This window comes from Microbaculum marinum, from assembly GCF_037855135.1.
Taxonomy (GTDB): Bacteria; Pseudomonadota; Alphaproteobacteria; order Rhizobiales; family Tepidamorphaceae; genus Microbaculum; species Microbaculum marinum.
Genome location: NZ_JAZHOF010000003.1, coordinates 451,990 through 505,795 on the forward strand (window position 1 = coordinate 451,990; position 53,806 = coordinate 505,795).

General features: G+C 68.7%; 59 protein-coding genes (1 of these 59 cut by a window edge). 32 read left to right on the top strand and 27 right to left on the bottom strand.

Annotated features, from left to right (window positions below):
* The 5 genes from V3328_RS09200 to dxs form a co-directional block, all read left to right on the top strand.
* Positions 1–783 carry the 3' portion of a DnaJ C-terminal domain-containing protein gene (locus V3328_RS09200; RefSeq protein ID WP_340329344.1) on the top strand. It extends 222 nt beyond the left edge of the window, so 783 of the gene's 1,005 nt are visible here — the last part of the coding sequence; the start codon falls outside the window, past its left edge; it ends in the stop codon at positions 781–783.
* A gap of 199 nt (positions 784–982) precedes the next feature.
* Positions 983–1,984, top strand: a complete 1,002-nt coding sequence (locus tag V3328_RS09205) for an ABC transporter substrate-binding protein (protein WP_340329345.1) — start codon at positions 983–985, stop codon at positions 1,982–1,984.
* A 40-nt stretch (positions 1,985–2,024) separates the two neighbouring features.
* Positions 2,025–2,726 (top strand): L,D-transpeptidase, encoded by a 702-nt coding sequence (locus tag V3328_RS09210; RefSeq protein WP_340329346.1) that lies wholly within the window; start codon positions 2,025–2,027, stop codon positions 2,724–2,726.
* 40 nt (positions 2,727–2,766) lie between these two features.
* Positions 2,767–3,099, top strand: coding sequence for a pepsin/retropepsin-like aspartic protease family protein (locus V3328_RS09215; protein WP_340329347.1), 333 nt, complete (start codon positions 2,767–2,769; stop codon positions 3,097–3,099).
* Positions 3,100–3,276: 177 nt separating this feature from the next.
* Positions 3,277–5,211 carry a 1-deoxy-D-xylulose-5-phosphate synthase gene (gene dxs / locus V3328_RS09220; protein WP_340329348.1) on the top strand — a complete coding sequence of 645 codons (1,935 nt, stop codon included), beginning with the start codon at positions 3,277–3,279 and terminating at the stop codon, positions 5,209–5,211.
* Between the two features lie 1,181 nt (positions 5,212–6,392).
* Here dxs and V3328_RS09225 read toward each other — a convergent pair.
* Entirely contained in the window at positions 6,393–7,067 is a 675-nt protein-coding gene (locus V3328_RS09225; RefSeq protein ID WP_340329349.1) for an RBBP9/YdeN family alpha/beta hydrolase, read from the bottom strand.
* Positions 7,068–7,320: 253 nt separating this feature from the next.
* Between V3328_RS09225 and V3328_RS09230 the strand changes: the two genes are divergently transcribed.
* The 7 genes from V3328_RS09230 (at position 7,321) to V3328_RS09260 (ending at position 15,935) form a co-directional block, all read left to right on the top strand.
* Complete coding sequence (locus V3328_RS09230; RefSeq protein ID WP_340329350.1) at positions 7,321–8,601, top strand: hypothetical protein; 1,281 nt, start codon at positions 7,321–7,323, stop codon at positions 8,599–8,601.
* Positions 8,598–9,182, top strand: a complete 585-nt coding sequence (locus tag V3328_RS09235; RefSeq protein ID WP_340329351.1) for a protein-S-isoprenylcysteine O-methyltransferase — start codon at positions 8,598–8,600, stop codon at positions 9,180–9,182. Before V3328_RS09230 ends, V3328_RS09235 begins: the two co-directional genes overlap by 4 nt.
* A gap of 218 nt (positions 9,183–9,400) precedes the next feature.
* The gene (locus tag V3328_RS09240; RefSeq protein ID WP_340329352.1) at positions 9,401–11,104 is read left to right on the top strand and encodes a hypothetical protein; all 1,704 of its coding nucleotides are present in this window, start codon (positions 9,401–9,403) and stop codon (positions 11,102–11,104) included.
* Positions 11,105–11,607: 503 nt separating this feature from the next.
* Positions 11,608–12,360, top strand: coding sequence for a TlyA family RNA methyltransferase (locus V3328_RS09245; protein WP_340329353.1), 753 nt, complete (start codon positions 11,608–11,610; stop codon positions 12,358–12,360).
* Positions 12,350–13,618: a class I SAM-dependent RNA methyltransferase gene (locus V3328_RS09250; protein ID WP_340329354.1), complete on the top strand. Its 1,269-nt coding sequence runs from the start codon at positions 12,350–12,352 to the stop codon at positions 13,616–13,618. The genes V3328_RS09245 and V3328_RS09250 overlap by 11 nt, the downstream gene beginning before the upstream one ends.
* 23 nt (positions 13,619–13,641) lie before the next feature.
* A complete protein-coding gene (locus V3328_RS09255; protein WP_340329355.1) occupies positions 13,642–14,736 on the top strand; it encodes a class I SAM-dependent methyltransferase in 1,095 nt (364 codons plus the stop codon).
* 923 nt (positions 14,737–15,659) lie between these two features.
* Entirely contained in the window at positions 15,660–15,935 is a 276-nt protein-coding gene (locus tag V3328_RS09260; protein ID WP_340329356.1) for a hypothetical protein, read from the top strand.
* 17 nt (positions 15,936–15,952) lie between these two features.
* On the opposite strand, the gene V3328_RS09265 is transcribed toward V3328_RS09260, so the two are convergent.
* Positions 15,953–16,363 carry a DUF3574 domain-containing protein gene (locus V3328_RS09265; RefSeq protein ID WP_340329357.1) on the bottom strand — a complete coding sequence of 137 codons (411 nt, stop codon included), beginning with the start codon at positions 16,361–16,363 and terminating at the stop codon, positions 15,953–15,955.
* Positions 16,364–16,449: 86 nt separating this feature from the next.
* Positions 16,450–17,568 (bottom strand): alanine dehydrogenase, encoded by a 1,119-nt coding sequence (gene ald, locus V3328_RS09270; protein ID WP_340329358.1) that lies wholly within the window; start codon positions 17,566–17,568, stop codon positions 16,450–16,452.
* Positions 17,569–17,745: 177 nt separating this feature from the next.
* Between ald and V3328_RS09275 the strand changes: the two genes are divergently transcribed.
* Positions 17,746–18,213 (top strand): Lrp/AsnC family transcriptional regulator, encoded by a 468-nt coding sequence (locus tag V3328_RS09275; protein WP_340329359.1) that lies wholly within the window; start codon positions 17,746–17,748, stop codon positions 18,211–18,213.
* 4 nt (positions 18,214–18,217) lie between these two features.
* Here V3328_RS09275 and V3328_RS09280 read toward each other — a convergent pair whose 3' ends face one another.
* The 4 genes from V3328_RS09280 to aroC all read right to left on the bottom strand — a co-directional run bounded on the left by V3328_RS09280 (position 18,218) and on the right by aroC (position 21,284).
* Positions 18,218–18,655, bottom strand: a complete 438-nt coding sequence (locus V3328_RS09280) for a type II toxin-antitoxin system VapC family toxin (protein WP_340329360.1) — start codon at positions 18,653–18,655, stop codon at positions 18,218–18,220.
* Entirely contained in the window at positions 18,652–18,891 is a 240-nt protein-coding gene (locus V3328_RS09285) for a FitA-like ribbon-helix-helix domain-containing protein (RefSeq protein WP_340329361.1), read from the bottom strand. The genes V3328_RS09280 and V3328_RS09285 overlap by 4 nt, the downstream gene beginning before the upstream one ends.
* A 70-nt stretch (positions 18,892–18,961) precedes the next feature.
* The gene (gene ribB / locus V3328_RS09290; protein ID WP_340329362.1) at positions 18,962–20,080 is read right to left on the bottom strand and encodes a 3,4-dihydroxy-2-butanone-4-phosphate synthase; all 1,119 of its coding nucleotides are present in this window, start codon (positions 20,078–20,080) and stop codon (positions 18,962–18,964) included.
* A 118-nt stretch (positions 20,081–20,198) separates the two neighbouring features.
* Positions 20,199–21,284 carry a chorismate synthase gene (aroC, locus tag V3328_RS09295; protein ID WP_340329506.1) on the bottom strand — a complete coding sequence of 362 codons (1,086 nt, stop codon included), beginning with the start codon at positions 21,282–21,284 and terminating at the stop codon, positions 20,199–20,201.
* A gap of 226 nt (positions 21,285–21,510) precedes the next feature.
* Here aroC and V3328_RS09300 point away from each other — a divergent pair, with 226 nt between their 5' ends.
* From V3328_RS09300 to V3328_RS09310, 3 genes are all read left to right on the top strand, one after another.
* Positions 21,511–22,509: an SDR family NAD(P)-dependent oxidoreductase gene (locus V3328_RS09300; RefSeq protein WP_340329363.1), complete on the top strand. Its 999-nt coding sequence runs from the start codon at positions 21,511–21,513 to the stop codon at positions 22,507–22,509.
* Positions 22,454–23,053 (top strand): TetR/AcrR family transcriptional regulator, encoded by a 600-nt coding sequence (locus V3328_RS09305; RefSeq protein WP_340329364.1) that lies wholly within the window; start codon positions 22,454–22,456, stop codon positions 23,051–23,053. The genes V3328_RS09300 and V3328_RS09305 overlap by 56 nt, the downstream gene beginning before the upstream one ends.
* A 231-nt stretch (positions 23,054–23,284) precedes the next feature.
* A complete protein-coding gene (locus V3328_RS09310) occupies positions 23,285–23,542 on the top strand; it encodes a DUF1344 domain-containing protein (protein WP_340329365.1) in 258 nt (85 codons plus the stop codon).
* A 22-nt stretch (positions 23,543–23,564) separates the two neighbouring features.
* Here V3328_RS09310 and V3328_RS09315 read toward each other — a convergent pair whose 3' ends face one another.
* The 6 genes from V3328_RS09315 to V3328_RS09340 form a co-directional block, all read right to left on the bottom strand.
* A complete protein-coding gene (locus tag V3328_RS09315; RefSeq protein ID WP_340329366.1) occupies positions 23,565–24,167 on the bottom strand; it encodes a histidine phosphatase family protein in 603 nt (200 codons plus the stop codon).
* Positions 24,164–25,165 (bottom strand): NADP-dependent oxidoreductase, encoded by a 1,002-nt coding sequence (locus tag V3328_RS09320; RefSeq protein ID WP_340329367.1) that lies wholly within the window; start codon positions 25,163–25,165, stop codon positions 24,164–24,166. Before V3328_RS09320 ends, V3328_RS09315 begins: the two co-directional genes overlap by 4 nt.
* A gap of 4 nt (positions 25,166–25,169) precedes the next feature.
* Entirely contained in the window at positions 25,170–25,991 is an 822-nt protein-coding gene (gene fabI / locus V3328_RS09325) for an enoyl-ACP reductase FabI (protein ID WP_340329368.1), read from the bottom strand.
* A 160-nt stretch (positions 25,992–26,151) separates the two neighbouring features.
* Positions 26,152–26,409 carry an exodeoxyribonuclease VII small subunit gene (locus V3328_RS09330; RefSeq protein WP_340329369.1) on the bottom strand — a complete coding sequence of 86 codons (258 nt, stop codon included), beginning with the start codon at positions 26,407–26,409 and terminating at the stop codon, positions 26,152–26,154.
* 27 nt (positions 26,410–26,436) lie between these two features.
* On the bottom strand, positions 26,437–27,363 hold the full coding sequence (locus V3328_RS09335) for a histone deacetylase family protein (protein WP_340329370.1): 927 nt from the start codon (positions 27,361–27,363) through the stop codon (positions 26,437–26,439).
* Between the two features lie 95 nt (positions 27,364–27,458).
* Positions 27,459–28,358, bottom strand: a complete 900-nt coding sequence (locus tag V3328_RS09340) for an alpha/beta hydrolase (RefSeq protein ID WP_340329371.1) — start codon at positions 28,356–28,358, stop codon at positions 27,459–27,461.
* Positions 28,359–28,591: 233 nt separating this feature from the next.
* Between V3328_RS09340 and V3328_RS09345 the strand changes: the two genes are divergently transcribed.
* Entirely contained in the window at positions 28,592–29,134 is a 543-nt protein-coding gene (locus V3328_RS09345) for an antibiotic biosynthesis monooxygenase (protein WP_340329372.1), read from the top strand.
* Between the two features lie 51 nt (positions 29,135–29,185).
* Here V3328_RS09345 and V3328_RS09350 read toward each other — a convergent pair whose 3' ends face one another.
* From V3328_RS09350 to V3328_RS09360, 3 genes are all read right to left on the bottom strand, one after another.
* Positions 29,186–30,055, bottom strand: coding sequence for an SDR family oxidoreductase (locus V3328_RS09350; protein WP_340329373.1), 870 nt, complete (start codon positions 30,053–30,055; stop codon positions 29,186–29,188).
* A gap of 181 nt (positions 30,056–30,236) precedes the next feature.
* Positions 30,237–30,560: a hypothetical protein gene (locus tag V3328_RS09355; protein ID WP_340329374.1), complete on the bottom strand. Its 324-nt coding sequence runs from the start codon at positions 30,558–30,560 to the stop codon at positions 30,237–30,239.
* A gap of 20 nt (positions 30,561–30,580) precedes the next feature.
* A complete protein-coding gene (locus V3328_RS09360; protein WP_340329375.1) occupies positions 30,581–32,356 on the bottom strand; it encodes an acyl-CoA dehydrogenase in 1,776 nt (591 codons plus the stop codon).
* A gap of 125 nt (positions 32,357–32,481) precedes the next feature.
* Here V3328_RS09360 and V3328_RS09365 point away from each other — a divergent pair, with 125 nt between their 5' ends.
* Complete coding sequence (locus V3328_RS09365) at positions 32,482–33,471, top strand: L-threonylcarbamoyladenylate synthase (protein WP_340329376.1); 990 nt, start codon at positions 32,482–32,484, stop codon at positions 33,469–33,471.
* Between the two features lie 15 nt (positions 33,472–33,486).
* On the opposite strand, the gene V3328_RS09370 is transcribed toward V3328_RS09365, so the two are convergent.
* Positions 33,487–34,506: a nucleotidyltransferase family protein gene (locus V3328_RS09370; protein ID WP_340329377.1), complete on the bottom strand. Its 1,020-nt coding sequence runs from the start codon at positions 34,504–34,506 to the stop codon at positions 33,487–33,489.
* 291 nt (positions 34,507–34,797) lie between these two features.
* Here V3328_RS09370 and V3328_RS09375 point away from each other — a divergent pair, with 291 nt between their 5' ends.
* Genes V3328_RS09375 through V3328_RS09395 form a run of 5 tightly spaced genes read left to right on the top strand, consistent with a single transcriptional unit; the run spans position 34,798 to position 38,385 of the window.
* Positions 34,798–35,862, top strand: coding sequence for a zinc-binding metallopeptidase family protein (locus tag V3328_RS09375; RefSeq protein WP_340329507.1), 1,065 nt, complete (start codon positions 34,798–34,800; stop codon positions 35,860–35,862).
* Between the two features lie 60 nt (positions 35,863–35,922).
* Positions 35,923–36,165, top strand: a complete 243-nt coding sequence (locus V3328_RS09380; RefSeq protein ID WP_340329378.1) for a CopG family ribbon-helix-helix protein — start codon at positions 35,923–35,925, stop codon at positions 36,163–36,165.
* A 3-nt stretch (positions 36,166–36,168) separates the two neighbouring features.
* Positions 36,169–36,453, top strand: a complete 285-nt coding sequence (locus tag V3328_RS09385) for a type II toxin-antitoxin system RelE/ParE family toxin (RefSeq protein ID WP_340329379.1) — start codon at positions 36,169–36,171, stop codon at positions 36,451–36,453.
* Between the two features lie 31 nt (positions 36,454–36,484).
* Positions 36,485–37,897, top strand: coding sequence for an FAD-binding oxidoreductase (locus V3328_RS09390; protein WP_340329380.1), 1,413 nt, complete (start codon positions 36,485–36,487; stop codon positions 37,895–37,897).
* A 50-nt stretch (positions 37,898–37,947) separates the two neighbouring features.
* The gene (locus V3328_RS09395; protein ID WP_340329381.1) at positions 37,948–38,385 is read left to right on the top strand and encodes a GNAT family acetyltransferase; all 438 of its coding nucleotides are present in this window, start codon (positions 37,948–37,950) and stop codon (positions 38,383–38,385) included.
* Between the two features lie 527 nt (positions 38,386–38,912).
* Here V3328_RS09395 and V3328_RS09400 read toward each other — a convergent pair.
* Positions 38,913–39,665 carry an SOS response-associated peptidase gene (locus V3328_RS09400; protein WP_340329382.1) on the bottom strand — a complete coding sequence of 251 codons (753 nt, stop codon included), beginning with the start codon at positions 39,663–39,665 and terminating at the stop codon, positions 38,913–38,915.
* Positions 39,666–39,764: 99 nt separating this feature from the next.
* On the opposite strand from V3328_RS09400, the gene V3328_RS09405 reads away from it, so the two are divergent.
* Entirely contained in the window at positions 39,765–40,235 is a 471-nt protein-coding gene (locus V3328_RS09405) for an NUDIX hydrolase (protein ID WP_340329383.1), read from the top strand.
* 31 nt (positions 40,236–40,266) lie between these two features.
* Positions 40,267–40,680, top strand: coding sequence for a TIGR02301 family protein (locus V3328_RS09410; RefSeq protein WP_340329384.1), 414 nt, complete (start codon positions 40,267–40,269; stop codon positions 40,678–40,680).
* A 13-nt stretch (positions 40,681–40,693) separates the two neighbouring features.
* Here the strand turns inward: V3328_RS09410 and V3328_RS09415 are convergent, their stop codons facing one another.
* From V3328_RS09415 to ygfZ, 3 genes are all read right to left on the bottom strand, one after another.
* Positions 40,694–41,218, bottom strand: coding sequence for a tyrosine phosphatase family protein (locus tag V3328_RS09415; RefSeq protein ID WP_340329385.1), 525 nt, complete (start codon positions 41,216–41,218; stop codon positions 40,694–40,696).
* Positions 41,219–41,308: 90 nt separating this feature from the next.
* Positions 41,309–41,878 (bottom strand): HD domain-containing protein, encoded by a 570-nt coding sequence (locus tag V3328_RS09420; RefSeq protein WP_340329508.1) that lies wholly within the window; start codon positions 41,876–41,878, stop codon positions 41,309–41,311.
* Between the two features lie 32 nt (positions 41,879–41,910).
* The gene (gene ygfZ / locus V3328_RS09425) at positions 41,911–42,807 is read right to left on the bottom strand and encodes a CAF17-like 4Fe-4S cluster assembly/insertion protein YgfZ (protein ID WP_340329386.1); all 897 of its coding nucleotides are present in this window, start codon (positions 42,805–42,807) and stop codon (positions 41,911–41,913) included.
* A 137-nt stretch (positions 42,808–42,944) separates the two neighbouring features.
* On the opposite strand from ygfZ, the gene V3328_RS09430 reads away from it, so the two are divergent.
* Entirely contained in the window at positions 42,945–44,279 is a 1,335-nt protein-coding gene (locus V3328_RS09430; protein ID WP_340329387.1) for a dihydroorotase, read from the top strand.
* Between the two features lie 4 nt (positions 44,280–44,283).
* The gene (locus tag V3328_RS09435) at positions 44,284–44,790 is read left to right on the top strand and encodes a GNAT family N-acetyltransferase (RefSeq protein WP_340329388.1); all 507 of its coding nucleotides are present in this window, start codon (positions 44,284–44,286) and stop codon (positions 44,788–44,790) included.
* Here V3328_RS09435 and V3328_RS09440 read toward each other — a convergent pair.
* Positions 44,769–45,473, bottom strand: coding sequence for a hypothetical protein (locus V3328_RS09440; RefSeq protein ID WP_340329389.1), 705 nt, complete (start codon positions 45,471–45,473; stop codon positions 44,769–44,771). The genes V3328_RS09435 and V3328_RS09440 overlap by 22 nt on opposite strands.
* Before the next feature lie 127 nt (positions 45,474–45,600).
* On the opposite strand from V3328_RS09440, the gene V3328_RS09445 reads away from it, so the two are divergent.
* On the top strand, positions 45,601–46,257 hold the full coding sequence (locus V3328_RS09445) for a LysE family translocator (RefSeq protein WP_340329390.1): 657 nt from the start codon (positions 45,601–45,603) through the stop codon (positions 46,255–46,257).
* Positions 46,258–46,348: 91 nt separating this feature from the next.
* On the opposite strand, the gene V3328_RS09450 is transcribed toward V3328_RS09445, so the two are convergent.
* The gene (locus tag V3328_RS09450; RefSeq protein WP_340329391.1) at positions 46,349–46,888 is read right to left on the bottom strand and encodes a MarR family winged helix-turn-helix transcriptional regulator; all 540 of its coding nucleotides are present in this window, start codon (positions 46,886–46,888) and stop codon (positions 46,349–46,351) included.
* A gap of 61 nt (positions 46,889–46,949) precedes the next feature.
* On the opposite strand from V3328_RS09450, the gene V3328_RS09455 reads away from it, so the two are divergent.
* A complete protein-coding gene (locus V3328_RS09455) occupies positions 46,950–47,450 on the top strand; it encodes a PaaI family thioesterase (protein WP_340329392.1) in 501 nt (166 codons plus the stop codon).
* 1 nt (position 47,451) lies between these two features.
* A complete protein-coding gene (locus V3328_RS09460) occupies positions 47,452–48,192 on the top strand; it encodes an NIPSNAP family protein (protein WP_340329393.1) in 741 nt (246 codons plus the stop codon).
* A 27-nt stretch (positions 48,193–48,219) separates the two neighbouring features.
* On the opposite strand, the gene acuI is transcribed toward V3328_RS09460, so the two are convergent.
* The 4 genes from acuI to V3328_RS09480 form a co-directional block, all read right to left on the bottom strand.
* Entirely contained in the window at positions 48,220–49,215 is a 996-nt protein-coding gene (gene acuI, locus V3328_RS09465; protein ID WP_340329394.1) for an acrylyl-CoA reductase (NADPH), read from the bottom strand.
* 151 nt (positions 49,216–49,366) lie between these two features.
* Positions 49,367–49,693 (bottom strand): helix-turn-helix domain-containing transcriptional regulator, encoded by a 327-nt coding sequence (locus V3328_RS09470; protein ID WP_340329395.1) that lies wholly within the window; start codon positions 49,691–49,693, stop codon positions 49,367–49,369.
* Positions 49,694–50,017, bottom strand: coding sequence for a type II toxin-antitoxin system RelE/ParE family toxin (locus V3328_RS09475; protein WP_340329396.1), 324 nt, complete (start codon positions 50,015–50,017; stop codon positions 49,694–49,696).
* Between the two features lie 64 nt (positions 50,018–50,081).
* Positions 50,082–51,314, bottom strand: coding sequence for an MFS transporter (locus V3328_RS09480; RefSeq protein ID WP_340329397.1), 1,233 nt, complete (start codon positions 51,312–51,314; stop codon positions 50,082–50,084).
* Between the two features lie 225 nt (positions 51,315–51,539).
* On the opposite strand from V3328_RS09480, the gene V3328_RS09485 reads away from it, so the two are divergent.
* Entirely contained in the window at positions 51,540–52,319 is a 780-nt protein-coding gene (locus tag V3328_RS09485; RefSeq protein ID WP_340329398.1) for a 2-keto-4-pentenoate hydratase, read from the top strand.
* A 239-nt stretch (positions 52,320–52,558) separates the two neighbouring features.
* Positions 52,559–53,794: an FAD-binding protein gene (locus V3328_RS09490; protein ID WP_340329399.1), complete on the top strand. Its 1,236-nt coding sequence runs from the start codon at positions 52,559–52,561 to the stop codon at positions 53,792–53,794.
* Positions 53,795–53,806: the final 12 nt, after the last annotated feature.

Sequence of the window (53,806 nt, forward strand, 5' to 3'; positions counted from 1 at the left end):
AACCCGAAGTTCGCGGGCTTCTCCGGCTTCGAGGGGTTCCATCCCGGCGCCGCCGGCACGACGCGCGAAGGCCCCGGCGGGATGCGCTGGACGTTCACCTCGGGCGGTCCCGGGGGAGCGGGCGCAGGCTTCGGCGGCGCCGGCGGCATCGATCCCGACGACCTGCTGAGCGAGATCTTCGGCATGGGCGGCGGCCGCGGCGCGTCCGGGTTCGGGGCCGGCGCGGGGACGCGCAGCCGCCACGGCGCCCAGCCCCAGCGGGGCGGCGACGTGACGTTGACGGTCTCGGTCGACCTGGTCGAGGCGGCCCGCGGCACGACCCGGCGGGTGCGCCTGCCCAGCGGCAAGGAGGTCGACGTCAAGATCCCGGCCGGCATCGAGGACGGCAAGCAGATCCGGCTGCGCGGCCAGGGCGCGCTCGGCCAGATGGGCGGCGCCGAGGGCGACGCGATCGTCACCGTCAGGGTCACTCCGCATCCGCTGTTCAAGGTGGAGGGCCGCAACCTGCGCCACGAACTGCCGGTGTCGCTCTACGAGGCGGTGCTGGGTGCCAGCGTCCGCGTGCCGACGCTCGACGGCCAGGTCGAACTGAAGATCCCGCCGAATTCCTCCAGCGGGCGGACGCTGCGGCTGAAGGGCAAGGGCCTGCCGGAGGGCGGCGACGGCGACAGGGGAGACCTGCTCGTCACGCTGCGCATCGTGCTGCCGGACAATCCCGACCCCGAGCTGGAAAAGCTGATGAACGCCTGGCGCGAGGGCCGGCCCTACGATCCGCGCGGCTGAACGGGGCGCGCCGACGACTGTCCTCACGCGAACGTGACCGGGGCACCGGAGCGGCCGTCGCGACCGGAGATTTGCAAGCCGTGCAACAGAATGCCGTCCGGTGCGGTTGCCGCAGGGTGCGTTCGCAAGCTAAATAAGGCGTGCAGGCCGGGAGCCCGGCCCAAGGGTTGGAAACGGTCAGGATCGCGGGGTGCTTCCAATGACCGGGTACAGGTCCCTCGCCGCGGCGCTGCTCGCGGGGTCGCTGGCAGCCGCATCGCTGGCCGGGGGCACCGCCGGATCCCTGGCTGGGGAGGCCCGCGCCGCCGACGTGGTGATCGGCGTGCCGGACTGGTCCTCGGCGAAGGTCACCGCGCACGTCCTGAAGGCGCTGCTGGAGCAGGAGTTCGACGTAGACGTCGCGCTCGAGGACGGCACCAACGAGTCGATCTTCGCGGCCATGGACGACGGCACCGGGGACATCCATCCGGAGGTCTGGCTGCCCAACCACGGCGCCCTGAATGCCGAATACGTGCTGCGGCGCAAGTCGGTGAACATGAGCCGGAAGGGCGTGCCGGCCCGGCAGGGCATCTGCGCGACCCGCCTCACCCGCGACGAGCACGGCATCACCTCGGTCACGGATCTCGCCGATCCGGCCAAGGTCGGGATCTTCGATACCGACGGCAACGGCAAGGGCGAGATGTGGATCGGCGCCGCCGACTGGTCGTCGACGCGCATCGAGAAGATCCGCGCCAGAAGCTACGGCTACGCGCAGACGATGGACCTGCTGGAGGCGCCGGAGGAGATCGCGGTGACAGCGATCGACGCGGCGATGGCGGCCGGCAAGCCGCTGGTCTTCTACTGCTACGAGCCCCACTACGCCTTCGAGCTGCACGACATCGTGTTCCTCGACGAACCGGCCTACGACCCGCGCAAGTGGACCGTGCTGACGCCGGCCCAGGATCCCGACTGGCTGGAGAAGTCGGACGCCGGCGTCGCCTGGCCGCCGTCGTTCTTCCACATCAACTATTCGACCCGGCTCGCCGAGGCGCACCCCGAGGTCGCCGCCTACCTGGAATCAATCCGGCTCGACGTCGATACGGTCTCTGAAATGACCTACGCGCTGATCGTCGAGCGGCGCGACCCGGACGATTTCGCCGCCGCGTGGATATCGGACAATTCCGACCGCGTGTCGGCCTGGCGGAACGGGGCGAAGCAGTAGCATCGGCAAGGAAGCGAGGACCATCGGAGTGCGCAGTCCAATGTCCCAGTCAACCAGCCGGCGCGGCCGCATCGGGCGGACGGCCTGGTCGCGCGCGGCGCGCTACGCGCTGGCCGGCGTGGTGTTCGCGGCCGGCTCGGCGGCGGCGCTGAACGCCAACACGCAGATCTACAATCCCCAGACCCGTTCGTGGGAGGACTACGATCCGCGCCGGGCGATGGAGTTCTTCCAGCGCCACGGCCAGACGCCGCAGGCCTTCCAGCGCCGCGTCGTGACCTTCCGCACCGCCGAGAAGCCGGGCACCATCGTCATCGACGGCGACAAGCACTTCCTCTACTACATCCTGCCGGATTTCCAGGCGATCCGGTACGGCATCGGCGTCGGCCGCGAGGGCTTCGGCTGGGCCGGCATCGTCAGTGTCGGCCGCAAGGCGGAGTGGCCGGTATGGACGCCGCCGGCGGAAATGGTGGCGCGCGACCCGAAGGCCGCCAAGTACGCGGGCGGCATGCCGGGCGGTCCCGACAACCCGCTCGGACCGCGGGCGCTCTACCTCTACGAGGGCAACCGGGATTCGATCTACCGCATCCACGGCACCACGGAACCCTGGTCGATCGGGCTCAACGTGTCGTCGGGCTGCATCCGGCTGAACAACGACGACATCATCGACCTGTACGAGCGGGTCCAGGTCGGCGCCAAGGTGGTCGTGCTGATGCAGGGCGCCGCGCTCTACAAGGGCGTGTGAGCGGGCGCCGGAGGCAAACGGGAATACGGGGGAAGACGACATGACAACGCCGATTCCGGGAACCGTGGCTGCGTGGGCCGGCCTGATCGGCCTCGGCCTGATGGCGGCCGGCTGCAACTCGACGACCCAGCAGGCGAGCGCGCCGTCGGGCCAGGCGGTCCGCCCGGCGGTGGAGACGGCGCCGGCCGACCTGCAGCTGCTGTGCGCGGCGGAGGCGGCGAACGTCTACGCGGCGCCGGCCGACAAGGTGCTGCCGACCGCCTCGGCGCGCTCCGGGTCGGCGACCTACACCGTCGAGCTCAACGTCAACGGACGCCCGGCGCGCTGCACCATCGACGAAAGCGGCACGGCGATCACGATCGTCGACGTCTGAGGCACCGTTTTCCTCCGCGCAGCCCGGTCTCCCCTTCCCGTGCCCGGGAGGGCGCGCGGCGCGACGTTGCGCCACCGGTGCAAGAGTCGCCCTTGGCACCCTATATCAAGCTGGTGTAACGCTTGAGGGCTGCCGGAACCGGCGGCCGGCAGGAAACAACCGGTAAAAACGCCCGACATGACACCCCCGACCACGACGCTCCTCGACACGGTTCGCCTGCCCGAAGACCTGCGCAGGCTCGACGAGTCTCAGCTTCGGCAGCTGGCCGACGAACTGCGCCGGGAGACGATCGACGCGGTGTCGGTGACCGGCGGCCACCTCGGCGCGGGGCTGGGCGTGGTCGAGCTGACGGTTGCACTGCACTACGTGTTCGACACTCCGGCCGACCGGCTGATCTGGGACGTCGGCCATCAGGCCTATCCGCACAAGATCCTGACCGGCCGGCGCGACCGCATCCGCACGCTGCGCCAGGGCGGCGGCCTGTCCGGCTTCACCAAGCGGGCCGAAAGCGAATACGACCCCTTCGGCGCCGCGCATTCCTCGACGTCGATCTCCGCCGGCCTCGGCATGGCCGTGGGCCGCGATCTCGACGGCCGCGACAACAACGTCATCGCGGTGATCGGCGACGGGGCGATGTCGGCGGGCATGGCCTACGAGGCGATGAACAATGCCGGCGCGATGGACAAGCGGCTGATCGTCATCCTCAACGACAACGACATGTCGATCGCCCCGCCGGTCGGCGCGATGAGCTCCTACCTGGCCCGGTCGATCTCCGGCCCGACCTACATGACCATTCGCCGGCGCGGCAAGCGGCTGACCGCCCATCTGCCGAAGTCGGTCGACCGGCTGATCACCCGCTGGGTCGAGCACATGCGCGGCTTCGTCACCGGCGGCACGCTGTTCGAGGAGATGGGCTTCTACTACGTCGGGCCGATCGACGGGCACAATTTCGACCACCTGCTGCCGGTCCTGAAGAACGTCCGCGACGCCCAGGAAGGCCCGATCCTGGTGCATGTCGTGACCCAGAAGGGCAAGGGCTACGAGCCGGCGGAGAAGTCCGACGACAAGTACCACGGCGTCTCGAAGTTCAACATCATCACCGGCGAGCAGGCCAAGGGCGCGGCCAAGGCGCCGAGCTACACCAAGGTCTTCGCCGAGAGCCTGATCGAGCAGGCCCGCAAGGACGACAGGATCTGCGCGATCACCGCGGCGATGCCGTCGGGCACCGGGCTGGACGCGTTCGGCCGGGAGTTCCCGGACCGCACCTTCGACGTCGGCATCGCCGAACAACACGGGGTGACGTTCGCCGCCGGCCTCGCCACCGAGGGCTACAAGCCGTTCGCGGCGATCTATTCGACCTTCCTGCAGCGCGCCTACGACCAGGTGGTGCACGACGTGGCGATCCAGTCGCTGCCGGTGCGCTTCGCGATCGACCGGGCCGGACTGGTCGGCGCCGACGGGCCGACCCATGCCGGCGCCTTCGACATCGCCTACCTGGGCTGCCTGCCGAACTTCGTGATCATGGCGTCGGCCGACGAGGCGGAGCTGAAGCACATGGTGGCAACCGCCGCCGCCATCGACGACCGGCCGTCGGCCGTGCGCTATCCGCGCGGCGAGGGTCTCGGCGTGGAGATGCCGGCGGAGGGATCGCCGCTGGAGATCGGCAAGGGCCGGATCGTGCGCGACGGCGGCAAGGTGGCGATCCTGTCGTTCGGCGGCCGCCTCGGCGAGGCGCTGAAGGCCGCCGACGAGCTTGCCTCCTACGGGCTGCCGGCAACGGTCGCCGACGCCCGCTTCGCCAAGCCGCTCGACCACGGCCTGATCCGGCAGCTCGCCAACCACCACGAGGTGCTGCTGACGATCGAGGAGGGATCCGTCGGCGGCTTCGGCAGCCAGGTGCTGCAGTTCCTCTCCGACGACGGCCAGCTAGATTTCGGTGGGATCAGTGGGGGCCTGAAGGTGCGCTGCATGACGCTGCCGGACGTCTTCCTCGACCAGGACAAGCCCGAGGCGATGTATGCGCGGGCGGGCCTCGACAAGGCCGGGATCGTGGCGAAGATCCTCGAGTCGCTCGGCCGCAACGCGATCGAAGAGACGACGCGGCTGGCCTGAGGCCAGGAGCGGCGGCTTCGCCGGGCTTTGCGCTGGGTCCCGGATCAGGTCCGGGACGTAGTCGGTGCCGTGGGCAGATGCTGCAACCATGCGACGGGCATACGCCCCGGCCCTGAGCCGGGGTCCAGCGTGACGAGCGGCCGGAGGCGCTATTTTCTGGCGGCGGGCGATCCGGGGCGGCACGCCCTCGTGGTTCGAGACGCGGGCTTCGCCCGCCCTCACCATGAGGGCTTGGGGTGGGGCCGGGGATGTGCAGAAAAGGGGCGGCTTCGCCGGGCTTTGCGCTGGGTCCCGGCGCGGGGGCCGGGACGTAGTCCGTGATGTGGGCAGGCGCTTCGCCATGCGGCGGGCGTACGCCCCGGCCTTGAGCCGGGGGCCAGCGTGACGAGCGGTCGAAGGCGTTATTTTCGGCTGCGGGTGACCGGTGCGGCACGCCCTCGTGGTTCGAGACGCGGGCTTCGCCCGCCCTCACCATGAGGGCTTGGGGTGTGGCGTGGGGATGCGCAGGAAGAGCGGCGGCTTTGCCAGGCTTGCGCTAAGTCCCGGATCACGTCCGGGACGTAGTCGGTGCCGTGGGCAGGCGTTTCACCATGCGACAGGCATACACCCCGGCCTCGAGCCGGGGTCCAGCGTGACGAGCGGCCGAAGGCGCTATTTTTTGGCGGCGGGTTATGGTGCGGCCCGCCCTCGTGGTTCGAGACGCGGGCTTCGCCCGCCCTGACCATGAGGGCTTGTGGTGTGGCGTGGGGATGCGCAGGGACGCGGCGGCTTTGCCAGGCTTGCGCTAAGTCCCGGATCACGTCCGGGACGTAGTCGGTGCCGTGGGCAGGCGTTTCACCATACGACGGGCATACGCCCCGGCCTCGAGCCGGGGCCCAGCGTCACGAGCGGCCGCAGGCGCTATTTTCTGGCGGCGGGCGATCCGGGGCGGTCCGCCCTCGTGGTTCGAGACGCGGGCTTCGCCCGCCCTCACCATGAGGGCTTGGGGTGGGGCGTGGGGATGCGCAGGAAGAGCGGGGGCTTCGCGTGACTTTGCGCTGGATCCCGGCGCGGAGGCCGGGATGTAGTCAGTGCGTTGGGCAGATGCTTTTACCATGCAACGGGCAGCAACGGGCATACGCCCCGGCCCTGAGCCGGGGTCCAGCGTCACGAGCGGCCGTAGGCGCTATTTTCCGTGCGCCTTATCCCGTCGCCTGGCGGCGGATCGGGCGCGACAGCTTCATCATCTCCTCGATGACCTTGGTGTGCAGGAAATCCGCCTTGTCGATTGTGGTGTGGTGGATGTCGGTGCGGTCCTTGAGGTCGGTGTTGACCAGCGTCGCCTTGAAGCCCGGCCCGGGTTTGACAGCCGCGCCCCAGCCGTTGTTCGACTGGTAGAAGTTGACGAAGCGCTTGACGTTGGTCGGCACGACGCGCGGATGGACCGGATCGAAGGTTACCGCGAGAGCCACCGGCACGCCGTTCTGGGCGAGCCGCTCGCACAGGAGGATGACCGCGTCGGCGCCGAGCGAATGGCCGACCAGGAACACCGGCTCGGGATATTTCGAAGCCTTGTAGCGCTCGGTGATCTTCTTCGCCAGGGTCGGCCAGGCGGAGTGATTCGTGACGACGGTGGTGAAGCCCTTCTCGTCGAGCTGCCTGCCCAGGGTGTCCATGCCCTGCGAGAACACGTCCATCAGCCCGCGCAGCAGGTAGACCTCTCCGGTGCGGCCGCTGACGGTTGCGGCAATCCGCGTGTCCGGGCGCGTGGCCGACGTCCCGTCAAGGCTGGTATTGGCGACACTGGCGACTGGTGAAAAAGAAAGAGACCCGAACAATGCAGCGGCAATGACAAGCTTCCAAACACGGAAATCCATACGTGACCCCTCGAAGTTCCGATTCCCGATTGCCGACGACGAAATCGCGCCGCCCGGCACCGGCGCCCCGTCAAACGAGTTTGCCAACCCCGAATCGATCAGCCAACTTATTTCCGCGTTGATTAACGCCAGCTGATTCTCAACAAATTTTTACCTGATTGGTTCCCCGATGGCCACGGCGCTTGCAACGCGGCCCCGGCTCCGATCCAATCCAGCGCCTGTCGATCGCTTGATCGCTTGACCGCGAGCCGGAATGCCAGAAGTGCCGCAGATCATCGGGCGTCGCGCCGTTCTCTATTTCGGAGGCTACGAGAAGGCCGATGCCGAGCGGCAGTACATGCGGCTCGTCCGCGAACTGAAGCGGTTCGAGGGCACCTGGAACGTCAGGTCGACGGCGGGCGCACCTCAGGAGGACATAGCGCACGGCGCGCTGACCTGGGACATCGACACCGAGGCTTCCAACTGGCGGGTCCGCACCCGGTTCCACTACTGCGCCTGGAACGACCTGATCGCCGAGGACTTCGCCCGCCCGGACTGGAAGGCGATCCCGGCGGGCATAGCGGCGCTGTTCGACTTCGTCCTGACCGGCACGGCGTTCCGCTACTTCGCGGTCGCCTGGCGGTATGGCCTGTTCTTCTCCTATGCGATCGTCCTCGTCGCGGCCGTGGCGCTCGCCGCGATGCTGGCCGTCGCGCTGGCCGACGGTGCCCTGTCGGCGCTCGGCGCGGCGATGCCGTGGTATGCGGAGCTGCCGCTGGGCGTGGCGGCCTTCTGGGCCCTGCTGCGCTGGCCCGGCGACCTGTTCCACGCCCGCTACATGCTGAACGACTGGAACTTCGCCAGCGCCATCGCCTGGGGGCGCCGGACGGACTACCGGCGGCGGCTGGACATGTTCTCGCGGCTGATCGGCGAGGTCGCCCGCCGGGGCGATGCGGACGAGGTGCTGATCGTCGGGCACAGCCTCGGCGCGGTGCTGGCCGCCGAATCGCTGGCCGGAGCGATCCGGGACGATCCCGGGCTCGCCGCCGCGAGCCCGCCGGTGACGGTGATGACGGTCGGCTCGTCGCTGCTGAAGGTCGGCCTGCATCCCGGCGCGACAGGCCTGCGCCGGTCGATCGAGACGGTGCTGAACACGCCGCAGGTCGCCTGGATCGACTACACCGCGCTGGTCGACGTGCTGAACTTCTACCATTGCGATCCGGTGCGGGTGCTGCGCCTCGACGCGCCGCGCTCGCCGGTGATCCGGACGGCGAAGATCCGGGCGATGCTGAGCCCGCGGAGCTACCGGCGGTTCAGGTACAACCTGCTGCGCCTGCACCGCCAGTTCGTGATGGGCAACGAGGTGCGCTACCACTACGACTTCTTCATGTCGTGCTGCGGACCGATGCCGATGCGCAGGCGCATCGAGAACCTCACCTTGTCCGTGGACAATTTCGCCGAAGACGGTACCTATCTGCCATCCGCCCAGGCGGCCGATTCCGCTTCCGATGCGGAACGGACGGCGCCGGGCCGAGAGGGAAAGCAGACCGGATGACGCCGATTATCGCCAAGGCCGTGTGGGCGATCTGCGCCGTGGCGTGGTACATCATCCGCTACCCGCACGAGCGGCGGGCGCGCAAGACGGCGGTCAGCCGCAGCAGCCGCGACGGCCGCGAGCTCGTGCTGCTGTCGATCTCGCTGACCGGGCTCGGCATCGTGCCGGTCGCCTATGTCGCGACGGGGTTCGACGGGTTCGCCGACTATCCGTTCTCGCCGATGCGCGCCTGGCTGGGGACGGCGGTGTTCGGGCTGGCGCTCTACCTGTTCCACCGCACCCATCGAGACCTCGGCCGCAACTGGTCGGTGTCGCTGGAGGTGCGCGACCAGCACCGGCTGATCACCGAGGGCGTCTACCGGATGGTGCGCCACCCGATGTACACCGCCTTCTTCCTGTGGGCGGTGGCGCAGGCGCTGCTGCTGCCGAACTGGATCGCCGGGCTGTCGGGGCTGGTCGGCTTCGGCACGCTGTTCCTGTTCCGGGTGTTCCGCGAGGAACGGCTGATGCTGGAGACGTTCGGCGAGGAGTACCGGGCCTATTCGGCACGCACCAAGCGCCTGCTGCCCTGGATCTTCTGAGACGCTCGCGCCGAAAGTTTCGGCCCGCCGCACACCGTGGCGCTTTCCGTGCTATCATCGGTGCGACGATGTGCAGCAGGGGCGGCGTGAAAGCGGTCTTCAAATCAATACAAGCCTGAGCGGACCCGACCTGCAGTCCGCGACGGACGGCGCCCCGCCTGTCTGAGTGCCAGCGCGCATCGATCGCCAGGATGTGCAGGAAACATCTGGAGGAGAACATGACGACAGGGGCATCCAGGGGGGCATCAAGGGGGGCGAGAGAGGCCGGAGGCCTTCTCGGACTGCTGGTGGCGGCGCTCGCCGGGCTGGGGCTGCTGGCAGCGGCGGCAGGACCGGTGCTGGCGCAATCGTCGCCCGGCGCCAGCGAGGTGGCGATGATGACGCCGCGCTCCGGGCCGGCGATCGGCGGCGGCGAGGCCACGGCGATGTCCTGCCCGCTGCGCTACAAGCTTCCCGGCGACGTCAGGGCCGACCTTCCCTCCGACAGCGCCCAGGGCGCCTTCGACAAGTATTCGTGGCGCACCTTCCTGGCGCTCAACGCGCAGGGTGTCGGCAAGCGGATCAGCCGCAGGGGCGACAACCAGACCCAGTGGAGCAGGTGGTCGTCCACCGACGGGCTGATCAACTGCGCCCGCGATCCGGACTCGCCGAACTGCAAGTGCCCGGACGGCGACTGCTTCGCCTCGGGCACCGAGTACTATCCCGACGAATGCATGGCAATCGACGGCTACCAGAAGTACCGCGTCCTCGCCGAGGTCAGCAAGGTGGACGACCTGTTCCTGCAGGCGGGCCACGGCGAGCTTTCCAACGACCCGCTGATCGACGCCAACGGCAACTTCCTGCGGTTCGAGATCATGGTCAGCCCGGCCGCGCAGCGATACGTCGTGGACAACGAGCTCTACGACGGCGACGTGGTGAACGGCCTGACCGAGAACGTCAACTTCCCCTGCGGTCGGGAGGGCTACAGGCGCGGCGATCCGGCCAGCCGCAAGGCCGGCGCCTACGTGGTCAAGAACGCCTGGATGGAGCTGCCCGACGAGGCGCTGGCCTTCGGCTATGCCGACCGGGGGCGCTTCCACATCGAGGAACTGCTCGTTCATTCGCCGGCCTATACCAACAAGAGCGGCGTGGCGACCTGCGAGAAGAAGGTGATGGCGCTGGTCGGCCAGCACATCGCGCACAAGACGGTCAAGCAGCCGCGCTGGACCTGGTCGACCTTCGAGCACAACCGCAATGCGCCGAACTGCACCGAGCTGCCGCCGACCGGCGACCAGCAGGATGCCGGACCGAGCACCGCCTGCCCGGCCAACGTCAAGCGGACGTACAACTTCTTTCCCAAGGAGTGCTCGGCCAACGGCGCCGATCCCGACGCCTGCCAGTCCTGCAACGTGGTGCCGGTGTCGAACCGGCCCGGCTGCAAGAACCCGGACGTCGATGGCGACACGAGCTGGTGTCTCGACCGGTCGCCGAAGCCCGTCGCCGGCATGACCCGGGCCTGCACCCAGGTCAACGTGCGCAAGTACTATCCGACCGCCCATGAGATGAACAAGGCGTGCGAGGCGGCGCTCGGCAGCCTGTCGGTGTGGTCGAACTACAAGCTGATCAGCACCCAGTGGTACAACACCAACAGCACCAGCTGCACGACCGAGACCAACGTCGACCGCGGACTGGAGCAGCCGCAGGTGCCGATCGCCGGGCGCGGCAACGAGGAGACGACGCCCTACCTAGCCAACAGCTCGATGGAGACCTACGTCCGGGCGAACTGCATGGGCTGCCACAGCAACGCCAGGATTCCCGGCCCGCCCGCGCAACCCACGCCCAGCACCGTCTACATGGACTTCATGTACTGGCTGAAGCTGGAGTCGGCCGACACCGGCGACAGCGACGGCCTGGCCGCGATGCTGGAGCGCTCGCCGCACTAGATCAGCCTGCCTTCAGGCCGATCGGGAGGCTCGATCAACCGCTCGTCCCCGTAGGGACGAGCGGGAGAGAGGGTGGCAGGTGCCCGCCCCACCCACAGCCGCTCATTCCGGGCACCGGGGACGAACGGCTGTGAGCGGCGGCAGTGAACGGACGGGGAGCCGGAACTTGAGCGTGACGGTTGGCCGAAGGCGCAATGCTCTCGGGGGGCGGTCTGATGCGGGCCGCCCTCGTGGTTCGAAACGCGCTCATGCGAGCGCTCCTCACCATGAGGGCTCCATTTGCAGGGCAAGGACGCGCTGCAACAGCGGCGGCGGCGTCGGGGTATGGCGCCGGGTCCCCTGATTTCACGGGGACGAGCGGAAGGCGCTCACGTGGCGCGTCAGTGCGAGCGCAGTGCGCTCCGACCTCGAGGTCGAGGACATCGCTGCAGGTGCGCCGCCGATGCGGCCCACCGCCGTTCCTTCACATCGCATTTCCCGCCGGCGCTGCTATAGACATCGCCATGACACGCTCCAGGCTCGACGAGGCGATGGTGCGGCGCGGGCTTGCGCCGAGCCGGTCGCGTGCGCGCGACGCGATCACCCGCGGCCACGTGCGCGTCGCCGGCCGCACCGTCGCCAAGGCCGGCACGCCGGTCGCCGACGACGCCGAGATCGCCGTCGACGATCCGGCGCTCGCCTGGGTGTCGCGGGCGGCGCTGAAGCTGATCGCCGGCCTCGACGCATTCGCAATCGATCCGGCCGGCCTGACCTGCCTCGACCTCGGCGCCTCGACCGGCGGCTTCACGCAGGTGCTGCTGGCCCGCGGCGCGGCGCGCGTCGTCGCCGTCGACGTCGGCCACGGCCAGCTCGATCCGGCGGTCGCGGCCGACCCGCGCGTCGCCGTCTTCGAGGGCCTGAACGCCCGCGACCTGACGGATGCGCAGGTACCGGATCCGGTCGACCTGATCGTCGCCGACGTCAGCTTCGTCTCGCTGAAACTGGCGCTGGATCCCGCGCTCGCTCTCGCAAAGCCGGGGGCGCGGCTGGTGGCGCTGGTCAAGCCGCAGTTCGAGGTCGGCCGCCAGGCGCTCGGCCGCGGCGGCATCGTGCGCGACCGCGAGGCGGCGCAACGTGCGGCCGAGGCGATCGCCGACTGGCTGCGCGACCGCGGCTGGACGATCGTCGGCCTTACCGACTCGCCGATCGCCGGCGGCGACGGCAACCGCGAGTTCCTGCTCGGCGCCAGACGCGACGGAGCCGGTGATGACGGCTGAGGCGAGACCGGAGGTCCTCACCATCGACCGGCTCGGCCATCTCGGCGACGGCATCGCCGCGACCGACCGGGGGCAGGTGTTCGTGCCGATGACGCTGCCCGGCGAACGGGTCGAGGTGCGCTACGAGGGAGCCGACCGCAACCGCGCGCGGGCGATCCGGATCCTCGAGGACAGCCCGGACCGGACAGCGCCGATCTGCCGGCATTTCGGCGATTGCGGCGGCTGCGTGCTCCAGCACATGGCCGGGCCGGCCTATCTCGACTGGAAGCGCGACCAGGTTCGTCATGCGCTCGGCCATCGCGGTCTCGACGCAGAGGTCGATCCGACGGTGCCGATCGGCCCGGGCACGCGCCGCCGCGCGGTGTTCGCCGCCAGGCGGGAGAAGGGGCGGATCCGGTTCGGCTACCACGCCAGGCAGTCGCACCGTATCGTCGAGATTTCCGAGTGCCCGATCCTAGTGCCGGAAATCGCCGGCGCGCTCGACGGCCTGGCGCGGCTGGCCGCGCCGCTGGTGCCGCCCAAGGGCGAGCTCCGCGTCGCGGTGACGGCGACGCTCACGGGCCTCGACGTGGCAATCGACGGTCCGAAGCTGCGGCCGGCCGACCTGCCGGCCTCGGCCGCCGCGGCGGTTCAGGAGCTCGACATCGCCCGTCTGTCGGTTGCCGGCGAGACGGCGCTGCAGATGGCCGAGCCGGCGGTCGGGCTGGAGGGAAGCGCGCTCGAGAGGATCGAGGTCGCGGTGCCTCCGGGCGCCTTCCTGCAGGCGGTGGCGCAGGCGGAAGCGACGATGGCGAGGCTGGTCTGCGAGGGCGTCGGCAAGGCCGACAGGGTCGCCGATCTCTATGCCGGCATCGGCACCTTCGCGCTGCGGCTCGCGCGGACCGCGCGCGTGCTCGCCGTGGAGGGCGACCAGGCCGCACTCGTCACGCTCGCGCTTGCCGCCAGACGCGCCCGAGGCCTGAAGCCGGTGACGACGCTGAAGCGCGATCTGGCCCGGATGCCGGTCACCGCCGGCGAACTGGCGGGCTTCCGGGCGGCCGTGTTCGATCCGCCGCGCGCCGGGGCGGCCGCCCAGGCGGCCGAACTGGCCGGATCCCGCCTGCCTCGGATCGTCGCGGTCTCCTGCAATCCGGCGACGCTTGCCCGGGATCTTCGCATCCTGGTCGACGGCGGCTACCGGATCGACAGGGTGACGCCGGTGGATCAGTTCCTGTTCTCGCCCCATATTGAGGTCGTCGCGCAGCTTTCGCGCGGCTGACGGCAGCAGGAGCGCAGTTCGCCATGGCCGCGGCGCCCGATCGATCCGACGTTGGAAGGCCCGGTCTCGGCCGGCTCGGCCTGCGCGCGAGCTACGGGCTGAGGCAGGGGCCGCGCGTCGCCTGGTACCTGGCGCACGGCTATGCGATGGGGCGTCTGCGGCGCTTTGCCGAGGAGCAGCATCCCGACGCCGCGGTCAAGCGGTCGACGACGCGTCCGACGCCCGAGCGCGACCGGCTGTGGCGCGATCTCGGCCAGCTGTTCGCCCGCGACATCGCCAATGTCGAGGCGGGGATCTATCCGCTGCCGAACGACCATGACGGCCCCCTGCCCGCCCTGCTCGACCGCAGCCGCACCTTCTTCCTCGACCTGCCGGAGATCTTCGAGCGCCGCCGCAAGGGCGAGCACCAGCAGGTCTTTTCCGAGGAGTTCCGTGACAGGTTCCCGCGCTACTACCTGCAGAACTTCCACTACCAGTCCGGCGGCTACCTGTCGGAGGACTCCGCCAAGATCTACGACCTCCAGGTCGAGGTCCTGTTCAACGGCACCGCCAATGCCATGCGGCGGCAGGCGCTGGTGCCGATCCACGCGGCGCTGAAGGGCCGCGACCAGCGCACGGTCTCGCTTGCCGACGTGGCCTGCGGCACCGGCCGGTTCCTGCGGGCGGTCAAAGATGCCTTCCCGGGCCTGCGCGCCACCGGCATCGACCTGTCGGAATCCTATGTCGAGGAGGCCCGACGGCATCTCAGGCGGCGCGGCCGGACCCGGTTCCTGGTCGCCAACGCCGAAGCCCTGCCGCTGGCCGACGGCAGCCAGGACGTGGTGACGACGATCTTCCTCTACCACGAGCTGCCGCCCAGGGTGCGCCGCATCGTCGCCGCCGAATTCGCCCGGGTCTTGAAGCCGGGCGGCTTGCTGGTGTTCATGGATTCTCTGCAGCTCGGCGACGTCGCCGACTATGACGGGCTGCTGGAGATGTTCCCGCACGGCTTCCACGAGCCCTACTACGACAGCTACACGCGCGAGGACCTGCCGGCGCTGTTCCGGGAGGCCGGGCTGGAGCAGGTGTCGAGCGAGCCGGCGTTCGTCTCCAAGGTGATGGCGTTCCGGAAGGCGTGAGGGCGGGTATCGCGTTCAGGTTGGTTCGGGGGCCGGTGTGTCGCCGCGGCAGTGAGCGGGACAGAGGGTGGCAGGAGCCCGCCCCGTCCTTAGCCGCTCGTTGCGGACGATAGGAGCGAACGGCAGCGAGCGGACGGTGGGCCGAAACCCAGCGCGACGGTCCGCCGAAGGCGCAATGTCTTGCGCGGCGAGTGATCGCGCGGGCCGCCCTCGTGGTTCGAGACGCGGGCTTTGCCCGCTCCTCACCATGAGGGCTTGGGGTGTGCCGTGCGGACATGCAGCATGACAGCGGCGGCTTCGCCGGTATGGTGCGCTGGGTCCCCGCTGTCACGGGGACGAGCGGAAGAGGAGTCGCGCAGCGTATCCATGCAAACGCAGCACGCGCCAGTCGCTTGCTGGAACCGGGCGGCGGCGGCGCGACAGTCCGAGCCCGCGGCCCTTTTTCGGGCGCTCTTTTGCGCGTGTCCGGGCGTCGGCCCGAGCCGCGGGTGTTCGCCGTTTAAAACGCCATGCGTTTCGTCCGCTGACGCGGCACCGCCCCGGCCCTCGGCTTCGAGCCTCGGGCGTTCGTCGCTCGAAACGCCATGCGTTTCGTCCGCTTGCGCGGACCGCTCCTCACCCCCTCTCCAACTCTCCCCCGCAAGGGGGGAGAGGGTCCCCTGGGGCATCCGCCCGTCGTTGGTCGATGTGTCGATGCCTGCTGCGCGACAGGAGCATGTGGGACCTGCAACGACCGGCGCCTTGCTCCTCTCTCCCCCCTTGTGGGGGAGAGTTGGAGAGGGGGCCGCCGCGCAGCGGCGGGGCGGGCGGGCGGCTCGATGCCGCCTGGGAACGTAGGCACCCAGCCGCCAACGCCGTCACAAATCCGCTATCGATCGTGTGTCATCTGGTCCGCATCCTGGCCCGAAGCTCCCAACGGTCCGATGCTGACCTGGCTCGTTCTCAAGCCGTTCGCCATTCTCGCCCTGGTGGCGGGCGCGATCACGCTGCCGACGCCGCTGCCGCTGGGGGCGCCGCTGATCGCGCTGGGGCTGGCGATCCTGGTGGCGACCAGCACGAGCGTGCGCGCCTGGCTGAGGAGGCTGCGCGGCCGCTCGGCACGGATCGACGCCCTGGTGACGACGATCGAACCGCGTCTCGGCCGCAGGCTCGGCGTCTTCCTGCGGCGGACGAGACCGCCGGTCAAACGGTCGGGCTGAGCGGTGTCGGCCGGGGCTCAGTTGGCGATGCGTGCGGGAAAGTCGACCCGGAACACACCCTTCCGGCCGAACGTGTCCTTGTAGGCGGCCTCGATCTCGACGAACTTCGCCTGCGCCTCCGGCGTGTTCTCGTGCACGACGATGAGCAGCTTGCTGTTCTCGGCGACGATACCGCCGGGCGGTCCGCTGGAGCCCTGACCGTAGGCCGCGATGATCGTCAGGCCGTCCGGGAACCGCGGCGAGATGACGTCCTGCACGAAGGCGCCCCATTCCTGCTCGCTGACGCCGTTGCCGTCGGGGCCGTGCATGCCGAAGAACATCTGCGTCTGCAGCGTAGGGGTGTCCGGCCACGGCGCGTCCTGGGCAGCGGCCGCCGAGACGGCGAGCAGGGCGGCCAGTGCGGCGGCAACCAGCGTTCTGACGATCATCGACGCCCTCCCCGGCGGACATGTCCCGGGGGGATACTATATCAGGCGCCGCCCATCTCAAGCCCGCCCCGTCGGCGCGCCGGACCTCACAGCTTGAGGGCGGCCTCGGACTTGACGTAGGCGAGGCCCTGCGCGTCGGCGACCGGCTTGCAGGTGACCATGCCCTCGATGACGTTGAGGCCGTCGCGCAGGTGACGATCCTCGGCGAGCGCCGCGCGGTAGCCCTTGTCGGCGATGGCGAGCGCGAACGGCAGGGTGACGTTGTTGAGCGCGAAGGTGGAGGTGCGCGACACCGCGCCGGGCATGTTGGTGACGCAGTAGTGCACGACGTCGTCGACCACGTAGGTCGGATCGGAATGGGTGGTCGGACGGCTGGTCTCGCAGCAGCCGCCCTGGTCGATGGCAACGTCGACGATGACGCTGCCGGTCTTCATGCCGGCGACCATGTCGGCGGTGACGAGCTTCGGCGCAGCGGCGCCGGGAACGAGCACGGTGCCGATCACCAGGTCGGCGCCGCGCACGAGGTTCTCGATCGAGTCGCGCGTCGAGAACACGGTGCGGATCGAGGTGCCGAACTCCGCCACCAGCCGGCGCAGCACGTCGGCGGAACGGTCGACGACGGTGACGGTGGCGCCCATGCCGAGCGCGATCAGCGCCGCGTTGGTGCCGGCGACGCCGCCGCCGAGGATCACCACGTCGCCGGCCGGCACGCCCGGCACGCCGCCGAGCAGCACGCCGCGGCCGCCCGCTTCCTTCTCGAGGCAGCGGGCGCCGACCTGCACCGACATGCGGCCGGCGACCTCCGACATCGGCGTCAGCAGCGGCAGGGTGCGGTTGGGGCTGGTGACCGTCTCGTAGGCGATGCAGATCGCCCCGGATTCGATCAGGTCCTGCGTCTGGGCCGCGTCGGGGGCCAGATGCAGGTAGGTGAACAGGATCTGGCCGGGGCGCAGCTTCTTGCGCTCGACGGCGAGCGGCTCCTTCACCTTGACGATCATCTCGGCGGTGGCGAACACCTCGTCGGCGGTCGCGACGATCCTGGCGCCGGCGGCCACGTAGTCGTCGTCGGTCTGCCCGGCGCCGAGGCCCGCACCGGTCTCGACGATCACCTGATGGCCGTGATGGACGAGTTCGCGGACCGAGGACGGGACCAGCCCGACGCGGTATTCGTGGTTCTTGATTTCCTTCGGGACGCCGACGAGCATTTCCAGATCTCCCAGTGCAGGCGGTTATTCCCGGCGACGGCCGCACCGTTCGTGCGACGCCACGCCGAGCTTGCGCGACTCCTTGCACGAATCGCGCGCAATTGGATTGAAATCTCGGGGCGCGCCGGGACGTTTTGTGATAGGATATTCGATGAAAGCCTGTCCGGATGAAACATCATGCGACAACCGGAGCTCGATGACCGAGATCGCGCCATCCTGCGGGCGCTGCAGGAAGACGGACGGCTGAGCAATACCGACCTTGCCGACCGGGTCGGACTGTCGCCGTCGGCCTGCCTGCGGCGGGTGCGGATCCTGGAAGAGTCCGGCCTGGTGGCGGGCTACGCGATGATCCTCGACCAGAAGGCCTTCGGGTTTCCCGGCACCGCCTTCGTCTCGATCACGCTGGACCAGCAGGGCCGCCAGGCGCTGGACGCCTTCGAAAGTGCGGTGCGCGCGGTTCCCGAGATCCCCGAGTGCCACCTGCTGGCCGGCCAGTCGGACTACCTGGTGCGCGTCGTCTACCGCGACGCCGCCGATCTCGAGCGCATCCACACCGAGATCCTGACGCGGCTGCCCGGCGTGGTGCGGATCACCTCGACCCTGGCGCTGCGCGAGGTGAAGAAGACGACGCGGTTGCCGGTTTGAGGGGCTACGCGGGCCCTGCCGCTTCTTCCAGCAGCAGGACGATCCCGCCATACGACGTAGGCTCGGCATCGCGGACCTTGTCCACGAAGCGGCGATCGGCACTGACGAACCGGCAGTTCCTGTCGAGCGCCAGGGCAAGATAGACGCAGTCGTAAGCCGCGTGGTCAAGCTCGACGGCGATGCGGGTCGCGGCGTCAAGCAGATGGCGGGTCGGACTGATCTCCACGTCGGCGCGCTGCAGGATCCGCGCGGCCAGGATCGCCTCGTCCAAGGAGAACTCGCCCCGCCGCACCTTCTTCCACAGGACGTTCGCGCATTCGGAAATCAGAAGATCGGGGGCGAGCAGCCGCGCCGATTCGAGGAGGTGCAGAGCCGCGTCCGAGCCCTCCTCGCCGGTCACCCATTTGACGGCAATGCTGGCATCGATGACGTAGTCCGTCACCGCTCCTCGCGGCCTTCGCGGACAAGCTCCTCCGACGGCGTCTGGATTCGCCCGCGGGTGAGCCTGCGCAACTCGGCGGCAAGGCTCTCGAAGTCGGGCTCGGCCTCGTCCGCGAGTGCCTGGCGCAGGATCTCCCGATGCTCCGCTTCCGCCGAGCGGCCATGCCGCGCGGCGCGGCGCTTCAGGCGGGCGATGAGATCGTCGTCGAGATTGCGGACCTGAAGGCTTCCGGCCATTCCGGCCTCCGTGACGTCATTGTCTTCAATGCTGTCACAGTTGGATAGTAACCGTCAATTCCGCCGTCCCCTACTCCTCGTAGATCTCGGTGTCCTCGATCTCGATGCCGAAGCCGGTGAGGCCCACGTAGTGGCGGGCGCGGGTGGTGATGATGCGGATGGTGGAGACACCGAGGTCGCGCAGGATCTGGGCGCCGAGGCCGATCTCCAGCCACTCCTCCTCGCGGCTCTGGGCCGAGGCGTGCTCCTCGCGGCCGCCGTCGGCAGGCTCGATGCGCGAGCGCAGGCTCCTGCCGCGGGCGACGCCGACGGACCCTTCGCGGAGGTAGACGACCACGCCGCGGCCGCCCTCGGCGATCCGCTTGACCATTCCGTCGAGCTGGCGGTGGGTGCCGAAGACGTCGTCGACGACGGTCTCCAGATGGAGGCGGACGGGTACGCTGCGGCCGTCGCGGATGTCGCCGTAGACAAGCGCCAGATGCTGCATCGGATCCCAGGGCGTGGCGTAGGTGATGGCGGTCGCAGGGCCGGCGAAGGTCTCGACACGGGCCTCGTCGACTCGCTCGACGAGGCGCTCCTGCCGCTGCCTGTAGGCGATCAGGTCGGCGACCGAGACGAGCTTGAGGCCGTGCGTCGCGGCGAAGGCGGTGACCTGCTCGCCGCGGGTGACGCTGCCGTCGTCGTTGACGAGTTCGCAGATCACGCCGACCTCCGGCAGGCCGGCGAGCCGGCATAGGTCGACGGCCGCCTCGGTATGGCCGGAGCGCATCAGCACGCCGCCTTCCTTGGCGATCAGGGGAAAGATGTGGCCCGGCCGGACGAAGTCGGAGGGGCCGGCATTGGAGTTGGCCAGCGCCCGCACCGTGGCGCAGCGGTCCTCCGCCGAGATGCCGGTGGTGGTGCCGAACCGGTAGTCGACGGACACGGTGAAGGCGGTGCCGTGCGGGGCGTCGTTGTCAGACACCATCGGGTCGAGACGCAGGCGCCGCGCCTCCTCGCGGGTCATCGGCGTGCAGACGATACCCGACGTGTGGCGCACGATGAAGGCCATCTTCTCCGGCGTCGCCTGGCTGGCGGCGACGACGAGGTCGCCCTCGTTCTCGCGGTCGTTGTCGTCTGTGACGACGACGATCTCGCCGCGCTCGAAGGCACGGAGCGCTTCGGCGACGCGGCGCATGTCTTCTGTCATTCGAACTTCACCTTCTCAGAAAACGTCATTCCGGACCGCAGCATCTGCGTTCCGCGGCGATCCCGACTCTGCGCTTCGCCTGGCCGGGATGACGGGAGAGTCTTCAACGGCACGACGACTAACCGCCCACCTGCGCCCGGTGACGCAAATAGTGGTCGGCGATGACGATGGCCAGCATCGCCTCGCCGACGGGCACCGCGCGGATGCCGACGCAGGGGTCGTGGCGACCCTTGGTGGAGATGTCCGCCTCCTCGCCGTCACGGGTCACGGTGCGACGCGGGGTCAGGATCGAGGAGGTCGGCTTGACCGCGAAGCGGGCGACGACGGGCTGGCCGGTCGAGATGCCGCCGAGGATGCCGCCGGCGTTGTTCGACAGGAACCGGACGCCGTCATTGCCCATCCGCATCTCGTCGGCATTGTCCTCGCCGGACAGGGCCGCCGCGGCGAAGCCGGCGCCGATCTCGACGCCCTTCACGGCGTTGATCGACATCAGCGCCGAGGCGATGTCCTGGTCGAGCTTGGCGTAGATCGGCGCGCCCAGCCCCGCCGGCACGCCCTCGGCCACGACCTCGATCACGGCGCCCGTGGAGGAGCCGGCCTTGCGGACGCCGTCGAGATATTCCGCCCACTTTTCGGCCGCCTGCGGGTCCGGGCAGAAGAACGGATTGTCGCCGACCGCAGTCCAGTCCCAGCGCTGCCGGTCGATCGCATGCGGGCCGACCTGAACCAGCGCGCCGCGCACGGTCAGGCCCGGCACCACCTTGCGGGCGATGGCGCCTGCGGCGACCCGCATCGCGGTCTCGCGCGCCGAGGACCGGCCGCCGCCGCGCGGGTCGCGGATGCCGTACTTCGTCTCGTAAGTCATGTCGGCATGGCCGGGGCGGTAGCTCCGGGCGATCTCCGAGTAGTCCTTCGAACGCTGGTCGACGTTCTCGATCACCAGCGAGATCGGCGTCCCGGTGGTGACCTGCGTGCCGTCGGCGTCCTGATAGACGCCGGACATTATCCGGACCTCGTCGGGCTCCCGGCGCTGGGTGGTGAACTTCGACTGGCCCGGCCGGCGCCGATCCAGCCAGGGCTGGATGTCCGCCTCGCTCAACGGAATCAGCGGCGGGCAGCCGTCGACCACGCAGCCGATCGCCGCCCCGTGGCTTTCGCCCCAGGTGGTCACGCGGAAGAGATGGCCGAAGGTGTTGTGCGACATCGCCGGGGATATGGCCGACACGCACGGCGTTTGTCGAGTCCCGCTTCGCCAAAGCGTCGCCATCGCTGCGAGCCGAAGAGCCAGGATCCGGCGGCAGTCCGGGTGAAGGATGCGCGACTTGCCGGGGAACGCTTCCCGGCTCCGGCGACAGAGCGATGCTCAAGTTGACAGTGTCAACCTGAGCCTGTTATGGAGGTTGACACTGTCAACCTAAGGAGGATCCTCCATGCCTTCCGCTCTCATCACCGGCGGTCACGCGGGCATCGGCTATTCGTGCGCCCGCCACCTCGCCTCGCACTACAAGTGGGATCTCGTCCTGGCCGGCCGGAGTCCCCGGCGCATGCAGCAGGTAGCCGGCGAGCTGCACCGCGACTTCGGCATCAAGGTTACGAACCTCCATCTGGACACCTCCTCGCTGAAGTCGGTGCGGGAGGCCGCGGCACACGTCGCCCGCCTCCGGCACAACGGGCAGATCGGCGGGCTGGACGCCGTGCTCTGCAATGCAGGCGGGCGCTTCGACGGCCCGATCGCCTATTCGGCAGACGGACATGAACTGACCTTCGCCACGAACTGCCTCGGCCACTTCCTGCTCGTCAATCTTCTCCAGGACATCATCGAAGACGACGGACGCTTCGTGTTCACCGCCAGCGGAACCCACGATCCCGATACCGCGGACGGCAAGATGGTGGGCGCCGTCGTCGAGCCGGATGCGAAGGCGCTTGCCAGCATCGGCAAGGCGGGCACCGCATCCGTGTCGGCAGGCAAGCGATATTCGACGTCGAAGCTCTGCAACATCCTGAATGCCTACGAACTGCATCGCCGCCTGAGAGCGTCGGGACGATCCGTCTCCTCGATCGCGTTCGACCCCGGCAGCGTTCCCGGCACCGGGTTCCTGCGCGGCATGCCGGTGGCGGTGCAATGGCTGTCGAAAACCGCCCTTCTGAGATGGATCTTCAAGCGGCGCGGCATCACGATGGGATCCCTCGACTTCTCGGGCGCCTCGCTGGCCCGGCTTGCCGCCGACCCCGGCTTCGCCGACGCCTCGGGCAAGTACTACCAGTCCAACAACGGAACCCTCGCCGAGACGCGGTCCTCCACTCTGTCCTATGATGAAGCCCGCGCCGCCAAGCTCTGGGCGCAGATGGAAGAACTTGCCGGGCTGCATCCGAATGACGACTGCAACCAACAAGACGACAGGCGAGAAGCTGGTCGAAGCAGCGGCTGACCTCCTCGATTCCGGCGGCGAGAACGCCGTTACCTTGCGCGCCGTGGGCATGGCCGCCGGCCTGTCGCACAACGCACCCTACAAGCATTTCGCCAACCGCAATGCCTTGCTCGCAGCCGTGGCCGCCGCTTCTTTCGAGGACCTGGCACGAGCGGCGAACGCCATTCGCACCTCCTCCCGGCCGCCGGCCGAGAAGATGGCCGACGCCATCGGGCTCCTCATCGACTACAGCCAGCGGCGGCCGGCCCGGTACAGGCTCCTGTTCAACAATCCCGAGACCGCTGCCGCCGGCGGCGAACTGAAGGAAAGAGCCCTGGAAACCTTCGAGCAGTTCCGGTCGATCGTTCAGGAATGCCAGGAGGCGGGCGTGCTCCCCGATGTCCCCAGCCAGACCCTGGCCAGCCTCATTTTCGCAAGCGCGCATGGTCTGCTGGCGATGGAAGGCAACGGCCAGATGCATCCGGAAAAAGGACTCTCGGACGTGGCAACCAGCATGGAGCTCTTGCTCGACCTCCTGTCCCCGAACGGGAAATCGCGAAGGTAGCCTTTGCGGGACGGGCGGTCAGCGGAACCTGCGGGAAGGGCAGCGCGTTGTCCGGTCATGCCCGGACATTCACGAAAATGGCCTTATCGCAACAACGACCGCAAGATCGGCGGGAATAATTTGCTTCGGACCCGTTGCCGCCATCTCCGCGCCATCACACATCTACCAGGGAGACGGTAGCAAAGCGCAAGCTGCGCCGTTTTCAGTGAACCGAGTATCGAGAGACACCAAATGCGAGCGCTACTGGTTTCCGCAATCCTCGTGTCCCTTCTTGCGATCGGCAGCCTCAAGCCCGAGACGCAGGAGACGTTCGGCGCGATCAGGTCGATCGATGCCGACAACCGTACGCTGACCCTTAGCAACGGAGCCATGTTCTCGATGCGCAAGCGCATCGATCAGGAGGCGCTGTCGGTCGGCGAGAAGGTGCGTGTCAGCTTCGATGCCAAGAAGGCGCTCAACACGGCGCGGGCCGTGACCGTCATCCAGTGAGCCTGGCAACGGTCGGGGCCGGTCAGATCCACTCGGCCCGGCCATCCCTCCAGAGATAGATGCGATCCTGCGGGATATCGAGGATCGGCACCTCTGGTATCGGCACACCCTCGAGCATGCCGCGCACCACACGGGTGATGCCGCCGTGGGCGACGCAGACCGTGTCGCGTTCGAGGCCGAACAGCCACGGCCGTATCCGCGCGCTGAGGATCTCGTAGCTTTCCCCGGCCGGCGGCACGAAGCGCCACTTGTCGGCCTTGCGCGCGGCGTGGCCATCCGGGTCGCGGACCTTGACCTCCGGAAGGGTCTCGCCTTCCCATGATCCGAACGAGATTTCCCGCAGCACCGGGTCGGTGCGGTAGTCCTCGCGGACCAGGCCGATCTCGCCGCGCAGGATCTCCATCGTGTCGCGGGCGCGGATCAGGGGGCTTGCGACCCAGTCGAACCCGGCCGGCGTCAGGCCGTTGGCGTGGAAGTGCTTGCCGAGCTCGACCCCGTTGCGGGCGGCCTGCTTTCGCCCGCGCGCGTTGAGATGGATGTCCTTCTGGCCCTGGAGCCGCCCCTCGACGTTCCAGTCCGTCTCGCCATGCCGGATCAGGTAGAGCGTCGGCTTCAGCGAACTCACAGTTTCAGGACCAGCTTTCCGAAATTGCCGCCCGTATAGAGGAGGTTGAGTACATCGGGGAACGCCTCCAGACCGCCCTCGCGCACGTCCTCGCGCATCTTCAGCCTGCCCTCGGCGTGCCAGGCGCCGAGTTGCTCGTTGGCGTCGGCGATCTTCTCCTGGAAGTCGAACACGATGAAGCCGCGGACCGTCAGCCGGTTGACGAGGATCGAGCGGAAGTTGGTCGGCCCGGCCACCGGCGCCGTGGCGTTGTAGGCCGAGATCAGGCCGCACACCGGGATGCGCCCGAACAGGTTCATCTGGGCCAGCACGGCGTCGAGGATCTCGCCCCCGACATTCTCGAAATAGACGTCGATGCCGTCAGGGCAGGCCGCCCTGAGATCGGCTGCAAGGTTGCCGGCCTTGTAGTCGACACAGGCATCGAAGCCGAGTTCCTCGACCACGTAGCGGCACTTCTCCGGCCCGCCGGCGATGCCGACGGCGCGGCTTCCCTTGATCTTGGCGATCTGCCCGACCAGCGAGCCGACCGCACCGGAGGCTGCCGACACCACGACGGTCTCGCCCGGCTGCGGCCTGCCGATTTCCAGGAGCCCGAAATAGGCGGTCTGGCCGGGCATGCCGAGGCCGCCGATCCAGCGCTCCAGCGGCGCCCTGGAGGGGTCCACCTTGAAACAGCGCTCGCCCTTCGAAATCGCGTAGCGCTGCACACCGAGCATGCCGGCGACAGCCTCACCGGGCCGGAAGCCTGGATGGTTGGACGAATCGACGATGCCGGCGGCGAAGGCACGCATCGTGGCGCCGAGCTCGACGGGCGGCACGTAGGACTTGCCCGGCGCTATCCAGCCGCGCATCGCCGGATCCAGCGAGACGTATTCGACCTTCACCCGGAACTCGCCGTCACCGGGCTCGCGCGCCGGTTCCTCGACGATCTCGAAATCGTCGCGCTTCACCATCCCGTCGGGACGGCTGCGGAGCTTCAGGGCATGGTTCACGGTCATCTGGCTATTCGTCCTTGACGACGCTGATGTCGGGCGCGTCGACGGCCTTCATGCCGACGACGTGGTAGCCGGAATCGACATGGTGCACTTCGCCGGTGACCGCCCTGCCCATGTCGGAGAGCAGGTAGAGCGCCGACTGGCCCACCTCGTCGATGGTGACGGTGCGCTTCAGCGGCGCGTTGTACTCGTTCCACTTGAGGATGTAGCGGAAGTCGCCGATGCCCGAGGCGGCCAGGGTCTTGATCGGCCCTGCCGAAAGGGCGTTGACGCGGATGCCGCGGGCGCCGAGGTCGACGGCAAGGTAGCGGACGCTCGCCTCAAGCGCCGCCTTGGCGACGCCCATGACGTTGTAGTGCGGCATCACCTTCTCGGCGCCGTAATAGGTCAGCGTCAGCAGCGACCCGCCGTCCGTCATCAGCTTCTCGGCCCGCTGGGCGATCGCCGTGAAGGAATAGCAGGAGATGAACAGGGACTTGTCGAAATTGTCGGGCGTGGTGTCGATGTAGCGCCCGTCGAGCTGGTCCTTGTCGGAAAACGCGATGGCGTGGACGACGAAGTCGAGGCCGCCGAACAGCCTGCCGCACTCGTCGAAGACCGAATCGATGGTGTCGGGGTCGGTGACGTCGCAATGGCCGACGACGGTCGCGCCGAGCTGCTCGGCGAGGGGTTCGACACGCTTCTTCAGCGCATCGCCCTGATAGGTGAGAGCCAGGCTGGCGCCCTCGGCCGCGCACGCCCTGGCGATGCCCCAGGCGATCGAGCGGTTGTTGGCGATCCCCATGACGAGACCGCGTTTTCCGGCCATCAACCCCCGGGATTCGCTCATTTCCACTGTCCTCAAGTCACGCCTCGACGGCAGGGGATCGTATGGCATGACAGCCGGTTGACCGCAAGGCACGGCCGGACGGAGCGTTCCGTTCGATCGCGCCCGCCGAAGGCAACCGACGGCCGGTCGGCCGTCGGCCGACGCGGCGCGCGATGCCCGGCTAGTCGACGTCCAGCGGTTCGGTCGCCGCGGCCGTTCCGTCGGCGCCGACGACGATCCGCTCGACCCGCGCCTCGGCCGACTTCAGCAGCTTCTCGCAGTGGTTCTTCAGGGCCTCGCCGCGCGTGTACATCTCGATCGACGTCTCGAGCGGCACGTCGCCACCCTCCAGCTGCTCGACGATCTGCTCGAGCTTCTTCAGCGCGTCCTCGAAGGACAGGCCGGCGATGTCAGGCGGCGGTGTCGTCTGCTGCGTCATACTCACTCTCTCTGCTCGCAGGCCCCGTCACGCCTCCATCAGGGCGGCCACATGCGCCGCCGCCGACAGGGCGAGCCCCTGCAAATCGTACCCGCCTTCCAGGAGCGACACGACCCGGCCCGAACAGCACGAATCGGCTATCTCCGCCAAGCGTCTGGTGATCCACGCGAAATCCTGTTCCACCAGATTGATGTTGGCGAGCGGATCGCGTGTATGGGCATCGAATCCTGCCGAAATGATGACGAGCTCGGGCGCGAATCGCTCAAGCCCCGGCAGGATCACCGCCTCCATCGCCTCGCGAAACTCGGCGGCGCCGTCGCCCGGCTGCAGCGGCGCGTTGAAGATGTTGCCGGCGCCGGTCTCCGACGGCGCGCCGGTGCCGGGGTAGAGCGGCATCTGGTGGGTGGAGCCGTAAAACAGGCTCGGATCGTCCCAGAAGATGTCCTGGGTGCCGTTGCCGTGGTGGACGTCGAAGTCGACGACGGCGACCCGTTCGAGGCCGTGCTGCCGCTGGGCATGGCGGGCGGCGACGGCGGCCGTGCCGAACAGGCAGAACCCCATGGCGCGGACCTTCTCGGCGTGATGGCCGGGCGGGCGCACCGCGCAGAAAGCATTGCTGACCTTGCGCTCGACAACCTCGTCGACGGCGGCCGTCGCCGCCCCGATGGCCCGCAACGCGGCTTCGAGGCTGCCCGGCGACATCACCGTGTCGGGATCGAGCTGGACGTGCCCCTCCTCCGGCGCCGCGGCGGCGACCCGGTCGACATATTCGCGCGGATGGGCGAGCTCGGCCTGCTCCAGCGTGCCGAGCGGCGCCTGCTCGCGGATCAGGCTCTGGAACAGCTCGTTCTCGAGCGCCCGCTCGATCGCCAGCAGCCGGTCGGGCCGCTCGGGATGGCCGAAGCCGTTGTCGTGTTCGAGGCAGGCGGGATGGGTCAGGTAGAGGGTGGACAATTCGCAAAACCGGATAAGGACCCCGATTCCCGGACCTTAGCGTCTGATGCTGCCGATTGCGAGGGGTCGCATCGGCGCCCGCCCGCTCCTGTCGTTCAGAGGGAATCGTCCTGGAGGTGGCGACGCATGAACATTCCCGCATCGGCAAGCGCCCGGCGCCCCGGTTCCAGCCCGGCGTTCCACATCGGCCAGGCATGGATCATGTGCGGCCAGACCTGCAGCGTTACCGGAACGTCGGCGGCGCCCGCGGCCTCCGCGAACCGTGTGGCATCGGCGAGCAGGGTCTCGTCCGATCCCACCTGCACGAGAACCGGCGGAAACCCGCGCAGGTCCGCCCGGAGCGGGGAAACGCGCCAGTCCGAAGCATCCATGCCGACGGGCAGGTACGCTTTCGCCAGTTCCTCGAGATAGGCCTTGTGGATGAGCGGATCGACAGCGTCCTTCGTTGCCAGCGTCGAGCCCGACATGGTCAGATCCGTCCACGGCGAGAGCAGCCAGGCGCAGGCCGGAAGCGCCTCTCCGGCCTCGCGCAGCGCATCGAGGAGCACGAGCGTGAGATTGCCCCCGGCGCTGTCGCCGCCCACGACGATGTGGCCGGCGGCGATACCCTGGCTGCGAAGCCACCGCCAGGCCACCAGCGCATCCTCCAGCGCCGCGGGGTACGGGTGTTCCGGTGCCAGCCGGTATTCGATCGCCAGCGTCCGGAGCCTGCCTGCACGGCCCGCCTCGGTAACCAGCCTGCGATGACTGACGATCGAGCCGGAGCAGTAGCCGCCGCCGTGGAAATAGAGGAGCACGCGCGAAGGCTCGCTGCCGGGAACGAGCGACCATTCGCCGGGAACGCCGCCGACATCGACCGACTGAAGCCTCACGTCGGGGGACACGGGCCAGACCGCGCCAACCTCGTCGATGCGCCGGCGCCGCTCGCGCCAGCCGACCGGCCGGGGTTTGGCGCCGAGCAGGGCCCGGATAGACTCGATTTCCCCCTCGGGCATATCCGCTTCCTTTCAACGGCCAGCATCCGGTGACTTCGTCTTGCCGACTCGTCTCGGCAAGCCTTCAGCGGATCGGGACTACACACCAATCCGGACGTCCCGTCGACGGGATCATGATAGACTTGGCCCCATGGATGTGCAGGGCCCGCAGTTCCTGTATCGGGGCGAAAGCGGGCCGCCGACCGGTCTGTTCGAACAGAGAACCTGACATGATGACCGAGGAGCAAACCGGCGTGGCCGGATCAGTGGCGGCACGGATCTCCCATCGGATCGATCCGGCAAGCGAGCACGCCTACGAGGACCTTCTGGCCGGGGTCCACGAGGCGGTGATGCGATTTGACGGCTATCTGCGACGGGAGGTGATCAAGTCGACCTCCGGGCCGCATCTCGAGTACACCACCATCCTGCATTTCGACAGTGCGCAGAGCCTGCAACGCTGGCAAAACTCACCCGAGCGGCTGGCCTGGGCAACCCGCATGACGGCGCTCGCCGCGCACAGCACGCCGCTTCAGGTGCTGACGGGGCTCGAAACCTGGTTCACGCTGGCTACCGACCGGCCGATCATCCCGCCGCCACGCTACAAGATGGCCGCAGTCACCTGGATCGCGCTGTTCCCGCTGATCACGCTCCAGGCCTACGCGATGGCCGCCACGGGCATCGACACGTCGATTGCCGTCCATACGTTCATCGCGACCGTCATCCTGGTCCCGCTGATGACCTATGTCGTGATGCCGCGCATGACGCGGTTGTTCGCACGCTGGCTCTATCCTGATTGACCCGCAGGGCGCCCTTGGACGCGCCCGCGCGATCAGGCCGACCATTGCGCTTCAGTTCGGCTGGAGTCGCTCGAGGCTGACCGGCGGCTCGGAGTCGTCGGGGACGAAGAAGTCCACCTGCAGGTCGACTGACGAATCGACCCGGTACTTGTCGAAGTCGCGCTCTCCCGCCTCGTGGAGCAGCGTGTCGTCGATGCAGAAATTGCCGCTGAACTCGCGCGCCGGGCGCGTCAGGATCTCGTGGGCGGCGTCGCCGAGGATGTCCGGCTTGCGGCTCGCCTGGGTCAGCGCGTCGCCGCCGAGCAGGTTCTGCACCGCGGCGGTGGCGATCGTGGTGCGCGGCCACAGCGCGTTGACCGCGATCCCTTTCGTCTTCAGCTCACCGGCGAGGCCGAGCACGACCATGCTCATGCCGAACTTGGCCATCGAATAGGCGGTGTGCGTGGCGAACCACTTCGTCTTCATGTCGAGCGGCGGCGACAGCATCAGGATGTGCGGGTTCTCCGCCCTGGCCAGGTGCGGGACGCAATATTTCGACACCATGAAGGTGCCGCGGGCGTTGACCTGGTGCATCAGGTCGAAGCGCTTCATCTCGGTCTGCTCGATCCCGGTCAGCGAGATGGCGCTGGCATTGTTGACGCAGACGTCGAGGCCGCCGAAGGTCCCGACGGTCTTCGAGACCGCCGCGTCGACCTGCGCCTCGTCGCGGATGTCGCAGACGAGCGGCAGCGCCTTGCCGCCGGCCGCCTCGATCTCCTCGGCGGCGGTGTAGATGGTGCCCGGCAGCTTAGGATGCGGCTCGGCGGTCTTCGCCGCGATCGCAACGTTCGCGCCATCCCTCGCCGCCCGCAGCGCGATGGCCAGCCCGATCCCCCGGCTGGCGCCGGTGATGAACAGGGTCTTGTTCTTGAGTGTGGCCATCCGTGCCTCCCGCTATTCTGTCGGCTTGCCCAGTTGGGTCGGGCATTCAAGAATTCCGCCCATTCCCGCGCAAGCGGGAATCCAGAAACGGCGGCTGCGCCGGGTCTTGACGCTGGATCCCCGCTTGCGCGGGGATGAGCGGAGGAGATGTGCGCACCCCGCCAGCGCGACGTCGGCGCCGTTACGTGTTGTCGTAGTGGTCAAAGATGTCCTGGAATCGCTGTTTGGCAGTCGCCAGCTGTGCGGCCGTCGGCGGAACAGCCCGCTGGAAGTCGATTGATCCTGGTATCTTCGTGTCCTTCCGGACCACCAGGAATGCGATATCGGGGCGACCGCTGCGCTTCTCTTCAAAGCCGATCTCATCTAGTACGGTTTTCCATGGTCCCCGGGCCTGGCGCCCCGTCAGAGAGCCGAGTTCTCCGTATGTAATGGTGCGGCGCTCCTTCGCGCAGTCGATCAGGATCCTTCTGACGTCGTCCTTTAGCGATTGAGCTCGCGATACCATTCTACCCCCTCTTGAACTTATCACCCCGCCAGCGCGACGTCGGCACCGAGCACCGTGTAGGCACCGCCCGTGACCGTCGCCGCCAGTCCGGCTGCCTCCGGGCAGAGGTTGTCGGCGAAGAACCGGGCGGTGGCGACGTGCGCGGCGCCGGCGCCGTTCATCGCCTGCGCGGCAAGGGCGCCCCTGGCCAGCGCCGCGCCGCCGCCGGCGAGCGCGAACAGCCGGAGATACGGCGTCGCGCCGGCGAGCGCGGCGTCGGGCTCGGCCTTCAGCGCCTCCAGCATCCAGGCGGTCGCGGTCTCCAGCGCGTCGATCGCCCCGCCGAGGCCCTCGCCCATGCGGCCGAAGACGGGCTGGTTCGATTCGGCCACCTGGCGGGCGATGTCGCGCAATTCGGCGATATAGGCGGCGATCGCCGCGCCGCCGGCCATCGGCAACTTGCGCGTGACGAGGTCGATCGCCTGGATGCCGTTGGTGCCCTCGTAGATCGGCGCGATGCGGGCGTCGCGCAGGTGCTGGGCGGCGCCGGTCTCCTCGATGTAGCCCATGCCGCCGTGCACCTGGACGCCGAGCGAGGCCACCTCGACGCCGATGTCGGTGGAGAAGGCCTTGGCGACCGGCGTCAGCAGGTTGGCGCGCTCCTGGGCGGCCTTGCGCCCGGCCTCGTCGGCGGCGCGGTGGGCCAGGTCGGTGGCATGGCCGGTCTGGTAGCAGATGGCGCGCGCGGCGGCGGTCAGCGCCCGCATCGTCATCAGGCTGCGCCTGACGTCGGGATGGGCGAGGATCGGCACCGCCTGCTCCTGGCCCATGCCGGGCAGCCGTCCCTGCCTGCGCTCCCGGGCGTAGGCCAGCGCCTGCTGGGTGGCGCGCTCGGCAATCGCCACACCCTGGATGCCGACCGAGAGGCGGGCGTTGTTCATCATGGTGAACATGCACGCGAGACCACGGTTTTCCTCGCCGACCAGCCAGCCGACCGCGCCACCGTTGTCACCGAACCCCATCACGCAGGTCGGGCTGGCGTGGATTCCGAGCTTGTGCTCGACGCTGCGGCACCACACGTCGTTGCGTTCCCCGAGCGACCCGTCGTCGTTGACGAGGATCTTCGGCACCAGGAACAGCGAGATTCCCCGCGTTCCCGGCGGCGCGTCGGGCAGGCGGGCAAGCACCAGGTGGACGATGTTGTCGGTGAGGTCGTGCTCGCCGTAGGTGATGAAGATCTTGGTGCCGCGGATCAGGTAGGTGCCGTCGCCGCGCGGCTCCGCCTTCGCGCGCAGAAGCGCCAGGTCGGAGCCGGCCTGCGGCTCGGTCAGGTTCATCGTGCCCATCCACTCGCCGGAGACGAGCTTCGGCAGGTACGTCCGCTTCAGTTCCTCGGTCGCGTGGGCGTGGATCGCCTCGACGGCGCCGACGGTCAGCGTCGGCCCGATGCCATAGGCCATCGAGCCGGAGTTCCACATCTCCTGGGTGGCGACCGCCAGCATGGTCGGCAGGGCCTGGCCGCCGAACTCCTCCGGACCCGTCAGGCTCGCCCAGCCGCCCTCGATCCACTTGCGGTAGGCCTCCTTCCAGCCCGGCGGCATCGTCACGACGCCATCCTCGAGGGGCGTGCCGGCCCTGTCGCCGGGAGCGTTCAGCGGGGCGATCTCCTCGGTCGCGAACCGGCCGGCTTCCTGCAGCACGGCCTCGACAAGGTCGGCGGACAGGTCGCCGAAGGCGCCGCGCTCCAGCTCCGCGTCGAGGCCGGCGATATGGCGCAGCGTGAAGGCGATGTCGGCAACCGGGGCACGGTAGGTCAAGGCGGTCTCCCTGCGGGATGAGGCGCGCCAGCTTGACGCGGCGCTTCGGTGTCGGCCAATTGGCGGCCCACATCATGCAAACCGGCACTTTAGGCGCGGGACGCACCGCGTCAACGGCGGTCTCAATGGATATCTGGACGCTAGAGGACACCACCTCCCGGCAGGAGCACGAACGGCGCGTCGCCGACGCCACCCGCCATCTGGCCGCCGGCCGCCTCGTCGTGCTGCCGACGGAGACCGTCTACGGACTGGCCGCCGACGCCACCACCGGCATGGCGGTGGCACGGATCTTCGAGGCCAAGGGCCGGCCGCGCTTCAACCCGCTGATCTCGCACGTCGCCGGCTGCGACATGGCGGAGGCACACGGCCTGTTCGACGAGACCGCCCGCAGGCTCGCCGACCGCTTCTGGCCGGGGCCGCTGACCCTGGTCGTTCCCAGGGCGGCCGGCTCGACGATCTGCGACCTGGCGACCGCGGGCCTCGACACGGTCGGCCTGCGATGGCCCGACAGCCAGGTCACCGGCGCGATCATCGCGGCGCTGGGCCGGCCGGTCGCCGCCCCCAGTGCCAACCGGTCCGGCCGGATCAGCCCGACGACGGCCGAAGCGGCGATCGAGGAACTGGGGGCTTCGGTCGCCATGGTCGTCGACGCCGGACCGTGCCGCGTCGGGCTCGAATCGACCATCGTCGCCTGTATCGGCGACCGGCCGGTGCTACTGCGGCCCGGCGGCGTGGCACGCGGGGAGATCGAGGCGGTGCTGGGCACCAGGCTCGACACGCCGCACAGCGATCCGGACCGTCCGCGGGCGCCCGGGATGCTGGCCTCGCATTATGCGCCGGATGCCGCGGTCCGTCTGAACGCGACGCATGTCGACCCCGACGAGGCGCTGCTCGCCTTCGGTCCCGACCTGCCGCACGGCGCGACGCAGGCGCGGGCGATGCTGAACCTGTCGGAGCGCGGCGACCTGGCCGAGGCGGCGGTCAACCTGTTCGCCAGCCTGCGCCGGCTCGACGCCAGCGGCGCCCGCCGCATCGCGGTGGCGCCGATCCCCGGGACCGGGCTTGGCGAGGCCATATTGGACCGGTTGCGACGGGCGGCGGCGCCGCGCGGGTGAAGCGGAACCGGGCTCTCAAACGAGCGCGGCAAGGCGTTCGGCGGTTTCGGGCAAGCGTTTCAGGCTAGCCGCGATCCGCTCGCGCCAACGGGGTCCGCGAGACAGGGCGTCCTCGTAGGCTTCCGCGAGGTCGTCGGGGCGGTCCTCGGATAGAACCGCGACAAGGAATTCGGCCTGGGCCCGGTCCTTTCGGGCCTTCAGCCGATCGGGTCCGCCGCGGCGCCGATCCGCCACAATCAGTTTGTGGATCGCGAACCGTTCCGGCCGCGGCACCTGGATCAGGACGCCGGAGCGGTAGACAGCCACGGCATGAATGGGTTCCGCGATCAGGAAGTTCAGGTAGTTGAGCGCCTGGGCACTGACGCTTAAGGCCGGGAGCGGCACAACCCTTTCGTCGCCGAAGGCCGGTGTCAGGAACTCGACCATCGTCTCGGAATGGCTCTGCCGCCATTTCCAGACCGGTCGGCCGTGTATCCCGGGAACGGGTTCGAACTTGAGCACTTTGAGTATATCTGCGGGGGTCTCTTCGACCTTGTCGTCCAGCACGACCGAGAGCCGGTGGAAACTGGCGACATCGATGTCGCCCGTCTGGGCCAGCGCCTCGTGATCCATGCGCACGCCGAGTTCGCCTTGGTAGAGGCCGTAGGCAGATGTCCCGACCAGGGTTCCACCGAGCCGGAAAACGCCTGCCCTGGAAAAGGCCAGAAGAATCGAGCCGGTCTGGCGATCGGTTGTAACGAAGCCCTCGGCACGAAGTGCTCTTGCAAGCTGCGCCATCCGCTTCCGGCGCGCCTCGGCGGCGGCCTTCAGCTCTTCGGCGCGCCGCAGGCGCGAGCGCAGCTCCGGCCTGTCTTCGCCCAGATACCGGCTCATCATTTCGGTTCCGATCCGGAACCGCTCGTACAGATAGGTGCGCCCGTTGCGGTGCCGCTCCTCGATGGTGCCGGCGAAGCTCGAGGCCAATTCGTCGAGATGAAGCCGCAACAGGTCCTGGTAGGCCACAACTGCCGAACGACTGTGAGCAACGATTTCCACGAGCGTCCCCGGATTTGTGCATCAAATTATTTCTTGCTGCACACAAACCGAGATTGTGCCGCAGATACCTGTGTGCATCAAATATATTTTTCGATGCACACGGCATCTTTTACGGAAGTCGTGCGGTTTCCCCAGGAGAAAGGACACCATTCAAACGCGCGGCCGGCACGTGCGCAGACGGCCGGCGGCAGAACCGAACCGCTTTCGCCACTAACCGGGTCGCCGCTGCGGATCGAATCCGGACGATCCGCGTTGTTGCAGCGTTCCACAACCCTACATCCTCCGGTCACCATGAAGCTCTTCCAGTGCCAGAACTGCGGCCAGCCGGTCTATTTCGAGAATGTCGCCTGCGAACGCTGCGGGGCGAGGCTCGGCTTCCGGACGGAGGACATGCAGATGTATGCCCTGGTCCAGGACGCCGGGTCGCACTGGCGGCCCGCAGCCGGTCCGTCGGAAGCGTTGCGGTTCTGCGCCAATGCCGGCCACGGCGCCTGCAACTGGCTGGTGCCGGCGGGATCGGCGTCCGATTTCTGCATCGCCTGCGCCCCGAACCGGACGATCCCCGACCTGTCGGACGAGTTGAACCTCCAGCACTGGCGGAAACTGGAGGCGAGCAAGCGCCACCTGTTCTATTCGCTCCTGCGGCTCGGCCTGCCGCTGAACGACGAGGCGGCAGCACCGGGCACCGAGCTCGCCTTCGAACTGATCGGCGACACCGACCCGGACACGCCGGTGCTGACCGGCCACGCCGACGGGCTGATCACCATCAACCTCGCGGAAGCCGACGATGCCGAGCGCGAAGCGCGGCGCACCGCGATGGGCGAACCGTACCGCACGCTGCTCGGCCATTTCCGCCACGAGATCGGGCACTATTACTGGGATCGCCTGGTGCGCGACGGCGGCCGGCTGGAGTCGTGCCGCGCGATGTTCGGCGACGAACGCCGGGACTACCAGCAGGCGCTTGCCGACAACTACGAAAAGGGACCGCCGGACGACTGGCGCGAGCGGTTCGTGTCCTCCTACGCGAGCGCGCATCCCTGGGAGGACTTCGCCGAGACCTGGGCGCACTACCTTCACATCATCGACACGCTGGAAACCGCCGAAGCGTTCGGACTGCGGACGCGGCCGAACATTCCCAACGGCGAGACGCTCGGCCACACGGTCACCTTCGATCCCTACGACGACGTCCCGTTCGACAAGATCATCACGGCGTGGCTGCCCCTGACCGTCGCCGTCAACAGCCTCAATCGCAGCATGGGCCAGCCGGACCTCTATCCGTTCGTGCTGCCGCCGCCGACGATCGGGAAGCTCGAATACATCCACCGGCTGGTGCACGGGGCGACGCCGGCAGATTGATTTCTGTCACCGGATCGCATACGATGTAATACGTTGTCATACACTATTGGAGTACGCGCAATGTCGAAGGACGCCGTGACGTTCCGGATGACCCCGGAGAAGCGCGGCCGGCTCGATGACGTGGCGACGGCGCTGGGGCAGGATCGCAGCCAGGCGATCGACCAGGCGATCGATGCCTATCTGGATTTTCACGAATGGCAGATTCGCAAGATCAGGGAGGGGCTGGCGGACGCTGACGCCGGGCGTTTCCTGTCCGACGGCGAAATGGATCGGATCTGGCAACGATTCGACCATTCGGAATAGACAGTGCGCGTCCGCTGGACACCGACCGCCGCACGTCATGTCGTCAGCATTGGCGACTTTATCGCATCCGACAGTCCCCGGGCGGCGCACGCCGTGCTGTCGGCCATACGCAATGGTGCCGAGCGCCTCTCCTCCTATCCGACGATCGGCCGCAGGGGCCGGATTGCCGATACCCGCGAACTGGTGATTGCCTCGACACCCTATATTGTCGTTTATCGCCTTGGCGCGAATACTATCGACATCCTCGCGATCATCCACGCCTCGCGGGACTGGCCAAAGTCTTTCTGAACCCCTCGTTCTGCCCCGAGACCGGAGCGTCATGCCTGCCCTTGCCGCCGACCTCCTCAAACGTTTCGCCGCAATCGTCGGCGATGCCCATGCGATCACCGAACCGGCCGATCTCGAGCCGTTCCTCATCGAGCATCGCGACCTCTATCGCGGCAGCACGCCGCTGGTGCTGCGGCCGGGCTCGGTCGCCGAGGTGGCGCAGATCATGGCGCTCGCCAGCGAGACCGGCACGCCGATCGTGCCGCAGGGCGGCAACACCGGGCTGGTCGGCGGCCAGATCCCCCACAACGGCGAAGTCGTGCTGTCGCTGTCGCGGCTGAACAGGATCCGCTCCGTCGACCCCGGCAACGACACGATGACGGTCGATTCCGGCGTGGTGCTGGAACAGATCCAGAAGGCCGCCGACGAGGCCGACCGGCTGTTCCCGCTCAGCCTCGGGGCGGAGGGCTCCTGCCAGATCGGCGGCAACATCTCGACCAATGCCGGCGGCACCGCCGTGCTCGCCTACGGCAATACCCGCGACCTGGTCCTCGGGCTCGAGGTCGTGCTGGCCGACGGCCGGATCTGGAACGGGCTGAGGTCGCTGCGCAAGGACAATACGGGCTACCACCTGAAGGACCTGTTCATCGGGGCCGAGGGCACGCTCGGGATCGTCACCGGCGCCGTGCTGAAGATGTTCCCGAAGCCGCGCGAGGTGGCCACCGCGTTCGTCGCCGTCGACGATCCGGCAGCGGCCCTGAAACTGTTCACGGTCGCCCGCGGCAAGGCCGGCGCGCAGCTCACCGGCTGCGAGATCCTGCCGCGCATCGGCATCGAGATGGTGCTGAAGCACGCGGCGGGAACCCGGGACCCGCTGGCGGAGGCGCATCCCTGGTACGTGCTCGTCGAGCTGTCCTCGCCGCTCGAGGGCGCCGACGTCGACGGGCTCATGCAGGCGATCCTCGAGCAGGCCTTCGAGACCGGCACCGTGCGCGACGCGGCGATCGCCGGATCGATCGCCCAGGCGCGCGACTTCTGGCAGATCCGGCTGATGATGTCGGAGGTGCAGCGCAGCGAGGGCGGGTCGATCAAGAGCGACATCTCGGTGCCGGTCGGCAAGGTCGCCGAGATGCTGGAGCGCGGCATCGGGATCGTCGAAAAGATGATCCCGGGCGTGCGGCCGGTGCCGTTCGGCCATCTCGGCGACGGCAACATCCACTTCAACTTCAGCCAGCCCGTCGGGTCCGACCGGGCCGCCTTCATGGCACACTGGGACGAGGTGACGCGGGTCCTCGACGACCTGGTGATGGAGCTCGGCGGGTCGATCTCGGCGGAACACGGCATCGGCTTCATGAAGCGCGACCTGATGGAGTTGATCAAGCAGCCGGTCGAGCTAGACATGATGCGGGCAATAAAGCAGGCCTTCGATCCGAAGGGCATTCTCAACCCCGGCAAGGTCGTGTAGACACCCCGGCTTCGCGCCTGAAGGCGTCGGTCGCAAACCCGGACCTTGCCATGCCCGCTCTCGACATCGCCGAAATCGCTGACGCCGACGTCGAGGCCGTCGCGGCGCTGTGGGCACGCTGCGGACTGACGCGGCCGTGGAACGATCCGGCCGCCGACATCGCCTTCGCGCGCTCCGTTCCCGGCGCCGCCGTGCTGGTCGGCCGGGCCGGCGGCGAAATCGTCGCCAGCGCCATGGTCGGCCACGACGGCCACCGCGGCACCGTCTACTACGTTTCGGTCGATCCGGACCGCCAGGGCGAGGGCCACGGCCGCGGGATCATGGCGGCGGCCGAGGACTGGCTGAGGCGCCAGGGTGTCTGGAAGCTCAACCTGATGGTCCGCGCCGACAACACCCGGGTCGTCGCGTTCTACAACGCGCTCGGCTACGACACCGAGGAGCGGATCAACATGTCGAAGTGGCTCGACCCCTCGAAGCGGCCGGGGTGAAGCGTCAGAACGAATGATCGGCTCATCGAGAGCCGATCATGCGCACCCCCTCCCCGACCCTCCCCCATCAAGGGGGAGGGGGTCAGGCAGCTGAGCTGGTCCTGTTTCGACTGCCGACGGCGAGAATGGCACGCCGCGGCGTGGTGCCCGGATTGCCATTGTTCGGCACTCGGTATGAGCCGGGGCGGCGCGGCGCCGGTTATTGACGCCGCTTCGCGGCGACCCCCTCCCCGACCCTCCCCCACAAGGGGGGAGGGAGGCGCACGCTGCGCCGCCGTCCACAAACCTCAGTCGGCATCTGCAGAATCGTTTTGCGCTCGAAGTGAGCCGCAACCGAGCCGAATGGCTCCCTCCCCCTTGATGGGGGAAGGTCGGGGTGGGGTGCGCGGCGGGCGGGCTCAAGGCCCGCGCTTCGCGAGCGGACCTACAGCAGGCTCGTCTGGCCGCCGTCGCCGCCCTTCGCCTTCTGCGGTTGAGGCTTGCGCTCCTCGGCGGGCGGGCTCGAGGCCCGCGCGTCGCGAGCGAACCTACAGCAGGCTCATCTGGCCGCCGTCGCCGCCCTTCGCCTTCTTTGGCTGAGGCTTGCGCTCCTCGGCGGGCGGGGTCGTCGGCTCGGCGAGCGGCGCCTGGATGTCGGCATCGTCGTTGGCGACGGAGTTGACGCGGGTCGAGATCGGGAATGCCTCGAAATAGTCTTCCGGCGCCGCACGCAGCAGATCCGCGACATCGTCGGCGGGGCGGTCCGTGGCGTCGAGCCAGCGGTCGAAGTCGTCCGGCATGACGATGACCGGCATGCGGTCGTGCAGCGGCCTGAGATGGTCGTTGGCCGCCGTCGTCATGATCGTCGCGGTGTCGATCTCGCTGCCGTCGGCCCCCATCCAGCTCTCCCACAGGCCGGCGAAGGCGAACGGGGCGCCACCGGGACGGCGGATCAGATGCGGCACCTTGCGGCCGTTGTGGGTCTTCTGCCACTCGTAGAAGCCGTCGGCGGGGATCAGGCAGCGGCGGCGGCGCATGGCGGCGCGAAAGGCCGGCTTGGCGGCGGCGCCTTCGGAGCGGGCGTTGATCAGGGTCGGGAAATCCTTCGGGTCCTTGACCCAGGAGGGCAGCAGCCCCCAGCGCATCAGCGTGAAGGACCGCGCGCCAGACGAGAGCCGGACCACGGCGATCGGCTGGGTCGGCGCGATGTTGTAGCGCGGCGGGAAATTGGGCAGTTCCAGGAATCCCATGAACTCGCGCACCGCCTGCGGCGGCAGGGTCAGGGCGTAGCGGCCGCACATGGTCGTCTCCGTCGATTGCTCCGGTCTTGCATATGGGGCGGCCGGGGGCAATGTCCGCCCCGTGGCGCGAGGCCGACGCCGCCGTGCTAGGGTGCGGCGATGACCGACGCAGACCTCCCCGATCCCCGCGCCTATCCCGCCAATCCGCTGCTCGGCGTCTCCGCCGCCGTGTTCCGGGACGGCCGAGTCCTGGTGGCGAAGCGCGCCCGGCCGCCGCTCGACGGCCTCTGGAGTCTGCCCGGCGGGCTGGTCGAGATCGGCGAGACCCTGGGCGAGGCGGCGGCCCGGGAGGTCTTCGAGGAGACGGGGGTCAAGGCGGAAATCGTCATGCCCGCCGACATCGTCGAGGTGATCCGGCGCGACGCCAGGGGGGTCGTGGTCCGGCACTTCGTCATCGTCTCGTTCGCCGCGCGCTGGATCGACGGCGAGGCCCGCACCAGCGATGAGGCCGCCGACGTCGCCTGGATGGCGCCGGACGATCTCGGCACGCTGGAGATGACCGAGCGAACGCCGGAGGTCGTCGCCAAGGCGGCGGCACTTGTCGACGCCGAGCCGGCGCGATCTCATTGAGATTGCCCGCCGCCGGGGCTAGATAGTCGTCATGGAGACACGTTCCCTGCCCGAGAGACTGCGCAGCGTCGCCGCGATCGTCATCATCGCGCTTGTGCCCGTGCTCGCTCCCGCGGCCGCCGGGGCGCAGGCGCTGCCGACCGCGCCTCCCTATGAAAAGGAAATCCAGCGGCTTGCCGAGATCCTCGGCGCGGTCCACTACCTGCGCGGCCTGTGCGGGGCCGACGAGGGCCAGACCTGGCGGTCGATGATGCAGCAGCTCATCGATGCGGAGAACCCCTCCCCCGACCGCCGCGCCAAGCTGGTCGACAGCTTCAACCGCGGATATCGCGGCTTCGAGCAGACCTATCGCGCCTGCACCGATACGGCGGCTTGGGTGATCGACAGCTACATGAGCGAGGGCGCCGACATCGCCCAGCGCATCGCCTCGCGCTACGGCCAGTAGCGCCGGCGCGGCCCTACCTCTCGCGCGGCCCGATCTGCAGGGCGAAGGGCACGCCCTCGTAGGCGAAGCTGCCGCGCCCGATCCCGGCGATCGCCCGGCGCATGCGGCCCTGCCGGCCAAGCACGTCGTCGGCGATATGGACGAGCCGCGAGTTCGGCGTCGCCGTCGGCGAGGACGCGCGGATCTGCAGGGCAAGTTCCTCCTCGTCGATCCTCGGGTTCAGGGCGCAGGCGGCAATGTAGGCCGCCGCCGTCGACCGGCTGATGCCGGCGAAGCAGTGCACCACCATCGGCTGGGCGCGGTCCCAGTCCTCGACGAAGGCCAGGTAGTCGGCGACGTGATCGTGCGAGGGCAGCACCATGCCCTCGGTCACGGCGGTGATGTCGTGCATCGCCAGGAACAGGTGGCGGTCGGGAAGGATCGCGGCCGGCCGGGGGACCTCGGTGCCTTCGGTGATCAGGGTGACGAGATGGCTCGCGCCGGTCTGGTCGACGACCTCGGCGATCCGGGCCAGTGAACAGACATGGATTGCAGGCATCGTTCCGCTTTGCGCCTCATTTTAGGATAGTCGGCTTGCCTCTTATATGGGCGGATTCCCGTTCGGCTTCCACCTCGGAATCGGAACCGCCTAGTCGCTGAGGTCCGCGAACCGGGCGAGGAAGCGCCTTTCGGCGCGGGCGACCGGCTGCGCCTCGAGCGTGAACAGGCTGTCGAGCGCGGCGCCGCCGATCTTGCCGGGCCGGTCGAAGTACCGGGCCGCCTCGTCATGGGAGAAGCCGGCCAGTTGTGTCGCCTCCAGGAACGCCGCGGCGATATCGGCCCTCTTGATCGCCTTCGCCACCGTCGCCGGCAGCCGCGCGGGCAGCCCGAAGCGCAGGTGCACGGCTTCGAGGATGCGTATCTCGACGCCCTTGTAGCCGTCGCCGAGCACCGCCTTGAACGGGCTGATGATGTCGCCGATGACGTATTCCGGCGCATCGTGCAGCAGGGCGGCAAGCCGCCAGCGCCGCTCCAGGTCGGGATACATACGGCCGACGAGGTCCTCCACCAGCAGGCTGTGCTCGGCGACCGAGAAGGCGTGGCGGCCGCCGGTCTGTCCGTTCCAGCGGGCGACGCGCGCCAGTCCCAGCGCGATGTCGGAAATCTCGATGTCGAGCGGCGAGGGATCGAGCAGGTCGAGCCGGCGTCCCGACAGCATCCGCTGCCAGGCGCGCGGCGATGCGGCGGCGCTCACGTCCCGGTCGCCGTGGTGCCGGCTGCAGCGGCATCGGGCCAGTCGAACCGGGCCCAGTCCGGCCGGAGCGGGTGCAGGACCGCATCCCCGGCGGCGATCGGCTGGCCCGCGGCCATCGCATCGCCGATCCTGTCGAGCCGCAGCAGCGCGAGGCCGCGCCGGCCGGCCGACGAGCCCATCGTGCCGACGGCCTTTCCGCCAGCCTCCACCGCCGTGCCGGGCTCCGGTGCGGCGCCGTCCACCTCGACGGGAACGAACCGGCTGCGCGCCGTGCCGCGATGCTGCATGCGGGAGACCACTTCCTGGCCGATGAAGCAGCCCTTGTGGAAATCGACCCCGCCAAGCTGGTCGAGATCGGCCTCGTGCGGAAAGACTTCGCCCGATCCGTAGTCCTGCCCCAGTTCGGCGACGCCGAGTGCGATCCGATGGGCATGGTAATCGGGCTCGGCGACGATGTCGCAGCCCTCCAGCGCCGATTCGGTCGCGTCCTTCGCAATAATCGCCCGCCAGCCCAGACCGGCGAGGCGCGGGTCGGCGAAGGCGCCGGACACCGACGGCTGCTGCCCCTCGCCCCAGATCGCGACCACGGCAAGACCGTCGGCGACGGCGATGTCGACCCTGGCGCGCAGCCGGTAGAACATCAGCCGCCGGGCGAGATCCTGAGCCAGTTCCGCCGGCGTCTCCAGCAGGAATCCGTCGGGATCCTCGGCGTAGAGAATGAATTCGTGCAGGATCTTGCCCTGCGGCGTCAGCAGCGCGGCGTTGCGGGCCTCACCCGGCCGCAGCTTGTCGATGTCCGATGTCACGAGGCCCTGCAGGAAGTCGCGGGCCTGGTCGCCCGACACGGCGACGACTGCCCGAGACCCGAGAATTGCCGCCTGTTTGCCCGTCATGCATTCGTCCTTTCGGCGTTGTGCCTTCCGCTTCGCGGAAACGTCGACATTTCCCGGTTTTGGTCTGGCCGAACCGGAAAAACTTGCTATGCCCTATATAGGGGAAGCGGCAGGCAATCGGGACCGGCTGAGGAAAGATGAGCGATATCTACGATGTCATCCTTCAGGGCGGATCCGTCGTCAATCACGACGGCGTCAGCGAGCGGGATATCGGCATACGCGACGGGCGGATCGCGGCGCTCGGCGACCTCGGCCAGGCCGATGCCGGGGAGCGGATCGACTGTCGCGGCCTCACCGTCCTGCCCGGAGTGATCGACACCCAGGTGCATTTCCGCGAGCCCGGCGCCGAACACAAGGAAGACCTGGAGACCGGTTCGCTTGCCGCGATCATGGGCGGCGTCACGGCGGTCTTCGAAATGCCCAACACCTCTCCGCAGACGGTGAACCGGGAGGCGCTCGAGGACAAGCTCGCCCGCGCCAGAGGCCGCATGCATTGCGACCACGCATTCTACATCGGCGGCACGCACGAGAACATCGGCGACCTGGCCGAACTCGAGCAGCTTCCCGGATGCGCGGGCGTCAAGGTCTTCGTCGGCTCCTCGACCGGGTCGCTGCTCGTCGAGGACGACGGGAACATCGCCGCGATCCTGCGCAACATCCGTCGCCGCGCCGCCTTCCATGCCGAGGACGAGCCGCGGCTGCGCGAGCGGGCCGGACTGAGGGAGAGCGGCCGGCCGCAGTCGCATCCGGTCTGGCGCGACGAAACCGCCGCGCTGCTCGCCACCCAGCGGCTGATCCGCCTCGCCACGGCGGCCGGCAAGCGCATCCATATCCTGCATGTGTCGACGGCAGAGGAAATGGCGCTGCTGGCGCAGCACAAGGACGTGGCAAGCGTCGAGGTGACGCCGCATCACCTGACCCTCACGGCGGACGGCTACGACCGGCTCGGCACCAGGATCCAGATGAATCCGCCGGTCCGCGATGCCCGCCACCGCAAGGGGCTGTGGGCGGGCGTCGACAACGGGGTCGCGGATATTCTCGGTTCGGACCACGCCCCGCACACGCTCGAGGAGAAGGCGAAGGCCTACCCCGACTCGCCCTCGGGCATGACCGGCGTGCAGACGCTGGTGCCGATCATGCTCGACCACGTCAATGCCGGGCGGATGTCTATAGAGCGCTTCGTCGACATGACCAGCCACGGCCCGGCCCGGCTGTTCCAGATCGCCAACAAGGGCCGGATCGCGGCAGGCTACGACGCAGATTTCACCATCGTCGACATGCGCCGGAGCGAGACGATCAGCGACGGCTGGATCGCCTCGCGGGCCGGATGGACGCCCTATGACGGCATCACCGTGTGCGGCTGGCCGGTCGGAACGATCGTGCGCGGACGCCAGGTCATGTGGGACGGAGAGCTGGTGTCGCCGGGGACCGGCGAACCGGTGCGCTTCCTCGAAACGCTGCAGCCCGGCTGACCAAGTGACGCTTGTGATCCGCCCCGCCGCCGCCGAAGACGCGGACGCTCTCATCGGGCAGATCGACGCGCTCAATGCCCATGTCGGGGCAGCATCTGGCCGGATCACGCCGGACATCCTCGCACGCGACGCCTTCGGTCGGACGCGGCACCTGGAATTCATCGTCGCGGAACGGGACGGCACGATCGCCGGCTACGCCGCCTGGTGCGATGCCTACGAGACTGAGCACGCCCGGCCGGGCGTCTACATGATCGACCTCTATGTCGATCCGGCCCATCGCCGCAACGGCATCGCCCGCCGGCTGGTCGCCGCCGTCAGCGCGGCCGCGCGCGCCAGGGGGTGCGGGTTCGTCTGGTGGACGGCGGAGCCGGGCAACGCGGAGGCCGCGGCCTTCTACGGGCGGCTCGGCAGCCAGTCCGCGCCGATGATCGCCCATGCCCTCTATGGCGAGGCGTTCGAGACGCTGGCGGACGAGGGGCAGGACTCGGTTCAGTCGCCGGCCACGAAGTAGTGCCAGGTGCCGTCCGGACCGATGCCGAGCCGGAAGAAGTTGTAGGCGCCGAACTCCTCCATCAGCTGGCGGTCCATCGGCGTGATCAGCTTGTACAGCTCGACTTCCTGCTCGGGCGTCAGGGAATCGAGCGGCAGGGCGTAGAAGTACGGCCAGACGTAGAGTTCGCGGGGCGTGCCGGGTTCGAGATGAACGAAACCGGCCTCCAGGATCTCGATCATGATCGCCATGATCTCGCGTCCCTCGGGATCGCCGCCGGCCTCCCGCCAGAACGAGATCGGGTCGGTCTCGCCGCCGAACGAGACCAGCGGCGGCAGTTCGTTGACCTCCACCACCGGCCGCAGGTTCTCCAGGTCGCCGGTCTTCGCCGCCGCGATCATCTGCTCGCGCATTCGCCGGACCGGCGCAGGCAGCAGCGAGGTGTCGTACAGGACGTCCGGCAGGTCGGCGGTCTCGGGCCCCGCCTCGACCGCCGCCGGGTCCCCGGCCGGCACCGCATCCTCGCCCGCATCCGGGGCCTCGACCGCATCCGGGGCCTCGACCGCATCCGGGGCCGTCTCGCCCTCCGGTGCGGGCGGCACCTGGATGGTCTCGGTCCTGACCTTGTTCTGCGCAGCCGCCGGCGGCAACCAGAGTGGAACGCACAGCAGGGCCAGCGCGACGGTGATGCGGGAGACGGACATGGCACAATGATCGCGCGAAGCGGGCGCGGGTCAAGTCACAACACGGCGCCGGTTGTGAGTTCGTCCCGCAGGCCATAAGAATCGCAATCGGCGGAACGATCGGGGCTTTCCGCGGTTCTGGGGGAATATGACCAACCTTCTCGTCATTCCTGTCGGAATTCTCATTGGTATCGTGGTCTCGGCGCCGGTCGGGCCCGTCAACATCATCTGCATCGGACGGGCCTTGCGCCTGGGTTTCGTTCCCGCCGTCCTCGCCGGAGTGGGAGCCGCGGTCGGCGACGGCGTGCTGGCGCTGATCGCAGCCTTCGGCATCAACGCTGTGGCCGAGGCGGTGTCCGACCATAGCCGCCTCATCCAGCTCGTCGGCGGGCTTATCCTGATCGGCTTCGGCATCCGGGTGACGATGTCGACGCCGCAGAGTTCGGCGCGGGCTGACGCCCACATCAGCGACTCGGCGATCAGGATCATTCCCGCGACGTTCCTGATAACGATCACCAACCCCGGCGCGCTGCTGGGCTTCCTGGCGATCTTCGGCGGAATCGTCGGAGAGGAACTGCTTCCGGAAGGCGACTACGCGGCCGCCGTCCTGATGGTGCTCGCCGTGAGCGGCGGCGCGCTGTTGTGGTGGGCGGGCATATCGGCGTTCGTCGCAAGGATCCGCCACCTGATCTCGGATGCCACCCTGCGCCGCATCAACATCGTCTCCGGCGTGCTGCTGGCGGGACTGGGAATTCTGCTGATCGTTCGGGCGACCCTGCACCACCTCGGGGTGAGCATTCTCTGATCGGAGATGCCGGGGGACGCGGACGGGCGCCCGCAATCGCCCGCGGCGGACGGGTCCGCAGCGCCAGAGCGCTGGAGTTCCAAAGTCCTTGCTATCCCTGCCCCGCCGGGGCATCGGCAGCCGCCCTGAACTCCTCCGGGTCCGCCGCCGCCGAGACCTTGCGCAGCAGCTGATGCAGAGTGGCGATCTCGCCGCCCATCGCCCGCTCCACCCGCTTCTGCGCGGCGCGCCAGTACGGCACCGCGGCCGCGACCGTCTCCTGGCCCCTGTCGGTCAGGGCGACGAGCTTGGTGCGCCGGTCGGAGCCGGCGACGATCTCCACGTCGCCGCCGTCAATCAGCCGCTTCAGGGTGCGCGTCAGCGTCGAGGCATCCATCCCCATCGCGTCGGCGAGCCCGGACATCGGCCGCGGGCCGCCGGTCGCGATCATCGCCAGGATGGAGAACTGGGTGACGGTCAGGCCGGCCGGCGCCAGCGCCGTGTCGTACAGCGCCGTCACCCGCCGGGCGGCCTTGCGCAGCCGGTAGCCGGTGCAGCTCAGGTCGGCGAGCGCGGCAACCCGGCCGTCGCCGCGTCTGGCGCCCTCCGGAATTTCCGCGTCACGTTTGTCGGGGTCGTGCTTGTCCGTCATATTTTTATTGTATATGCATCTAACATATCTGTCCACATGACACGCCGAAGGAGTGCGAACGATGTCGGAAGCCTACAGCCGGTTCGCCACGGTCACCGGGTTCGACACGCTGCCGCTGGCCAGGATCAGGGACATGGACGGCCTGTCCGTCCTGCAGGCGATGATCGCCGGCGACCTGCCGGCGCCGCCGATCGCCCGCACCCTCGGGTTCATCCTGGACGAGGTCGGCGAGGGCCGGGCGGTGTTCAAGGGCATGCCCGCGGCCGACTATCTCAATCCGCTCGGTACGATCCACGGCGGCTGGGCCGGCACGCTGCTCGATTCGGCGCTGGGCTGCGCCGTCCATTCGTCGATCAGGGCGGGCGAGGCCTACACGACCGTCGAGTACAAGGTGAACCTCGTGCGGCCGATCATGCCCGACACCGGCGAGGTCACCTGCGAGGGCGTGCTGATCCACCGCGGCAGCCGCATCGCGACGTCGGAGGCGACGCTGAAAACCGCCGACGGCAAGCTGCTCGCCCACGGATCGGAGACCTGCATCATCTTTCCGATGAAGGCCTGACATGGCCGTTGCCGACCCCTCCGGCTGCGCCGTCGTCGAACTGCGGCAGTACACGCTGCATCCCGGCCAGCGCGACGTCCTGATCGACTTGTTCGACCGCGAGTTCGTGGAAAGCCAGGATGCCGTCGGCATGACGGTGATGGGCCAGTTCCGCGATCTCGAACGCGACGACCGCTTCGTCTGGCTGCGCGGCTTTCCGGGGATGGAGCAGCGCGCGTCCTCGCTGGCCGCGTTCTACGGAGGCCCGGTGTGGGCGGCCCACAGGGACGACGCCAACGCGACGATGATCGATTTCGACGACGTGCTGCTGCTGAGGCCGGCGCGCTCCGGAGCGGGACTGGCGATCGATATTGGAGACCGGCCAGGCCGCGCGGCCGGGACGCCCGCCGCCGCGGTCTTCGCCGTCGACATCCATCCGATCGCCAGGGACGCGGCCGAGGCCCGCGTCTCGGTGTTCTTCGAGAAGGCGGTGCCGATCCTAGAGGCGACGGGCGCTGAGCCGGCCGGGGTCTATGTCAGCGAGCCGGGCCCGAACACCTTCCCGGCCCTTCCGGTGCGCGAGACCGATACCGTGCTGGTGTGGGTCGCACGGTTCGCCGATCAGGCCGCCTTCGACGACCATGCCGCCCGGCTGTCCGCGCATCCGGGCTGGGCCGCCGTCGCCGCAGACCTGGGCGAGGGCGGACGCGGCGAGCCCCTGCGCCTGATACTCTCGCCGACGGCGCGATCGGCGATGCGATAGCGCCGCAGGCGCCGGCGGAGGGGGGCGCTACGCGGCGATGTCCACCACCACGCGGCCGCGTACCTTGCCGGCGAGGATATCGGCCGCCGCCTGCTCGACTCCGTCGAGGCCGATCGTCGTGGTCATCGCGGCGAGCTTGTCGTGGTCGAGGTCGCGGACGAGCCTGGAATAGGCCTCGATGCGGCGCGACTTCGGCGCCATCACCGAATCGACGCCGATCAGGCTGACGCCGCGCAGGATGAAGGGCGCCACCGTGGTGGGCAGGTCCATGCCGCCGGCAAGCCCGCAGGCGGCGACCGAGCCGCCGTACTTCGTCATCGACAGCACGTTGGCGAGCGTCGTCGAGCCGACCGCGTCGACGCCTCCGGCGAAGCGCTCCTTGTTCAGCGCGCGCGGCTGGCCGGATAGTTCGTCGCGGCCGATGATCTCGGCAGCGCCGAGGCCCTTCAGGTAGTCCGCCTCGCCGGCCCGCCCGGTCGAGGCGACGACCTCGTAGCCGAGCTTGGACAGGATCGATACCGCCACCGAGCCGACGCCGCCGGCGGCGCCGGTGACCACCACCGGCCCCTTGTCCGGCGTGACCTCCTGCCGCTCCAGCGCCAGCACGCAGAGCATCGCGGTGTAGCCCGCCGTGCCGATCGCCATCGCCTGCGCACCCGACAGGCCGTCGGGCAGGTGGATCAGCCAGTCGCCCTTCACCCGGGCCTTGCCGGCAAAGCCGCCGTAGTGCGTCTCGCCGACGCCCCAGCCGTTGAGCACGACCTTGTCGCCGGGCTTGAACTCGTCGTTGTCGGAGGCATCGACGGTGCCGGCAAAATCGATGCCGGGGACCATCGGCCAGCGGCGCACCACCGGCGCCTTGCCGGTGACGGCGAGGCCGTCCTTGTAGTTGACCGTCGAGTGCTCGACGGAGACGACGACATCGCCCTCCATCAGATCGTCGAGGCCGAGGTCGGTCTTCTCGACCTTCTGCCCCTTCTCGCCTTCCCTGGAGACGAGGATTGCCGGAAACCGGTCTGACATGATGCGATGACTCCCTACCCGCGTGTCGCCGGGTTAGTAGCGCGGGGGCACGGGGAGGAGCAAGGGGCGACGCGATATAGGAGGCTTGCAGAAGCGAAGAGATTCCGTTGCCGGCGAGCCGTGGCGCCTATATCGCAACCACTCGGCAAACTCAGGCATCGACCCGGTCCGGACGGACGGCGAGACGGACACCGGTCATGGCCTGCAACCGGCTAATGACAGAGAAAACGTTGTCGGCGCGCGGGTTGCCGCGCGGCCCGAACATCCGCATCAGACTCTTCGATGGTGTCCCCACCTCTTCGGCCAGATCCTCGAAGCCGACGGTTGCATTGATGTAGTCCCGCAAGACGGCTTTGCCCGTCGCAACGTCGCCGGCCAGGAGCAGTTCCACGGCCTCGGTAAGCAATGCCGAGCGGAACGCCGCATCGCTTCCGGCTCGCGCCTTGACGGTCTCCTTGAACTCCCGAGTGAGTGGCATCTAGATTTCCTTCTTGCGTTGTCTGCAGTCGCGCCAGCGCTCCCGCGCCCGGACAATATCCGCCTGCTGGCGTCTTTTCGTGCCGCCTGCAAGCAGTATGACGAGCTCCGCGCCGTCTCGTCCGAAATACACCCGGTAGCCCGGCCCGTAGTCGAGCCGGCATTCGAGAACGCCTCCGCCGACGCTCTTGGCGCCAGACAGATTTCCTTGTCCCATACGGGCCAGCGTGACGGCTATCCTCGCGGCGGCGCGGGCATTCAAAGTGCCGAACCACCTCGCGAACGGGCTCCGGCCATGGGGATCGAGATATTCAACAACCCTCATTGCTCATATGGTACCATATCAGTTACCATATGAGCAATTACCACCATTCGGGTGCGAAGCGCTACTACCCCGCCGGCTGCAACCGCGCCACCGGCGCCTCGCGGATCGGGTAGTGGATGATCGCCGCGAACAGGCCGGCCACGACCGCTAGCCACCAGAACATGTCGTAGGAGCCGTAGATCTCGTAGAACACACCGCCCAGATAGACGCCGGCGAACGAGCCAACCTGATGGCTCAGGAAGACGATGCCGAACAGGGTGCCCATGTATTTCGGGCCGAACATCACCGCGACGAGGCCGGAGGTCGGGGGCACCGTGGACAGCCACAGGATGCCGATGACCGCCGAGAAGACCATGACGCTCGCCGGCGTGATCGGGATCAGCACGAACGCGGCGATCGCGACGGCGCGCAGCAGGTAGATCCACACCAGGATCGAGCGCTTGTTGATGCGGCCGCCGAGCACGCCGGCGGAATAGGCGCCGATGACGTTGAACAGGCCGATCATCGCCAACGACCACGCCCCGTACTGGGGCGGCATGCCGACGTCGTTGAGATAAGCCGGCATGTGCACGGTGATGAAGGCGACCTGGAAGCCGCAGACGAAGAAACCGATGGTCAGCAGGACGTAGCTGCGGTGCGAAAAGGCTTCCGAGAGCGCCTGACCGAAGCTTTGCTGCGAGACCGCCGCCTTGTGGCCGCCCGCCGGCGCCTTCAGGCCGATCGCCAGGAACGGGATCGCCAGCATGATGATCGCCATGTAGTAGAAGGCGTTCTGCCAGCCGTAGTTCGAGATGAACGCCTGGCCGAGCGGCGCGAAGACGAACTGGCCGAGCGAGCCGGCGGCCATGCCGATGCCGAATCCCCAGGAGCGCCTCTCCTCCGGCAGCAGCTTGCCGAAGGCCGAGATGACGATGGCGAACGCGGATCCGGAAATGCCGAGGCCGATGAGTATGCCGGCGGTCAGGGTGAGCATCAGCGGCGTATCGGCCGTGGCGGTCAGGGCCAGGCCGGCCGCATAGATCAGCGCGCCGGCGATGATGACGCGCGCCTCGCCCCAGCGGTCGGCAATGGCGCCGAACAGCGGCTGCCCGAAGCCCCAGACGAGGTTCTGGATGGCGATCGCCAGCGCGAACACCTCGCGTCCCCAGCCGCGCTGGTCCGACAGCGGCGCCAGGAACAGCCCCATCGCCGAGCGCGGTCCGAAGGCCAGCATCGAAATGAGGCCGCCGCAGATGACGATGAGCGCGATGCCGCCCCAGCCGCGCTGGAGGCCGGAGGAACTGGTAGATGTAGCCATTCTGTGCACCCTCTCCCGGGCTCCGCCGTCCGGGCAACCGGCCGGCCCGGACGGCCGATTCTGCGGCCAGACAGGCCTGCGGTCGGCCGCGACCGGATCGACGCGAAAACTGTTTCGCCACAATAGTCGTCTTCCAATGGCCGACATAATCGATTTTCATCATGGCAGCCATTAGCAAATCAGATACTTCTTTGTATCTGCAAGTTCAGGCGGGAGGGAAGACCAATGACGGGAAATTCGGCCGCCGAGATCGGCGCGGCAGTGGCGTCCGCGCGCAGGCGCGGCACCATGATGGCAGCCCCGGCCGGGTGGCCGCCGGCCGGCTCCGGCGCCGCCGAGGAAATCCAGGCAGCGGCGGCGGCCGCGATGGGCGAGCCGGTCGCCGGCTGGAAGATCGGCGCGACCAGCCGCGAGGCGCAGGCGATCATGGGATGCGACGGTCCCTTCTTCGGGCCGCTGTTCGCACCCCGTGTCCATGAGGGCGGCAGCTCCCTGCCCTTCGTCGAGGGAACGCTGGGCGTCGAATGCGAGTATGCCTTCCGGATCTCAACCGACCAGCCCGCCGTCAAGTCGGACTACGACGACCAGTCCGTGGCCGACCTGGTCGGCGCCTGCCACCCGGCGCTGGAGATCGTCGGCCGGCGTGTCCGCGGCGACGGGTTTCCGTCGGTGAACGAGGCGATCGCCGATTTCGCTCTCAACGTCGCTTTCGTCCATGGTCCGAGGATCGACGGCTGGCGGGATGCGGACCTCGCCGGGACACCGGTGCGCGGCTTCGTCGGCGAGGAGGAAACCAATGCAGGCCACGGCAGCAACGTGCTCGGCCACCCGCTCAAGGCGCTCGCCTGGCTCGCCAACGCGCTGGCGGTGCGCGGTACCGGCCTGAAGGCCGGCGACTGGGTGTCGACGGGCACCTGCCTCGGCGTTGTCCCCGCAGCCGCCGGGAGCACGGTATCCGGAGACTACGGCAGGATGGGCCGGGTCGCGGTGCGTTTCGACGGCTAGTCCGGACACGCGTCAGCGTCTCGATACCTTCGGATCGACATGCAGAGACGGTGCAGGCGCCGGCATCGCCTCGCCTCTTGTCCACACGTGATCCACCGGCGCCGATCGAAAACCCTCGACAGCCCGGGATCCCTTGGCGAAAGAATGAGGCTGGAACGCCAGCGGCTGGTGTAACGGCGCGCCGGCGCTCCAGACGACCGCATCACCATGCGGCGCCGGATTCCAGGCGGGGAATTGCCATGCACCGGGCTGCACAGGATCTGTCGGTTTCGGACGACATCGTCATTGTCGGCGGCGGGCCGGCCGGCCTGTTCTGCGCGCTGAAGATGGCGCCGCGGCCCGTCACGCTGGTGACACCGCATCCGGTCGAGGGCAAGGCGGGAACGGCTGCCGCCCCTCTCCGGCCGCTGGAGGGCCTGTTCTCCGGGAAGTCGTCGCCCGAAACCCTTGCCGCCGAAACCATCGAGGCGGGCGCCGGCCTCGCCGATGCGCATGTCGTCGCGCTGATGGCGCGCGAGGCGCCGGACCGGATCAGCGACCTTGCCGCCCATGGCGTGGAAGAGGGCATGACCGGGGCCGAGATCACGGCGGCGCTGCATGCCGCCGTCGCGGCCACCCCCTCCGTGCGGGTGATCGAAGGTTACGCGCTGGAGAGCCTGACCAGGGACGGCAGCCGGATCGGCGGCCTGATCGCGATTGCCGACGATCCGGCTGCCGGTGCCTCGGAGATCCGGCTCGGCGCCCGGGCCGTGATCCTCGCCTCGGGCGGCATCGCGTCGCTCTATGCGGAAACCACGAATCCCGTCGAGGCGCACGGCCAGGGTCTTGCGGCCGCCGCGCGGGCCGGCGCCCTCGTTGCGGATGCCGAGTTCGTGACGTTCAGCGCCACCGCCGCGCAGTTTCACATCGGCGGCGTCCTCGCGGATGCCAGCGGGCGCACCAGCATCGACGGCCTGTCGGCCTGCGGCGAGGTCGCCGCGACCGGCGTGCATGGCGCCGACTGCCTTGCGGCCAATCCGTTTCTGGAAGCTCTCGTCTTTGCGGCCCGCACCGCCGAGGACGTGCGCCGCATCTACCCGGCGCCGGTCGCCATGCCGCGGGCGGAGACGCTGTCGGATGCCCCGTTTCCCGGACTTTTCCTCGAGGGCCCGGCGATCGCGCGCCTGCGCACCCTGATGAGCGGGAACGTCGGTCCCCGGCGGACGCGCGCCGGCCTTGTCACGGCACTTGCGGAAATAGCCGCGATCGAGCGCGAGGGCGGCGCGTCGCACGGTTTCCGCAACATGATCACGGCGGCACGCCTCATCGCCTACGCGGCGCTGGTGCGCTCGGAGAGCCGCGGCGTCCACCGGCGCGCCGACTTTCCCGAGCGGGATCCGGCGAAAGCCCGCCGCAACGCGTTCACCCTGCATACCGCCGAGGCGGGAATCCGTGAGACGGTCGGACGTGAGCAATCAGCGCACGTTCTGCTATAGGATCCACTACAG

Excerpts from the sequence above, each read along its gene's own strand:
- V3328_RS09205 (WP_340329345.1), top strand. The coding sequence starts at position 983 with ATGACCGGGTACAGGTCCCTCGCCGCGGCGCTGCTCGCGGGGTCGCTG.
- V3328_RS09210 (WP_340329346.1), top strand. The coding sequence starts at position 2,025 with ATGTCCCAGTCAACCAGCCGGCGCGGCCGCATCGGGCGGACGGCCTGG.
- V3328_RS09215 (WP_340329347.1), top strand. The coding sequence starts at position 2,767 with ATGACAACGCCGATTCCGGGAACCGTGGCTGCGTGGGCCGGCCTGATC.
- dxs (WP_340329348.1), top strand. The coding sequence starts at position 3,277 with ATGACACCCCCGACCACGACGCTCCTCGACACGGTTCGCCTGCCCGAA.
- V3328_RS09225 (WP_340329349.1), bottom strand. The coding sequence starts at position 7,067 with ATGGATTTCCGTGTTTGGAAGCTTGTCATTGCCGCTGCATTGTTCGGG.
- V3328_RS09230 (WP_340329350.1), top strand. The coding sequence starts at position 7,321 with ATGCCAGAAGTGCCGCAGATCATCGGGCGTCGCGCCGTTCTCTATTTC.
- V3328_RS09235 (WP_340329351.1), top strand. The coding sequence starts at position 8,598 with ATGACGCCGATTATCGCCAAGGCCGTGTGGGCGATCTGCGCCGTGGCG.
- V3328_RS09240 (WP_340329352.1), top strand. The coding sequence starts at position 9,401 with ATGACGACAGGGGCATCCAGGGGGGCATCAAGGGGGGCGAGAGAGGCC.
- V3328_RS09245 (WP_340329353.1), top strand. The coding sequence starts at position 11,608 with ATGACACGCTCCAGGCTCGACGAGGCGATGGTGCGGCGCGGGCTTGCG.
- V3328_RS09250 (WP_340329354.1), top strand. The coding sequence starts at position 12,350 with ATGACGGCTGAGGCGAGACCGGAGGTCCTCACCATCGACCGGCTCGGC.
- V3328_RS09255 (WP_340329355.1), top strand. The coding sequence starts at position 13,642 with ATGGCCGCGGCGCCCGATCGATCCGACGTTGGAAGGCCCGGTCTCGGC.
- V3328_RS09260 (WP_340329356.1), top strand. The coding sequence starts at position 15,660 with ATGCTGACCTGGCTCGTTCTCAAGCCGTTCGCCATTCTCGCCCTGGTG.
- V3328_RS09265 (WP_340329357.1), bottom strand. The coding sequence starts at position 16,363 with ATGATCGTCAGAACGCTGGTTGCCGCCGCACTGGCCGCCCTGCTCGCC.
- ald (WP_340329358.1), bottom strand. The coding sequence starts at position 17,568 with ATGCTCGTCGGCGTCCCGAAGGAAATCAAGAACCACGAATACCGCGTC.
- V3328_RS09275 (WP_340329359.1), top strand. The coding sequence starts at position 17,746 with ATGCGACAACCGGAGCTCGATGACCGAGATCGCGCCATCCTGCGGGCG.
- V3328_RS09285 (WP_340329361.1), bottom strand. The coding sequence starts at position 18,891 with ATGGCCGGAAGCCTTCAGGTCCGCAATCTCGACGACGATCTCATCGCC.
- ribB (WP_340329362.1), bottom strand. The coding sequence starts at position 20,080 with ATGACAGAAGACATGCGCCGCGTCGCCGAAGCGCTCCGTGCCTTCGAG.
- aroC (WP_340329506.1), bottom strand. The coding sequence starts at position 21,284 with ATGTCGCACAACACCTTCGGCCATCTCTTCCGCGTGACCACCTGGGGC.
- V3328_RS09300 (WP_340329363.1), top strand. The coding sequence starts at position 21,511 with ATGCCTTCCGCTCTCATCACCGGCGGTCACGCGGGCATCGGCTATTCG.
- V3328_RS09305 (WP_340329364.1), top strand. The coding sequence starts at position 22,454 with ATGACGACTGCAACCAACAAGACGACAGGCGAGAAGCTGGTCGAAGCA.
- V3328_RS09310 (WP_340329365.1), top strand. The coding sequence starts at position 23,285 with ATGCGAGCGCTACTGGTTTCCGCAATCCTCGTGTCCCTTCTTGCGATC.
- V3328_RS09320 (WP_340329367.1), bottom strand. The coding sequence starts at position 25,165 with ATGACCGTGAACCATGCCCTGAAGCTCCGCAGCCGTCCCGACGGGATG.
- fabI (WP_340329368.1), bottom strand. The coding sequence starts at position 25,991 with ATGAGCGAATCCCGGGGGTTGATGGCCGGAAAACGCGGTCTCGTCATG.
- V3328_RS09330 (WP_340329369.1), bottom strand. The coding sequence starts at position 26,409 with ATGACGCAGCAGACGACACCGCCGCCTGACATCGCCGGCCTGTCCTTC.
- V3328_RS09340 (WP_340329371.1), bottom strand. The coding sequence starts at position 28,358 with ATGCCCGAGGGGGAAATCGAGTCTATCCGGGCCCTGCTCGGCGCCAAA.
- V3328_RS09350 (WP_340329373.1), bottom strand. The coding sequence starts at position 30,055 with ATGGCCACACTCAAGAACAAGACCCTGTTCATCACCGGCGCCAGCCGG.
- V3328_RS09355 (WP_340329374.1), bottom strand. The coding sequence starts at position 30,560 with ATGGTATCGCGAGCTCAATCGCTAAAGGACGACGTCAGAAGGATCCTG.
- V3328_RS09365 (WP_340329376.1), top strand. The coding sequence starts at position 32,482 with ATGGATATCTGGACGCTAGAGGACACCACCTCCCGGCAGGAGCACGAA.
- V3328_RS09375 (WP_340329507.1), top strand. The coding sequence starts at position 34,798 with ATGAAGCTCTTCCAGTGCCAGAACTGCGGCCAGCCGGTCTATTTCGAG.
- V3328_RS09380 (WP_340329378.1), top strand. The coding sequence starts at position 35,923 with ATGTCGAAGGACGCCGTGACGTTCCGGATGACCCCGGAGAAGCGCGGC.
- V3328_RS09390 (WP_340329380.1), top strand. The coding sequence starts at position 36,485 with ATGCCTGCCCTTGCCGCCGACCTCCTCAAACGTTTCGCCGCAATCGTC.
- V3328_RS09395 (WP_340329381.1), top strand. The coding sequence starts at position 37,948 with ATGCCCGCTCTCGACATCGCCGAAATCGCTGACGCCGACGTCGAGGCC.
- V3328_RS09400 (WP_340329382.1), bottom strand. The coding sequence starts at position 39,665 with ATGTGCGGCCGCTACGCCCTGACCCTGCCGCCGCAGGCGGTGCGCGAG.
- V3328_RS09405 (WP_340329383.1), top strand. The coding sequence starts at position 39,765 with ATGACCGACGCAGACCTCCCCGATCCCCGCGCCTATCCCGCCAATCCG.
- V3328_RS09410 (WP_340329384.1), top strand. The coding sequence starts at position 40,267 with ATGGAGACACGTTCCCTGCCCGAGAGACTGCGCAGCGTCGCCGCGATC.
- V3328_RS09415 (WP_340329385.1), bottom strand. The coding sequence starts at position 41,218 with ATGCCTGCAATCCATGTCTGTTCACTGGCCCGGATCGCCGAGGTCGTC.
- V3328_RS09420 (WP_340329508.1), bottom strand. The coding sequence starts at position 41,878 with ATGCTGTCGGGACGCCGGCTCGACCTGCTCGATCCCTCGCCGCTCGAC.
- ygfZ (WP_340329386.1), bottom strand. The coding sequence starts at position 42,807 with ATGACGGGCAAACAGGCGGCAATTCTCGGGTCTCGGGCAGTCGTCGCC.
- V3328_RS09430 (WP_340329387.1), top strand. The coding sequence starts at position 42,945 with ATGAGCGATATCTACGATGTCATCCTTCAGGGCGGATCCGTCGTCAAT.
- V3328_RS09440 (WP_340329389.1), bottom strand. The coding sequence starts at position 45,473 with ATGTCCGTCTCCCGCATCACCGTCGCGCTGGCCCTGCTGTGCGTTCCA.
- V3328_RS09445 (WP_340329390.1), top strand. The coding sequence starts at position 45,601 with ATGACCAACCTTCTCGTCATTCCTGTCGGAATTCTCATTGGTATCGTG.
- V3328_RS09450 (WP_340329391.1), bottom strand. The coding sequence starts at position 46,888 with ATGACGGACAAGCACGACCCCGACAAACGTGACGCGGAAATTCCGGAG.
- V3328_RS09455 (WP_340329392.1), top strand. The coding sequence starts at position 46,950 with ATGTCGGAAGCCTACAGCCGGTTCGCCACGGTCACCGGGTTCGACACG.
- V3328_RS09460 (WP_340329393.1), top strand. The coding sequence starts at position 47,452 with ATGGCCGTTGCCGACCCCTCCGGCTGCGCCGTCGTCGAACTGCGGCAG.
- acuI (WP_340329394.1), bottom strand. The coding sequence starts at position 49,215 with ATGTCAGACCGGTTTCCGGCAATCCTCGTCTCCAGGGAAGGCGAGAAG.
- V3328_RS09470 (WP_340329395.1), bottom strand. The coding sequence starts at position 49,693 with ATGCCACTCACTCGGGAGTTCAAGGAGACCGTCAAGGCGCGAGCCGGA.
- V3328_RS09475 (WP_340329396.1), bottom strand. The coding sequence starts at position 50,017 with ATGAGGGTTGTTGAATATCTCGATCCCCATGGCCGGAGCCCGTTCGCG.
- V3328_RS09480 (WP_340329397.1), bottom strand. The coding sequence starts at position 51,314 with ATGGCTACATCTACCAGTTCCTCCGGCCTCCAGCGCGGCTGGGGCGGC.
- V3328_RS09485 (WP_340329398.1), top strand. The coding sequence starts at position 51,540 with ATGACGGGAAATTCGGCCGCCGAGATCGGCGCGGCAGTGGCGTCCGCG.
- V3328_RS09490 (WP_340329399.1), top strand. The coding sequence starts at position 52,559 with ATGCACCGGGCTGCACAGGATCTGTCGGTTTCGGACGACATCGTCATT.